The organism is Oceanispirochaeta sp. M1 (assembly GCF_003346715.1).
In the GTDB taxonomy this organism is placed as follows: Bacteria; Spirochaetota; Spirochaetia; order DSM-2461; family DSM-2461; genus Oceanispirochaeta.
Genome location: NZ_QQPQ01000040.1, coordinates 1 through 42,448, shown reverse-complemented (window position 1 = coordinate 42,448; position 42,448 = coordinate 1). Strand labels below are relative to the sequence as shown.

Here is a 42,448-nt window from a genome sequence, read left to right as displayed (position 1 = left end):
AACAAATTGTAGCACGATGGGGTCGCTTTGCGGCCCCTTTTTACATTTAAAGACTTTCGAATAATTGTTTTGAAAAAGAAAAGGGCTGTCGCTTTAGTCTAATTAGACTTTTGCAACAGCCCCTTTTTTTTTGCTGAAAGGCAGATCTTAAGTGACAACCGAATCATCTCTCATTATTTTCTTGACAAATCAAAAAAGGAGTGTAATCATGAATAAGAAATGAGAACCGATTCAGTGTTCACAAACAGGAGGATTTTAATGAATAGAAAGGGTATTTCTCTTATGCTGATACTGCTTATGGCAGCATCAATGATCTTTGCACAAGGAGGCCAGGACTCTGACACAATCAAGTTTGGAGGAGTTTGGCCCCTGGGTGATATAACCGGTGAACAGGCCAGTAAAGCGGCTCAGGTTGCCGTAGATGAAATTAATGCCAATGGCGGTCTGTTAGGTAAACAGGTTGAGCTTATTGTGATTGACAGTGAGTTCAATCCTGAAAAAGGAGCGGCTGCAATTGAAAGACTGGCGACCATCGATAAAGTAGATTTTTTTGTAGGTGTTGTTTCCAGTGGTGTGCATTTGGGCCAGATCCCCACTCTCAAGACATATAAAAAAATAACTATGATTACCGGTGCAGCCAGTCATCTGGCCGAAGAAGCTATCGGTGCCGATCAGGAATGGTATTTTCATCTTCATCCCTGGGATTATAACCAGGGAGCCTCTTATGTAGAAGGCTGGAATGCTATTGCTGAAAAGTACAGTGAAATCAGTATCGGAAGATGGTTTCTGGCATATGAAGAGGGTGCTTTCGGATCTGCATCTTTTGAAGCCACTAAGGCCCTTTTTTCTGATATGGAAATTGATGGTGAACCCTTCCTCTCTGCAGCAGCAGGAGGTGGAGATTACAGCGCAGTTCTTCAGCGTGCAAAAGCTTATGATCCCGATGTCTTTATCTGGGCCGGTTATGATGCAGATGCACTCCCTTTGTTGGAGCAGTCCAAGGCTATCGACTTTGATCCAGCACTCTTTGTAGGAGCGCCTCCGGGATGGCCTGCAGATTTCGGTGAATCCAAATTGGCAGAAGATGTAACTCTCTATGGTCTGTGGGCTCCCAGCCTGAATGAGATCAGTGAGGTCAGTGCTAAGTTCTATAACGGTTTTATCGCTAAGACCGGGACAGAACCTGCAACTTATTTTGCCCCTCTGGGTTATGCGGCAATTCAGATCATCGCTCAGGCTGTGGAAGAAGCCGGGACTATGGATCAGGATGCGATTATTGCAGAGCTTAAAAAGATTCAGTATGAGTCACCCACCGGAGAAGTAATCAGCTTCGGACCATCCAATATTATCAGTAATCAGGGTATTCGAAATCAGAAAATCCTGCAGTGGCAGAACGGTGTTCAGCAGGTAATCTGGCCTTTCGAACAGGCTACCTCAGAACCTAAGTACCCTTTTACTCCCTGGAGTCAAAGATAATATTTCTTCGCCGGGATGGAAGCCCCTTTCACCCCGGCATTTCCATGGTTTATTCAAAAACAAAAATTAATAAAAGGACCTCATAAAAGGGAGACATTTTCATGAATAAAAAAATTGTCGGTATTGTCGGTCTTCTGGCCGTTATTGCCTACCTGATCATTTTGTATACGATCAAACCGACAGCTGTGATATATGGCATTCAGCGGGCCGGTATTTATGCGGCTGTTGCATTACCTATGGCCCTCATACTGGGTATCGTCCATATCGTAAATCTTGCCCATGGTGAGATGATGATGGTTGGTGCGTATATAACTTACTTTATTTCCCACAGTCTGGGACTGGACCCTCTATTGGCGGCAATTCCAACAGGGATTATTATGTTTTTTCTGGGACTTCTACTATTTCAGGTCAGTATCAAACATACTCTGAAAGCGCCGGAACTGAATCAGCTTATTTTAACCTTCGGGGTCGCAATGGTTCTGAGTCAGACCGTAAACCTGATTGCAACCAGTCAGCCTCGAAAGTTGTCATTGGACTATGTCTCGGCAAGCGCAAGTTTGGGAGATATAAGTTTTGGTATCTATGATTTTGTTTTTCCTTTACTGGCACTGGTTTTTTTTGCATTCCTCATGCTGTTCCTTAAAAAGACCCGTTTCGGGAAAGCCGCACTGGCTGTCGGACAGAATCCCAGGGGAGCACAGATCGTCGGTATCAATGTACAACTGACTTATGCTGTCATTTTTGCCATTGCCTCCATGCTGGTAGGTATATTCGGTAGCTTCTTTCTTACAAAATTTTCAATTTTCCCAGCAGTCGGCGGGGCATATACCATGAAATCATTTTGTCTTGTTGCAATGGCGGGAATAGGAAATCTTCCCATGGTTGCTGTGGCAAGTTTGATACTCGGTTTTGCAGAGAGTTCGATTATGTCTATTCCCCACGGTGCAAGCTGGGCACCCATGATCTTTTTTGTTCTGATTATTGTTGTGATCTTTTCACGCAGTTTAAAGGCCAGAGGGTAGGGGGATGACATCCATGAATAAAAAGAATAAATCCCTGGCACTGGGTTTCGGTATCCTTGGAATAATCATTATGATCCTCCCATTTTTTGCCGGTCCCTATGCCCGGATTATCGGAAGGGCTGTCATAAGTTATATGATACTGGCCTTAAGCTGGGATATCCTTATCCGCTCTGGACAGCTCTCTTTCGGTCTGGCCGGTCTCTTCGGTCTGGGTGGTTATATCTCTGTAATCCTTACAGCTAATTTTGGTATTCCCGGTTTGCTCTCTATAGTTCTGGCCGGAGTCATTGTAGGAATCGTTGCCGCTGTAATCGGTGCTGCTGTATTAAGGTTGAGAGGCATGTATTTTGCCATCACAACTATGGCATTCGGTGAGATTTTCAAGATTATTATGCATAACTGGAAGTCTGTTTCCGGTGGACCAAACGGAAAAATTCTTCAGGGTGCACTGTTTCAGGGAGATTCCAATCTGGGTTATGCCCTGATGCTGATTCTGGCTCTCCTGGTCATTCTGCTATCTGAGTATTTCAAAAGAAGTAGATACCATTTTGCCCTTACAGCTATCAGAGACAATGAAGTTACCGCCAAGTCAGGTGGAATAAACATTTATACCACTCTGGTATTCACCTTTGTTGTCACTTCCATGGTTCAGGGAATTGCTGGAGCAGCAAACTCTCAGTTGATAGGGTTTGTCAGCCCTGAAAGCAGTTTCAATGCTAACTATACCCTCATTCCACTGGCAATGGCTCTCCTTGGAGGCATGTATGGAACATGGGGACCCGTAGTCGGGGCAGTGCTCCTTGGTGTCCTCGGTGAATTTCTGAAACTCTATATTCCCTACGGACATCTTGTTGTCTACGGACTGATCATCATTCTTGTCCTTCTATTTATGCCCCAGGGGATTGTCGGCCTGATTAAACGCTATCTTTTTGTTGATACGGGCAACGATCCTCTTCCTGAGGAAAAGTCCGCAACGAAAAAGGAGCTGTCCGAAAATGAGTGAGTTAAGAACTGAAAAGCTGTGCATCTCCTTCGGAGGTCTCAAGGCTACAAATAATGTGGATTTTCATCTGAAGAGTGGAGATATCGTAGGTATTATCGGTCCCAATGGTGCCGGTAAGACGACCCTGATCAATCTGATTGCCGGTATTCATGCCCCCAGTTCCGGCAAGATTTATCTTGATGATGTGGACATTACAAATATTCCTACTCATATAAGAGCCGCCATGGGGATCGGTAGAACCTTTCAGTTGATCCATCCTCTGGAAAATCTGACCCTTATTGAAAATGTCATGACGGGTTTTATCTTTGCCAGAAAAATGTCAGTTCCTGAAGCCAGGATAGCAGCCATTGAACTGTGTCTGGAAATGGGTTTGGAGCGGCTGAACAGGAGCACTGCAAATCTGAATATTCTGGAGATCAAGAAGATGGAGATTGCCAAGGCATTGGCAACAGATCCCAAGATCCTATTTCTGGATGAGGTCATGGCCGGTCTGAATTCGGATGAATCAAAAGAAGTTATTGCTCTGATAAAGGATATTGCCCTCAGGAAATCTCTGGCAGTAGGCGTCGTTGAGCATGTTATGGGAGTCATCTCTTCCCTGACCAACAGGGTCATAGTTCTGGACAACGGGATTCTTATTGCTCAAGGTCCCTATACAGAAGTCAGTAAAAATGAGCGGGTAAGAACCGCCTACCTCGGAGGTGCGGAATAATGTTGAAAATTAGCAATCTGAGCAGCGGTTATGGAAAACTCAAGGTCCTTAACGATATAAGTCTTGAAATAGAGAGTGGTTCTGTAGGTCTTTTTGGTCCTAACGGAGCGGGAAAAACTACATTGATTAATACCATACTGGGACTGGTTGCAGCCCAAAATGGTGAATTGAGTTTTGAAGGACAGGATATCACAAAGCTTCCCACTCACAAGCGTGTTCATTTGGGAATTTCTGTTGTACCGCAGGAGCGGGAACTTTTTCCGGCTCTATCAGTATACGATAACCTGATTCTCGGAGGAACAAACATTCCCCGAGCCCGGGGCAATGTCGCTGTCAATCTTGAGAAGGTCTATACCTTCTTCCCTATCCTCAAAGACCGGGGGAATCAAATGGCGGGAACCATGAGTGGAGGACAGCAGAGAATGCTGGCCGTAGGACGTGCCCTTATGGCCGAACCAAGACTCTTGATTCTGGATGAGCCCAGCCTGGGACTACAGCCCTCAATTGTTCATGATCTGTTCAATATTCTTATTGAAATGAAAAAAGACGTACGTATCCTTGTGACAGAACAGAATGTAAGAGAGAGCCTGCGTGCCGTTGACCGTGGATATGTCATGGACAATGGAAATATTGTCATCCAGGGAACAGCAGAGGAATTGGCAAATAATCCTGAAGTTGAAAAAGCATATCTGGGACTGTAACGAGGATATAGGAAAGGCTGGAATTTATGAAAAATGAAAACATAGGCATTATCGGACTGGGGACTTATACACCTTCTGAGTTTCTCAGTTCACAGGATATAGCCGATAAAACCGGAATCCCGGAAGATGTGATCCGTCTTAAATTTGGTGTTGATAAGAAGCCGGTTCCCGGTCCCGGGGACACAACGTCCTTCATGGGAATTGAGGCTGCAAGAGAATCGCTTGCCATGGCTGGTATTGATCCCGAAGAGATCGATGTGCTGATCTGGAACGGCGCTCAGCATAAAGATTATCTGAACTGGCTGGCCGGTCTGCATGTGGCAAAAGAGATAGGTGCTGTAAATGCCTGGAGTTTTGATATGGAGGCCATGTGCGGTTCCATGATGGCCGGAATGGAGGTTGCACGATCTCTGATGGTGGCTAATCCAGAATATAAGACGGTCATGCTTGTAAGTGGTTACCGTAACGGAGACATGGTGGATTACGGGGTGAAGGAAACATCCTTTATGTTTGATCTCGGAGCAGGCGGAGCCGCCATGATTCTGCGAAAAGGGCACAATGCCAATATTCTCACGGCCAGTGCTTTCCGTGGAGATGGGGACTTTTCAACTGACTGTATCGTTAAGGCCGGAGGGACAAAAAACTGGCCTATGAAAGCAGAGGATACAGATAAGCTGCACTTCGAAATTGATGATGTGGATAGTTTTAAACAGAAACTGGGAGAGAGAACTCTGCCTAACTTTTTTGCTGTTATTGATGACAGTCTGAAGAAAAGCGGACTTGAACGGAAAGATCTGGACTACCTTGCGATTCTCCATTTTAAGAAGAGTACACACGATTACATTCTGAAAGAGCTTGGTCTGAATGAAGATCAGACCACCTATCTTAATGAGTATGGGCATATAGGTCAGAACGACCAGGTTATATCTCTGCTGGAAGGCCTTAAGAGTGGAAAAGTGAAAGATGGTGACAACATCGTTATGGTCGGGGCGGGTATCGGTTTTGTATGGGCAGCCTGCGCTGTTAAATGGGGTCCTGTCTCCGGGTGATATATAGCCAATTTTGAGCAATATTCCGAGACAAAATAGCAGTCTCGATAGTACTAAAAGGAGTATGTAATGAATTTGAATGGAAAAGTATGTGTTGTAACCGGCGGTGCCCGGGGAATCGGTAAACAGATTGTTGAAAATTTTGCTGCTGCCGGAGCAAAAACAGTTATTGCCCTTGATATGAATTTTGATGGATTTGAAGAAATCAGTTCTAAATATACCAATGTTAAATCCAAGGTTTTAAATGTAACCAGTTCGGATGATGTTAAATCAGTCTGTGCCGAGATACTCAAAGAGGAAGGCAGTGTAGAAGTTCTTGTTAATAATGCCGGAATCACAAGAGACAATCTTATTCAGAAAATGTCTGATGAAGACTGGGATGCAGTGATTAATGTAAATCTAAAAGGAGTTTTTCTTATTACAAGAGAGCTGGCTCCTGGAATGATTGAGAAGAATAACGGTTCTATCATCAATATGGCCAGTATTGTAGGTGTGGTCGGTAATGTAGGACAGAGCAATTACGCTGCAACAAAGGGAGGGGTTATCACCCTGACTAAAACCTGGGCCAAAGAATTCGCCCGTAAGGGTGCTCAGGTAAGGGTCAATGCAATTGCTCCCGGATTTATCAGAACTCCCATGACTGAAAAAATGCCCGAAAAAATTCTGGATTTGATGGTCGGTAAGACACCCCTTGCTCGTATGGGAGAAGCCGAAGATGTTGCCAATGCTGCTCTATTTCTTGCCAGTGACAAGGCTTCTTTTGTTACTGCCCAGACCCTTGGTGTGGATGGAGGGCTTGTCCTCTAATCAGGAAAGTTCTTAATAAAGGATACAGTTATGAGTAATTGGAAAAGCAGTCTTAATAAAAAAGAGAAATCCATTGAGGATGCTGTCAGATCTCTGCCGAGAAAGGCAGCGGTTATAATGGGTATGGCATCCATGGAGAGTCAGGGCTTTATGTCCGAACTGCATAAGTATGCAGATCATTTTGAGCATCTGAGAATAATATCCTGTCTGAATATGCAGTCCTATGAATTCTGTGAGAATCCCGAATACGAAGGGATATTCATGAATGAAAACTGGTTTTTCGGGCCTTCAAACCGTAAGGCTGCCAAGCTTGGGTATAATCTTGTGGATTTTATACCCAATAACCTGCATCAGGCGGGGACAAATAAACTTGATGCCCTGAAGGAAGAAGGTGTCAGTATTGTTTACTGGGGTCCCTCCACTGCCATGCGTGAGGAAAACGGATTTTTCAATCTTGGTCTTTCTAATGTCTATGAACTGGAGGCTGTGGAAGCAGCTGATCTGGTGGTGATGGAAGTCAATAAATATGTTCCCTGGATTCATGGAGATACTCAGGTTCACATCCGTGATGTGGACATGGTTGTTTATTATGACGCTCCTATCCCTTCGATCCCGACCCTCGAATCAGCTGGCGTGGAAAAAGAGATTGCTGTCCATATTGCTGAACTTGTTGAGGACGGCAGTACTCTTCAGATCGGAATAGGAGGAATACCCAATGCTGTTGCAGCTCTTCTGGGAAATAAGAAGAATCTGGGTATACATACGGAGATGTTTACAGAGAGCATGATAGACCTTTTTGAAAAGGGTGCTGTAAATAACAGTAAAAAATCTCTGTGGCCTAATAAATTTGTTTTCACATTCGCTCTGGGAAGTCAGAGGATGTACGATTGGCTGGATGATAATCCCGCTGTCCTGGAGATGAGAGGGAAATATGTCAATGATCCTGATGTGATTGCCATGAATGACAATATGGTCAGTATCAATACTGCCATTACAGTGGATCTGGCAGGTCAGGTCTGCTCTGAGAGTCTTGGTCCTGTTCAGTATTCAGGGACAGGAGGTCAGCTGGATACCCACCGGGGAGCCCAGAAAGCTAAGAACGGCAAGGGAATTATTGCCCTTCGTTCCACAGCAAAGAAAGGTACTATCTCTACAATTGTCTCTACCCTTCCTCCGGGTTCGGCAGTGACTGTTCCCCGTCAGGATCTGGACTGGGTGGCAACTGAATTCGGAACAGTACATCTGAGAGGCCGGACATTATCTGAAAGAGCAGAAGCCCTGATTTCGATTGCTCATCCGGAGTTTAGAGAACAACTCACAAATGAAGCCATAGAGCTGGGCTATATTCATTCGAAAGCCCGGAGTTTGCCGAACAAAGAGGCAAGTGACTCAGTAGTATTAAGGAGTAAATAAATGGAAAAAGTATATATTGTCGCTGCCAGAAGAACTGCCCTCGGTAGTTTCGGCGGAGCATTTAAAGGGACCCCTGCCCCAGAACTGGGGGCTGCCGCTATCAGGGCCGCTCTTGAGGACTGTGCAATAGATCCTGCAAAGATAGATGAAGTCTTTGTGGGAAATGTTCTGCAGGGTGCCCAGGGGATGGGACCTGGACGTCAGGCATCTATTGCCGCTGGAATCCCCGATACCGTCCCTGCTCATACAATGAACATGATTTGCTGCAGCGGTATGAAAACCGTAATGCTCGGAGCTCAGTCCATACGTGTGGGTGATAACAGACTTGTTGTCAGTGCAGGAATGGAAAATATGAGCCGCTCTCCATACAATGTTTCATCAGATATGCGCTGGGGGAAGAAACTTGGCTCCATGTCCCTTGATGATACACTTATTACTGACGGTCTGACCGATGTTTTCAATAATTACCATATGGGTATTACGGCAGAAAATATTGCCAGGAAACATAATTTGACCAGAGAGCAGCAGGATGAATTTGCCGTAGTGAGTCAGAAACGGGCAGATACTGCTCAGAAAGAGGGTCGTTTCAAAGCTGAAATTGTACCTTTTACTGTGAAATCCCGCCGAAAAGAGACTGTCGTGGATTCAGATGAATATCCAAAACCTGAGACTACGGTTGACTCGCTCTCATCTCTCAGGCCTGCTTTTGATAGAGAAGGAACAGTCACTGCCGGTAATGCATCAGGAATTAATGACGGTGCTTCGGCGATTATCCTTGCCTCTGAATCTGCTGTGAAGGAGTTTAATCTGACCCCTCTGGCGGAAGTCGTTGCCGATGCACAGGCCGGAGTAGATCCTGCTTATATGGGATTAGGCCCGGTTCCTGCTGTTTCCAGGCTGATGAAGAAAACAGGCATGAAGCTTGAGGATGTAGATCTGTTTGAACTTAATGAGGCCTTTGCCGCCCAGAGTCTTGGTGTTCTGAAGGAGATGGCTGATGAACACGGAGTCAGTACTGAATGGCTGCTGGAACGCTGTAATGTCAACGGTGGAGCAATTGCTCTGGGACACCCACTGGGTGCTACGGGGAACAGAATACTGGTTACTCTTCTGTATGAATTGAAGCGTCAGGGTAAGAAAACCGGAGTGGCGACTCTATGTGCGGGTGGTGGAATGGGTACTGCTGTATTACTTAAGCTTGAATAATCTGCTATAAAAAACAGCATTCATCGTATAGGCAGGAGTTTTTTTTGGACAAATCAATAATGTTAATAGATGGAATGACAATCAGGATGAGAAGGAATAATCCCTCAGAACCAAATACTGTTCCTATTGTTATGCTCCATGGAAACCTGGGTTCGGGTCTCTGGTATGAACAGATTATTGATAGATATTCAGGAAACTGTGCCGCTCCCGATCTTCCTAATTTTGGAGATTCGGGCAGGATGGATTCCTGGATGATTCCCGATTACTCCGCCTGGTTGGGAAAAATTGCTGATGAATTGAACTGGGAACGGTTTATCCTTCTCGGGCATAGCTTCGGAGGAGCCGTTGCCATGGATTTTGCACTATCCAGCCCTGAGAGAGTGGAGCAGTTGATATTGGTAGATTCCTCTCCTGTACAGGGGTTTGTTACTCCCCGGGAGCACTATCCTGCAATTGAAGCATATCGGGATAATCGTGATGTGTTGAAAAAAGCGATAGCATCTATTGCTCCCGAACTGTCGGATGAAATCCTTCTTGAAAAGCTTGTAGATGATGCTCAGAAAATGAAATCTGAGGCATTTATCGGTCATGCAGAAGCATTGGCAGTTGCAGATTACCGGGGCAGGGTTAATAATTATAAAGGTACCGTACATGTTCTCAGGGGTGATAAAGATATCCTCATCAGCAAAGATTCCGCTCTTGAGAGTGCAGACTTTTTTAAAGCCTCTTATTATGAAATTGAAAACTGCGGACACAGTCCCATGGTGGAAAAGCCGGATGATTTCTGGAATATTCTGTTGTGTGTTCTTGGAGAAAATGACTGATGGCTAAAGATACTGATCTAAAAATTAGAAAAGCCGCATTGGAACTATTTTCTACAAGTTGGTTTGAAACTGTTTCAATAGCGGAAGTCTGCCGTCATGCGGGTGTCTCCAATGGTGTCTTTTATCGATATTATTCAAAAAAAGATAATCTGGTACGTGTTCTCCTCGAGGAGTTTCTCAGCCGTTTCAAAAGTGAACTCGAAGATATTCAGGGAAATACGAAAGAAGAGCAGCTTCTTGATTTTATTACAACATTAAACAACGTCGGAATTAATCATAAGCAGTATGTCTCTGTTTTCAGAGAGGGGCAGTATCGTTTTCCCGAGTATGAGGAAAGACTGCGGACTATCTATATTGAAGTAATCAGTACTATTTTCGGCAGGGAAGTGAGGGAAGCGGAATATCTTTATATTATTTCGGGAATCCGCTTCTGTTCTACCAGAGCACTGTATGACGGTCTGCCCAGGGAGCCTGAAAAAATAAGAGACCTTATATTAAACGGAGTTTTCAGAGACGAAAAGGAAGGTCTGATTCCTGATATTCCCGACAGTTTTTTTTCTTATTCAGAGGACTCAGCTGAAGACAGCCGTTCAAGGCTCCTCTCTTCAGGTATCAAGCTTATAGGTGATAAGGGATATCATGCCATCGGTGTTGGGGATATCGCTAGAGAAACAGGTCTGGCAGTTGGAACTTTCTATACTTATTTTAATAAAAAAGAGGAATTCTTCTCAGAGTTGATCAGATTAATCGGTCACCGAATCCGTTTATTTCTATCGGAGCAGACCCTCCCATATAAAAGCCGGTTTGAAAAAGAAGTTTTCGGTATCTATTTCTTTTTATCCTATATGAGCAGGCATACAGAATACTACGCCATTATCAGGGAAGCTGAATTTGTCAGTAAGCCCTGGGTCAGTGAATATTATAATTCATTTGAACAGGGATATATGAAAAATCTCAGCATTGAGGATGAGAAGGATAGACGTATTACGGCAAATTTTCTTATCGGACTGTCTCACTATGTCGGTATTGAGGGGCTGTTGAATGACAGGGTTTCTGACAGCTCTGCATTATTAAAGACAATATCTCAATATTTAATAAAAGGGGTTTCTTTATGAGAATTCTTTCTACAGGAGTCTATGCTCCGGGTAATGCCATTTCCAATCAGGAGCTTATGACTCTGGCAGGGATTGAGTTTGACGGTGAGAGAACTAAAGCAAAGCTTGGAATTGAAAACAGACATATTGCCCATCTAAGAGGTATTAACGAAACAACAGCTGATTTTGCCGAGAAAGCGGCACGGAATGCTATTGAGGCTGCATCAATTGATCCTGACGAAATTGATCTTTTTGTTGTCGGGACAGATACCCCGGAGTACATTTCACCGGCCACCAGTATGCTGGTACAGGGACGAATTCAGAAAGGTCAGCGCTATACCGGAACATATGATATTAACGCAAGCTGCTCAAGTTTTGTAGCTGCACTCCATAATGCTCAGGCCCTCTTAAAATCTGATGCTTCCCTCCGTTACGCCTGTGTTATTGGTGTTTACAATATGCCTGCTTATGCCAGAGCAGGGGATGTCTTTGCATATTCAATTTTTGCAGACGGTGCGGGTGCCGTTATTCTGGAAAACCGTGAAGATAAGTACATGGGTGGTCAGCTTCTGTCTGATGGAACTCAGTGGAATTATATCGGAGTTTACAGCGGTGGTACCAGACAGCCGGTTACTAAAGAACGCCTTGAGAATAATGAATACGGTCTGCAGCTGCTGCAGCGCCTTCCCGGTGACAGAAATGTCAAACTATGGCCAGAGATAGTTGATAAACTGCTTCAGAAGCACAAGCTGAAAAGAGATGATATTGATCACTATCTTTTTACACAGATAAATAAAAAAGTAATTATGGATGTGATGGATGTTTTAGAGCAGGATCATAGCAAAACAACATGTGTTATGGATCGATATGGATATACAGGGAGTGCCTGTATCCCCATGGCTTTCCACCATGCGGTACAGGATGACAATATTAAAAGGGGCGATAAAGTTCTTGCTGTTGCATCCGGAGCGGGCCTGGCTGTTGCCGCCTCCTTATTCTCCTACTGATCTATTCTCTTTCAGAAAGAGTCCTGCCGTAACAATCCCCAGAAGGGGAGCTGCGGATAGAACCTGAAAGAGCAGGGTATAGCCGCTGTGATGCAGAATCCATCCACCGAGGAATCCACCGACAAAAAGGGACAGTCCCATGGAGACAGCCGAGAACAAAGCCATGGCAAGTCCCCTGCTTTCAGTTGGTACAAAACGGGTGATAAGAGTAATCATGCATAGATGGTTGAAACCGAAGGATACACTGTGGCAAATCTGCACCACATACAATGGGAGAATCGTGGATGACAGGGAGTAGACCTGCATCCTGATAAACCCTGCAGCCAGTCCGATAATCCATAATTTTTTCAAACCAAGTTTCTGCAGCAGCCAGGCGGAAAAGAAGAACAGGGGTAGTTCGAATAATGGACCTATGGCCCAGAGACCACCCACATCGGTCCTGCCGAACTTGTTGCTCATTAACAGAGAGAAAAAAGTATAATGTCCCGACATCCCCAGATGATTGAAAAAGGCTATGCCAAGGCCTGCCCAGAACACAAGAGGGAAGGATTTCACTTTACTTAAAAAGGATGTTTTTACCTTCTCATTTTTGTGCTGGTGTGCCTTAGGGAGGAAAATCAGAAGGGCCATGCTGATGGAAAGCAATATGGAGAACGCTCTGAATATGCTAAGAGGCCGGGATGCTTCTACAATTCCGGTCAGCTGAATCAGCATAGCAACTGTAAAAAAACCGAGGCTGCCGAAGAGCCTTGCTTTTCCATAGCTCTTTTCGGCATTCGGTATATTCTGTCCGTAGTGGGCATCCATTAAAGACGCCGGTGATTTGATAACAAAGCCCATTGCCAGTGTCAGGGGTACAATCATTATGAGGTTCTCTTCACGGGCAATAAGAAAGAGGACGATTATAGATGCCAGACATATGGTAAATATGGTGCGTCTGGGGGAGCGGAAACTGTCATAGAAATGACCGATGAGCAAGAGTCCCATGATGCTGATCATCTCATAACTTCCCAGTAGAAAACCAATGCGTGAAGGTTCAAATCCCTTGCTCTGCAGCAGGAGAGGGAAGAAGGGGGATAGCGCGGCTATGGCCCCGAATAATGTAAAATAGCTCAGGCTGTAGAGACTTTGCTTTGTTTTCAGATTTCTTACTCCCAATACAACAGTATTTTTCCGGACTGCCCTCCGCTCATTATTTCAAATCCACGTTCGAACTCCTCTACAGGCATTCTGTGGGTTATTATCCTGGTGATATCAAGTCCCGAACGGATCATGGCTGCCATCTTATACCAGGTTTCGAACATTTCTCTACCATAGATTCCCTTAAGATGGAGTCCTTTGAAGATGATCTGATTCCAGTTTACCGTACTGTCTCCCGGTGGTATACCCAGTAAGGCCACATGGCCTCCATTATTCATCTTTTCAAAGAGCTGATTCTGAGCCGCAGCGTTGCCCGACATCTCAAGGCCCACATCAAAGCCTTCCAGCATATGGAGCTCGCTCATTATATCTTCCAGATTGTCTGTCTTAATATTGATTGCCCGGGTTACCCCCATCTGACGAGCCAGATTCAGGCGGTATTCATTTACATCGGTGATTATGACATAACGGGCCCCCGCATGCCTGGCTACGGCGGCCGCCATGATGCCGATAGGTCCGGCACCCGTAATCAGTACATCTTCACCTACCAGGTCGTAGGAGAGAGCCGTATGAACAGCATTGCCGAAAGGGTCGAAAATAGCCGCAACTTCATCTGAGATAAAATCATCCAGTTTGAATGCATTGTCCGCGGGGAGCACAAGGTATTCTGCAAAGCAGCCCGTTTTATTCACTCCGATACCTTCGGTGTTCCGGCAGAGATGTCTTTTTCCGGCGCGGCAGTTTCGACAGTGACCACAGGTAAGGTGTCCCTCTCCTGTAACCCTGTCTCCCGGGTTAAATCCGGCTACTTCGCTGCCCATCGCCTCAACGGTACCGACAAATTCATGTCCTGTGATCATGGGAACGGGGATAGTGTTCTGAGACCATTTATCCCAGTTGTAGATATGGACATCAGTACCGCATATGGCAGTGATTTTGATCTTTATAAGAAGATCATTGGGACCGTATTCGGGCTTTGGTGCATCGATCATCCAGAGCCCCGTACGTTTTTCTGTCTTGGCCAGTGCTCTCATCAAATCACCCCCAGCTCTTTTCCGCAGCTGATTATCTGCTCTATGGCGTATTCCACATCTTTACTGCTATGAGCTGCAGACATCTGAAAACGGATGCGCGCCTTGCCCATGGGGACAACAGGGAAGGAGAAGCCAATAGCGTAAATCCCTTTTTCCAGGAGTTTGTCGGCCATATTTACGGCCAGGGAAGCATCTCCCAGCATCAGAGGAACTATGGGGTGCTCACCCTCAACGATGGTGAAACCGGCCTCTTTAAGAGCAGTTCTGAAACGGTTTGTATGACCTGTCAGTTTTTCTCTCAGTTCTGAACCTGCTTTTATAAGTTCAAGGGTTTTAATGGCTGTTGCAGTCATAACTGGAGCCAGAGAGTTGGAGAACAGATAAGGACGGGAACGCTGACGCAGCCAGGCAATTATCTCTTTTTTACCCGAAGTATACCCCCCTGATGCTCCTCCCAGAGCCTTGCCGAGAGTCCCTGTATAGATATCTATTCTGTCCTGAACTCCCCGGTATTCGGGGGTGCCCGCACCGCTTGCTCCTATAAATCCAACAGCATGGGAATCATCTACCATAACAAGGGCATCATATTTATCAGCCAGGTCGCAGACTCCCTTAAGATCGGCAATGGTCCCGTCCATAGAAAAGACTCCGTCAGTAGCTATTAAACGGAAGCGGGCATCAGAGGCCTCTTTGAGCTGTTCTTCCAGATCTGCCATATTGTTATTTTTATAACGGTAGCGCCGGGCTTTGCATAGACGTACTCCGTCTATGATGCTTGCATGGTTCAGTTCATCGCTTATGATTGCATCTTCGGAACCCAGCAGTGTTTCGAAAAGTCCTCCGTTTGCATCAAAGCATGAGGAGTAGAGGATGGTATCTTCTGTCTTGAGAAATTCTGAAATTCCGGCTTCCAGCTCTTTGTGGATGGTCTGGGTACCGCAGATAAAACGGACTGAAGAGAGTCCGTAACCGTAGTTGTCCAGGGATGCTTTTGCGGCTTCAATCAGTTCGGGATTATCCGCCAGTCCAAGGTAGTTGTTGGCGCAGAAATTCAGGACTTCCCTGCCATCCTGTACAGTAATTTTTGCTCTCTGTGGAGAGCTGATAACTCTCTCGTTTTTATAGAGTCCCTTCGATTTAAGTTCTTCCAGTTCTGAAGATAGATGACTCAGTATTTTCCGGCTCATGAAATGCCTCCTGTCTATTGTCATTTAGTATATACCAAAAGACTGGAGGCATCCTATAACATATTTACTTAGAGGACCCGGTTTTTCTTCATAACCCGGCTGTAGTATTTTCCCGATTCTTTTACGATCCTCTTTTGTGTATCATATTCAACACGGATCATTCCAAAGCGTTTGCTGTAACCGTAGGCCCATTCAAAATTATCCATAAGAGACCAGAGATAGTAGCCCTTCAGATTGGCTCCCTCTTCGATGGCCCGGTGACAGGCTCGCAGATGTGTTCTCAGGTATTCGATTCTGTCATAGTCTTTTACACTGCCGTCGGAGGATACGCGGTCTTTTCCCGCCATTCCGTTTTCTGTGATGTACACAGGAATTTCAGGGAAAAAATCTTTCAGGTATTTCAGATTCCAGTATAGGGCGTCCGGAGTAATAGGCCAGCCCATTTCTGTACGGGGATAGCCCTTTGGCAGTTGTACCTCTTTATAACCTTCCTTGTTGTCTGCTGCTTCTACGGGGGGGCAGTTATAGAAGTTTATACCGATGTAATCTACCGGGCTGCTGATGATTTTCATCTCTTCGGCCGTATAGTCAGGCATCTCTCCGTTGTGAAGAACATAGGCTTCTTCATCGTATTCACCAGTCATCATGGGAAAGAGGCGCTGTGCATTTCTATCTTTCCATGCCTTCCTTGCAGCCTTGCGATGTTCTTCTGTGTCTAATACCGGCCAGGGGGCATCGTTATTATCAACAAGTCCTACAAAGGAGTCTTTGACATTCTTCCTGAGAACCTGTGTGGCCAGACCATGTCCCAGAAGGGCATGATGAACAGTCTGATTGCTTATTTTGTCGCTCTCAAATCCTCCCGGGGCATGCCAGTCGGATTTATGAGCCAGAGTTGTAAAGCACATGATCTCATTTATGGTGGCCCATTTTTTTACCCTGTCTCCCAGACTGCGGCTGACAACATCACTGTAGTCGGCAAAGAGCTGAGCCATTCTCTTATCTTTCCATCCGCCATATTTACTCTGAAGAACCTGAGGAAGATCCCAGTGGAAGAGTGTAATCAGGGGCTCGATATCTGCTGCCAGCAGTTCATCTACCAGCTTGTTGTAGAAATCCAGTCCTTTTTGATTAACAGCCCCTTCTCCTCCGGGGATAATACGGGGCCAGGCAACGGAAAAACGGTAGTTCTTCAGACCCAGGTCTTTCATAAGAGCTACATCTTCTTTGAAACGGTGATAATGATCACAGGCAACATTTCCTGTGTCTCCGCCGATGACTTTACCGGGAATACGGCAGAATCTGTCCCAGGTACTTTCACCTCTTCCGTCTTCCTGCCATGCTCCTTCTATCTGATATGAGGCCGTAGCCGAACCCCAGACAAAGTCTGAAGGGAATTTGTAGTCTTGTTTCATCTTTATATCCTCAGGGACATGTCCCAATATATGTTTTATATTCTGTATTGTAATATTATTCATTTGATATAATCTTAATTTTATCTGATATTTTATTGTATATATTTGATATTTTAATGTATTTTTTGTATATGGAAGATGTCGTCACCATACAATCTCAGGATATAACTCCTTTCAATTACGCATTGCACAGAATCAGTACCCATAGACCCTGGTCTTTTTCCAGGCACAGACACCAGGGAGTTTTTGAGTTTTACTATCTCTTTGAAGGGGAACTGACTCATCACTTTGATGATCAGGAAATAGTCATGAAGGAGGGGGATCTTCTTTCAATAAAAGAAACAGATTATCATAGTCTGACGGGGCGGGGCTTTGACTTTTACAATCTGATCCTCCCTCTGGAATACTGGGACAATTTAATGGATTCTCTTCATCTGCGTGAACTCTTTGAAGCAAAGAAGATAGAGGGCCGTCTTTATACGCATTTTTTAAGGGATGAGGGATCGAGGATTCTAAATGATCTGGAGCAACTTTTTCTGTACCAGAAATCAGAATACGGAGATATTCTTCTCAGCAGATTTTTATTGAGTCTGGCAGCAGAATTGCTTGGTCCACCTGATTATGAGGAGAAAAAAGATCAGGTTCTTCCCTTATGGATGAAGACTCTGATGCTTGAAGTAGACGGCCGGATGGGTGATCAGCTGACTGTGAAGGATATGTCTGATCTGTCCGGGAAATCTCCAGAACATCTGTCCCGTTCCTTTCGCAGGTTTCTGGATACCACACCTTCTTCATGGCTGAATAGACAGAAGATGGAGCGTGCGGCTCTGATGCTGGAGCACTCAAACACCGCTGTCCTGGATATCGCCCTTTCTCTGGGTTTTGATAATCTTGGATATTTTTACCGGCTCTTCCGAAAGCATTTCGGAGTTCCTCCTGTGGTATATAGAAAGGAGAATGCTATTTATCAGGGTTTCTGATGCGGCTCTTCCCGGTGAAGACCCTGGTAGATATCTGTACGCCAGATGCTGTAGTCCAGTTTCCATCGATGTTCGGAATAACAGTCCAGGTCTATTCTGAGTTCTGCATTGCCAAGGTCCAGTTTGAAATCTTCCGATACACCCGAGGGACAGCTGTATTTGAGATTTTGTTCCATACCGTCATATATCAGGTGGACAAGGGCAAGCCCGCCTCCCGGTTCATCTTCTGACTCGATGAAATTTATTTCCAGGTCAATGGAAACTTCCTCAGCTTTTCGATTCAGGAATGTTGTATTATGTTCAACCCTTGCAGTTTCTCCTGAGCCGGGAATGAGTGTGGTCCTCTCCCTGATCACCTGCTGCAGATCGTAGAGGATGGAATTGAAATGAGTCGTTTTATCCTCCAGTACAAGTGTCTGACCTGCCTCAAGGTTGAATTCCACCTGCCAGTCTGAAAAAAGAATTTCCGGAGTCTGAACAACACCGAAATCCCCGGTTAAGTGTGTTCTTATTACATGCCTGCCCGCCGGCAGTACCAGTTCCTGAGGCTCTGTCGCATCGCCCAGGGTATAGGCGGAAAACTCTCCATCTATATAAACACGGGCATCGATAATAGGGGAGAAGAGGAGAACTCTTCCCGGTTCCTGCTGGCTTACGGCAATGATTGACTTATCTCCTGATACAGACTGGAAGCTCATTTCATTTCCTGTGAGATGCCTGATTAGTTTTTCTGTCAGGGCATGGACAGTATTCTCCTGGTAACCTCTTTCTGAAAAGCTGTAGCTTCTCCCTGTTTCAGTATTGATCAGGTCCAGGTTGAGAAAAAGATCCTGTCCCAGAAATACAAATCCCCCTTTAAGAATATACTGTGCTCCTACCAGTCGTCCGGTTTCAATGATGCTCTTGTCATCCATGACTCCCGTAAACTGAAGTTTTTGCTCCTCCAGAACATCATCCATATTTTCCCGATCCACCAGAAAGACCATTCCTGAGAGGGAGAGGTCCTGTCTTATAATGGAACCGATAAGACCTGCAAGATAATCCTGGTCGGGATCATTGTTCAGATTTTCAAATGGAAGGACCGCAAGGCTGATCTTTCCGTCTTTAGCAAAAATACCTGCTGTGATCCCCAACATCAGAATAAGAATCACCGACATCAGTATCAGGGGTAAAGCTCTTTTATTAAGGATCTGTCTCTTTTTCATGTGGATATTATAGCGGTGCTTCTTCACTTTGTCAGAAAAAGTCTGAACGACCCGGGTTCCGCTGAATGTGAAGTTGTCCCAGAACCGGGTATTCAGGACAAGTTCTGTTAATCCCCTCCTTATGATAGACTTCTCGAGAAAAACGGTGTTACAGTAGAAAATATCGTTGCCGCTGCAGAGGCTGTAATGAGTTCTAAATGCTGCTGAGAATCAGAATAGAAAGGATAATAAAATGAAAATTGTAGTACTCGATGGATATACTCTGAATCCCGGAGACCTCTCCTGGGAAAGTTTGGAAAAACTTGGGGATCTCAAATTTTATGACAGAACTGATGCAACAGAGATTGTCAGCAGAATCGGCGATGCCGAAGCTGTTATTACCAATAAAACTCCTCTTTCAGCGGAAACCATAAAAGCCTGCCCCCATATCAAATATATCGGAGTTCTGGCTACAGGCTATAACGTTGTTGATGTAAGAGCCGCTGCCGCTGCTGATATCCCTGTTTGTAATATTCCCAGCTATGGAACAACTGCAGTAGCACAGTTTGCATTTGCCCAGCTGTTGAACATCTGCCACCATGTGCAGGATCATGCAGACACTGTAAGAGAGGGAAAGTGGACCGCATGTTCCGACTTCTGCTACTGGGACTATCCCCTTACAGAACTGGCTGGAAAGACCATGGGTATTATCGGTTACGGCCGTATCGGTCAGGCAACCGGAAAAATCGCTCAGGCATTCGGCATGAATGTGCTGGCTTTTGATGAGTACCAGAATAAGGATTTAATCTGTGACACAATGGCTTACGGAACTCTTGAAGAGGTTCTGGCACAGTCAGATATAATTTCCCTCCACTGTCCTCTCTTTGACTCCACAGAAGGTATGGTTAATAAGGAAAGCATCGCCAAGATGAAGGACGGAGTTATTATCATCAATACGTCCAGAGGTCCTCTGATTGTTGAAGCTGATCTGGCAGAAGCTCTGAAGAGCGGAAAGGTTAGAGCAGCTGGACTGGATGTTGTATCCACAGAGCCTATCAAAGCGGACAATGTCCTGCTGAAGGCTCCCAATTGTTTTATTACTCCCCATATTGCATGGGCTCCTCTGGAATCCCGTTCCAGACTGATGAATATTGCCGTGGATAACCTGGCCGCTTTTCTAAAAGGTTCTCCTGTTAACAAGGTTAACTGAGAAGTTCTGAATATCTGATTCCTGAACCGGTCTTCCCATTGGGAGACCGCTTTTTATTGCAGAGTAGATGGTGCGAGGCGGAAACAGAATCAAGACTCAAGCCATTTTTTCAGTTCACGGCGTCCGGTGTAATTGCTCTCTTTTTCTAACTCACCATCCCGGTAGAAACGGAGATAGGGAATATGTCCGTTTCTAAAGACTGTCTCTTTGAAGGATGTAAACTCAGCTCTGAATGATTTATTGCCATAGTCCACATAGTAGACTTTAATTTCTCCAGTATCCTCTATATCTTTGAAAACCAGTTTTTGTGCCCACCAGTCGGGACACCAGCTCTGTGTCAGGATTATTATTACTCTATTTGCAGAGTCCAGGATTTCCCGGGGATACTCACCCTGTTTCATAGCCTGCAGATTGTACTCATCTTCAAGTTCTATTAGTTTAATCATATATATAGTATTGCACATTTTTCATGGTCTTGCACATCTATGGGACTGTTAAAGAAGGGCATTGACCGGACGGGAGTTAAAGGGGAGAATTAGCTATCTATGAGGCAGAGTACCAAGTACGGTGAAATAATCCATCACATATACGGACTGATCGAAGAGAAGAAGATTCTTCCCGGTAACGGATTACCCTCCATTTCCGAACTCAGCCGTACCTTGTCTGTTGCCCGGGAAACCGTAGTGAAGGCCTATAAAATCCTTAAGCAGGAAGGGCTGATCGATTCGGTTCCGGGAAAAGGGTTCTTTCTACTGACAGACAGGATCAGCAGTGGCTCCAGGGTCCTGCTTATTCTCAACAGTTTTAATCCCTATATGCAGGTTCTCTATAATTCATTTGCCGAGGCTCTTCCGGAAGGAGTCACGGCGGATGTCTACTTTCACCATAACAGCTATGAGACTCTGAGGAATCTTCTGGAATCCAGCCGCAAACGCTATACCCACTGTATTGTCAAACCCTTTCAGGATAAGAGAGTTCCCGATCTTCTGGAAAACCTTGATTCCAGGAGAACCCTGATTCTCGACAGGGGCGAATACAGTCCGGACGGTTTCTCATACCTCTGTCAGGATTTTTCAGGAGGGATCAAAGATGCACTTCTGCAGGTCCTTGAACGAATTAAATCTTACGACAGCCTGAATCTGATCAGGGCCGTGAATAATCCTCATCCCGAAGAATCTTTTCAGGCCTTCTCCTCTTTTCTTTCAGAGCAGAAGATTCCCGGTGAGATCATTCCGGGATTTGATAAAACAATGATAAGGAAGGGCTCTGCCTATCTGCTTTTAACAGAACAGGATCTTGTTTCTGTATTATCTGTTGTTTCGGATAAGGGATGGATACCGGGAAAGGATCTTGGTATCCTCTCCTATAATGATTTTCCCCTTCTTGAATATGTTGCCGGTGGTATTTCCAGTCTCTCAATTGATTTTGAGAAGATGGGGGAGAGGGCAGCCCAGTTCCCTTTGATGAATGTCGGAATCAATGAGATTCTTAAACCCGGTCTTATCCTTCGTTCTTCCTTCTGAACACAGCGATTTCCAGGGATTATTTTGTTACTCCTTCTGTAAATACTCCGGAAAGTCCTGGAATTAGTCTGGATCAAGTCTGGAAAAAGGACGTAATCTATAGTAGTTTGTCTGAGCCGTAAAATTGCAGGTCTGATTCGAGAGGACAATGAAATGATATTCAACAGCAGTGAAGAAAATATAAAAAAAGCCGCAGATATAATCCTACAGGGAGGTCTGGTAGCTTTCCCGACAGAAACAGTATATGGACTGGGCGGAAATGCCCTTGATCCCAAGGCTGTCGCAGGAATCTTTGAAGCCAAGAAACGACCCAGTTTTGACCCCCTGATCACCCATATTGCAGATCTTGGGAAACTGGAAGAAATTGCTGATATAAAAGATGACAGAATTTATAAGCTGGCTGAGAAATTCTGGCCCGGTGCTCTCACTCTCATTGTTCCTAAAAGAGATATTATTCCTTCACTTGTCACATCCGGACTGCAGACCATGGCAGTGAGAATGCCGGATCATCCCATTGCACTGTCTCTGATAAGGCAGTCCAGTGGTGCCGTAGCCGCACCCTCTGCAAACTCTTTCGGATATCTCAGCCCCACCGAAGCGCTGCATGTGGAAGAGGATCTGGGAGCCAGAATTGATATGGTACTGGAAGGCGGTCCCTGCCGTGTGGGTGTGGAATCCACTGTCCTTGATCTGAGCCGTGAAAACCCCATAATATTAAGACCCGGCGGACTGACACGACAGGAGATAGAATCTGTGCTGGGACCTGTGGATGTATTCAATCGAAGCACCACATCTCCCACTGCACCGGGACAGCTGGAGATGCACTACTCCCCTCGGACGACTCTCCATATCGTGGAAAGTCTTTCACTCCTACCCTCTGAGCTGAAGGCAGGCGCCGGGGCTCTGATCTATAGTGATCCCGCAAAAGGTAAAGGTTTTTCCTGTCAGGAAATTCTTTCTCCTTCGGCTGATCCTGTTGAGGCGGCATCTCGTCTTTTCTCCGCTCTCCATGCTCTGGATCATCAGAATCTAAAATGTATCTACGCCGAAGTCATTCCAGAAGAGGGAATAGGGCGGGCGGTTATGGATAGAATCTATAAGGCGTCTGAAAAATAAATTTGCCGGGGAAACTCCTTCCCTGCAGATTTTTCCTTGTCTCCTGATCCGCATATAAGCGAAAACACTAAAAAAACTTGACAAATGATATGTTCACTTTTACAGTAACTCAACTGGCCTGACAGCTTGACAGCTTGATAGTTGGTAGGAATGAGAGTTAGGGAGATATAATGTTTGAGCAGGTACATCCTCAAAAATTCTATATGCAGATTGCCAGACAAATCAAGAACTCTATTAAAGAGGGACGATTCGTTATGGGTGATATGCTTCCCTCAGAGCGAATTCTGGCCGAACAGTTCGGAGCTTCCCGGGCCAGTATAAGAGAGGCCTTGAGCGCGTTGGAAATGCTGGGCTTGATTGAGAGTAAAAGCGGCAAGGGTAACATCATCAAAGCGGATGCTTCAGAAGGCTCCATTGACAGTGAGCTGCTCCGTTCTCTTCTCCAGGGCCATGATCCCTATGAAATCTTTGAAACCAGGCTGGAGCTGGAGCCCCGCCTGGCAGGTTTGGCGGCTCTCAGGGCAACAGAAGAAGAAAAGAAGCAGCTTCATGTAAAGTACAAATCTCTCTGTAAGCTGTCCGGCCAGTATTCTGCAGGGACAGAAACTGCTCTTGATGAGCTTCTTGAAGAAGACAGAATGCTTCATCTGGCCATCGGCCGCTGTTCTCATAACAGTGTTCTGATCACCGTTTTTTCGGCTGTGAATGCCATGATGAAAGAAACTCACTGGAAAGTTCTGTACAAAAAAGCATTGCAGAAACCGGTGAATATGGAATCCTATCTGAAGGCTCACGAAAGTATACTGAAGGCTATTGATCAGAAAATGGATGGGCAGGTCAGAACAGAAATGTCCAAATATATAAAATCAATTCAAGAGGAAATATTCTAATCATGGAAGGATTGATGACGAAACGTTTTCTGGTAGATCCGACAAAATGTACAGAGTGCGGCAGATGTGTAATGGCTTGTTCCCTTGAGAAACTTGGAATTGTCCAGCCTCAGGAAGCCAGGATAAAAATCAGAAGGCAGTGGCCTGAACCTCCGCTTATGGAAGTCTGCCTTTTTGAAGAATGTCCCGGGCAGCCCTGTGTTGCGTCCTGTCCTTTCGGGGCCATCAAAGAGATCGATGGAAAGGTTTTTATCAATCCCGATCTCTGTAAGGGCTGTTCGAAATGTGTTGCAGCCTGTCCTTCCAATGCTATTCGAATGATCGGCCCCTTGGCTGTTAAATGTGATCTCTGCGGCGGAACACCCGCCTGCATTGCTGAATGTGTAACCAACGCTTTGACTTATATAGGATAAGAAATATGTCTGGAAGTATGTATGACCGAATCATTAGGGTGAACTGCAGTGAAGGGAACAGCAGGGTCTGGACTGTTCCCGAAGATCTCAAGTCCTGGATAGGCGGGATGGGATATGGAACCAAAATATTAAGTGATGAAGTTTCACCCGGTACAGATCCTTTATCTCCTGATAATAAAATCATTCTGACTATCGGCCCATTAACGGGAACCAGCGCTCCTATGCATGCTCAATCCTGTATCGTTACAAAATCGCCACTCACAAATACAATATTGAATTGCTATGCCGGTGGGTTTATCGGGGCGGAGCTTAAGTACTGCGGTATCGATGGTGTTATTCTGGAAGGACGTTCTGAGGAATGGAAAATCCTCATTATTGATAATGATTCTGTGAGCTTTGAATCTGCCGAACAGCTAATGGGTTTGGGAACCGAGGAAACAGAGACCTGGATTAAGAAAAAATACGGTGCTGATTACAAGACCATGTCCATTGGACGGGCAGGGGAAAAACTTGTTCGTATGGCCTCTGTTTTTTCTGAAACCCGGACATATGGTCGGGGTGGAGCCGGGGCTGTTCTGGGCTCCAAGCGAATAAAAGCTATTGCGTTCAGAGGAACCCGGGGAGTCGCTGTTGCAGATCCCGGAGAGCTCTCCCGTCTATCCTCGGAGAACATGAAAGTAATTCAGGACTCCTGCAATGAAGAATACAATCTGTTGGGAATGTTCTCCAAGTACGGAACTGGAGCCGGGATGGGGCTTGTTCAGTCCCGGGGCGTTCTTGCTACAAAAAACTCCCAGTACGGAAGCTTTCATAAATCAGAAGATATTTCCGGACAGTTCTATGAAAAAAACTTCTATACCCGGACTATTTCCTGTCATGGCTGCCCTGTCCACTGTGGGCGGATCCACAAGTTCAATACCCATGATGGCGGAAAATCATGGGCCCGGGGGCCTGAATACGAAACCATGTATTCTCTGGGGTCTCAACTTCTTAATGGGGATGCTCATGTCCTGGCAGAAGCCAATCGCCTGACAGAAGTGTATGGTGTTGATTCCCTGACCATGGGAGTGACAATTGCATTTGCATTTGAATGTGCAGAGAAAGGACTCATTAAGGAAGAAGGGCTGGACCTCAAGTTCGGAGATCCGGAATCCATACTGGGTTTGCTGAAATTGATCGGAGAGCGGGAAGGAATCGGGAATATTCTGGCAGAAGGACCCGCATTGGCTGCCAAAGAAATCGGCGGCGGATCGGAAGCCTTTGCCATGCATGTCAAAAACTCAGGATTTGCAGCCTGGATGCCCCGGAGAATGATCGGGACAGGACTTGCCTTTGCTACCTCCAACCGCGGAGCCTGTCATAAAAGGGCTCCCATCGGTGAAGAAATAACCGGTAAGGTAGATATGCTCAGTTTTGAAAACAAGGCATCTATGGTTAAGACAAATCAGGATATGGTTAATGCCATTTTTACCCTTATCAGCTGTCGTTTCCATGAATTTGTTACACCCCGGGATTTCTACCCGGCTTATATAAAAGCTGCTTCGGGGATTGATCTCGATCTTCCGGGATTCTACTCTCTTGGAGAAAAAATATGGAATCTTGAGAAACTTTTCAATCTCAAGGCAGGTTTGGGAAGGAAGGATGATATTCTTCCGGAGCGTTGTTTTAAAGACAAGGTAAAAGGAGAAAGTTCGGAGTTTTCAGTCATCGATTATGACAGATGGCAGGATATGCTCAGCGAGTATTATGAGCTGAGGGGCTGGAATTATGATGGTGTCCCCGGAGGAGAGATACTTAAAAAACTTGATCTGGAAAAATACCGTTTTGAAAGCCCTTGTTGAGTTTGTAGGCTATTTTGCTCTCAAGACAGGGAAGAGGTCCTTCACCGCTACCCTGGAAAATAGAGAGGCGACTGTTCTTGATTTTCTTAAGCAGGTGGAACAGGCCTTTGTTCATAGTAATCTTATTGTTACTGAGGGTGTCTCCCTCAGATCTGGAGTTCTGATTTTTCACCGTAAAATCAACGGAGGAACAGAACGTATCTTTGATATGAATACCATTCTTGAGGAGGTGAATGGGCACATCATCATTTCCACCCTGATGGGAGGGGGATAAAGTATCCATTGGTCCTGGAAGAGGTCTATAATTATTTCAGGCATATATAAATATTAAGGAGTGTTATATGAAAAGGAACCGAGTAATTCTAATCCTGATGGTGCTGGCATTTTTTGCTCCATTCTCAGCTTTTTCTACAGGGCAGCAGGAAGCTGCTTCCCCTGATGAAGTAAAACCCTTCCGGGTTGCTGTCATTGTCCCCGGTGTAACCGCCGGCAGTTCTATTTATACGCAGTTGGTGGAAGGGGCTCAGAAGGCTGTTGATGAGTACGAAAATGCCTCAATGAAGACTGTTGAACTTGGATTTAATCAGGCCGAATGGGCCGAGAAAATGACATCCATTGTTGCAACGGGAATGTATGATGTTGTCATTACATCTAATCCTTCCATGCCCTATGTCAGTATGGATATTGCTGCTCAGTTTCCTGATCAGAAATTTATATTTGTAGATGGTTATATTGATGGACATCCTCAGATGGTCAGTTATTCCTATAATCAGGTGGAACAGTCCTATATGCTGGGAACTATGGCCGGCTTGATTACTACCAGTGATATGGAGGGTGCAAACTCCGACCTGAAAATTGGGATTATTGTTGCTCAGGAATATCCGGCTCTTAATAAAATGATGGTTCCCGGTTTTATTCAGGGAGCAAAGTCTATCAATCCCGATATTGAACTGGATTACCGTGTTGTCGGAAACTGGTATGACGCAAATAAAGCAGCTGAACTGGCTAAAAGTATGATCGATGCGGGTGTTGATGTCATCGGTGTCATTGCCGGCGGTGCAGCTCCCGGTGTTTTTGATGTGGCTGCGAAAAGAAACAAATACGTGATGTACTGGGATGACAATGCCTATGCTTCTGCTCCCGGAGTCATTGCAGGCTGCGGTGCTCTTCAGCATTCCCGCCTTGTTTATGAGGTTCTCACAGATGCCATCAATGGAAAAACAGAATACGGTAAGGTTCATGTCCTTTCAGTTCAGGACGGGTATATCGAATTTATCACAGATGATCCTGAATATATCAAAACCGTCCCTGAAGATCTAAGAGAAAAACAACAGGCTGTTATTGATTCCATCAAGTCGGGGAATCTTGTCCTGGAAGCTCCGGCTCTTTAGCAAAATCGCTTTTATTTATTGAAGGGGAGGTGCTTTCAAGTACCTCCCATAAGAACTCCGGTTTCCTTAGGAAACTATCTGATTCAGCAGAAACCCTGCAGGGGAACTGTTAATTAAATCAAGGAAGGTAAAAGTGAAGCCTTATCTCATAATGAAGAACATCACTAAGACCTATCCCGGTCCAAATCTTATCGCCAATGATAACGTCAATATTGAGGTAAGGAAGGGGGAGATCCATGCCCTGGCAGGAGAGAACGGAGCCGGTAAAAGCACATTGATGAAGGTGCTGTACGGCATGGAGCGACCCAATTCAGGTGAAATCATAATAAACGGTGAGTCCGTTACAATTGCCAGTCCCAAGGTAGCCAATCGTCTGGGGATAGGTATGGTCCATCAGCACTTTAAATTAATCAATGAATTCACGGTGGCCCAGAATGTTGTGCTGGGACGGGAACCCAGGTGGGGCGGTCTTTTTTTTGATAACAAAAAAGCCCTTGCCGATGTGTCGGCTTTAATTAAGGAAAATAATTTTCATATCTCTCCGGATGCAAAGATCTCTGATCTGAGTGTAGGACAGATGCAGCAGGTTGAGATCATTAAAATGCTGTATCGAAAGGTTGATCTTCTTATTCTGGATGAACCGACTTCGGTCTTGACAGAACAGGAAATCCAGAGGCTCTTTCAGAATCTGAAATCTCTGGTCCAGCAGGGTAAAACGATTATTATTATTACCCATAAATTAGCGGAGATTATCGACATCTCAGATAGAATTACGGTCATGCGCAAAGGACATGTTGTGGCCGTTAAAAATACGGATGAGGTGGACGAGAAAGATATTTCAAAGATGATGGTTGGAAAGAGTGTGATCTTTGATTTTAAAAAGGAAGAAGGGTTCTGTTCAGATCCGATTTTTACTTTGAATAATGCCTGTGTTATAAAGAAGCATCAAAAACGGCCTCTGTTGGATCAGGTCAATCTCAGTGTGAAAACCTGTGAAATCCTCGGCATAACCGGAGTCGCCGGCAATGGGCTGACTGAGCTTGAAAATGTAGTCTCAGGGCTCCAGCCTCTCAGCAGCGGGAGTGTTTTCTATAATGACGAAGACATAAGCAGGAAGTCTGTGATGGAAATCCGGGAGGCAGGCTTATCCTATGTTCCTACGGACCGCCTTCAGCGGGGGGCCAGTCTTCAGACATCAATCAAAGAGAATCTGATCATTTCTGATCACCATGATTATATGAACCGCGGCGGTATATTTAACGGTGGCCGGATTGAGAATCATGCCAAAAAACTTATAGATGAATATCTCATTTCCGGTGGAGAGAATGTCCCGATCGGAACCCTGTCCGGAGGAAATATTCAGAAAGTCATACTTGCCAGAGAACTGGAGAGGGTTAAAGATTTTATTCTTTTTTCCGAACCGACCTGGGGACTTGATGTGGGCAGCAGTGATTTTATTTATGAAAAAATTCTTGAAGTGAGAGCAAGGGGAGTCGCCGTTATGCTGATTTCATCGAACATCGATGAAGTCCTTTCTCTGGCCGACAGGATGATTGTTATGTACCGCGGCAGGGTGGTTATGAACAGTAAATCATCTCCCGAACTGACACGGGAATTAATTGGAGAGTATATGCTTGGTTTAAGGGACGATTTTGCTCCCGCAGATGATGTGGAAAAGGGGGGCTCCCTTGGCAACTGATCGAAAAAGCCGTTATCTGGCTTCAGTTTACGGCCTGGGCATCAGCCTGGGAGTCGCTTTTCTTGTTATGCTCATCATGATTTTTATTATGAGTAAGGCTCCGATGCAGACTCTCTATTACTTCTTTGTGGGTCCTCTGATGAACAAGTATTATCTGGGGAATATGCTGAATGCGGCAGCCCCGCTCATACTGACAGGCTTGGGTATCTCCTTTGCTTTTAAGTCTTCCATGTTTAATCTGGGGGGGGAGGGACAGGTTTATGTCGGAGGTCTCGCTGCTACAGCAGTTTGTCTGATGATTCCCGAAATGAGCGCTGTTATCGGGATACCTCTCAGTCTGGCGGCAGCTTTGGGCGCCGGTGCTCTTGTGGCAGGACTCTCAGGTTATTTCAAGTATAAATGGAAAACAGATGAATTGATTTCCACCTTTCTCATATCCAATGCCCTTATTTTCATTGTGGATAATTTGATCACAGGGGTGCTTCACGATCCGGAGAGCAGCCTTCTTGTCTCAAGGAAAATTGCCGAACAATTCTGGTTTCTGAAAATTCTTCTCCCTTCGAACCTGAATATCAGTATTCTTTTTATATTACTTCTTGCGGTTCTCGCCTATTTTTACCTCTTTAAAACTCATCAGGGCTATGAAATGAGAATTACAGGCCTCAGCCCTGAATTCGCCCGCTACGGCGGCATCAATGTGAAGAAGTACTTCCTGATTCCCATGGTATTGAGCGGTGGTCTTCACGGATTAGCCGGGGCCGTCTCGGTAATGGGAACACAGCATATGCTGTTTAAGGGTTTCTCCGGAGGAATGGGCTGGAATGGGATTGCTGTGGCATTAATTGCCAGGAATCATCCCATTGCTGTTATCCCGGCGGCCCTTTTCTTTGCCTATATTGAGGCAGGAGCCAAATCAGCCATGATCAATTCGGATGTGACCATGGAGATCGCCGCTGTTGTACAGGCTGTTGTTTTTTATCTGATTACTGCCAAAGTTATTCAGGATCTGGCAGCAAGAAGGAGTGTGAAAGTATGAATAACAATGAGTTTTCTATTCCCCTGATTCATAACTCAATAGGAATTATGACCCCCTTTCTCCTGGCGGGAATCGGCGGACTGATGACAGAGCTGGCAGGAATGCTGAACATTGCTTTGGAAGGATTGATTCTCATTGGAGCCTTTTTCAGTGTGATCTTTGTTGCGGCAACCGGAAGCCTTTTCTGGGGGCTTCTCTTCTCTCTGCTGATGACCATTTTCTTTGCATTTATATTCGGAGCGGTAACCCTCTATCTGAAGGCTAATGTCTTTATCACCGGATTAGCGACCAACCTTCTGGCCGGTGGATTAACGACTGTTCTGGCTTTCTACCTTTATGGTACCAAGGGAGTCCTCATGTTTGAAGGGCTTCCTGCTCTTCCTGTATTCAGGATGCCTTCTCTTCATGGAATCCCCTTAATAGGAGATATCCTGTTTGGTCATAATATTCTGGTCTACCTTGGCTGGATTATTGTTGTTCTCGCCTGGGTACTGATCTATAAAACACCCTTTGGATACAGACTCCGGGGAACGGGCAGTAATTTTGATGCCATGGTTGCCCTGGGAATCCGTCCTCAGCGCTATCAGATGATTGCTATTCTTATCTCCGGGCTGACCTGTGGACTCGCCGGTGCCGTATTGACTCTGAATCTGGGAGCCTATGTTCCTAATATCTCTGCCGGCAGAGGCTGGATCGCCCTGGTTGTTATCTATCTCGGAGGGAAAACTCCTTTCGGGATTTTAGGAGCCGCTTTTATTTTTGGTCTGGCGGAGAGTTTTTCAAATTATGCGCAGGGCTTTTTAGATATTCCTGTGGACTTTATTCTTGCCTTCCCCTACCTGATCACCGTTGTAGCCATGGTCCTCATGTCTATAGCTCAGCATAGGAAAGAAGCGTAAGTCTGCCAATAATTTTTGCTAGTAATAATTAAGTAATAGGGAGAAATAAATGAAATCAGCTGTATTGGAAGATGCCCGTAAAATCGTAGTTAAAGAACTTCCCAAACCGGAATTACAATCCCATAAGATTCTGGTCAAGATTGAATATTGTGGAATCTGTACCCTGGAACAACGCCTCTATACAGGGGATATGAAAATCTATTATCCCATCGTACCGGGGCATGAGGCTTCCGGAGTGGTCATGGAAATCGGAGAACGGGCGGGCACGGCCTTTCAAGTGGGAGACAAGGTCGCGTTGGATATGGTTTACCGCTGTAATGTCTGTCATTTCTGCCGCACAGGACAGTCAAACCTCTGTGAAAACCGCTTTAATAAGAGTGTTCGTCCATTAGGAGGATTCAATGAGTATATTCTGGCCAGACCAAGTCAGATGCACATGGTGGGAAAAAATCTGACACTTGAGGAAGCAGCTTTTACGGAGCCTGTTGCCTGCTGTATTCATTCTCTGACTAAGCTTGAAGTCACCCTTGCAGAGGATGTTCTCATTATCGGTGCCGGGCCTATGGGGCTGCTTCATCTACAGGTCGCCCGTGCCATGGGTGCTCGAGTTTTTGTCTCTGATATCAACGAAGACAGGCTCAAGACGGCTCTTGAACTTGGTGCGGATGCTGTTTTTAATCCTGCAAAATCTGATGTTAAAGCAGAGCTGAAAAGTCTTACCGCCGGCCGTGGCGTTGATGCCTGTGTTGTCACGAGTCCTGCTGTCACGGCTTTAACCAGTGCTTTTGAGGGGATAAGGAAGGGGGGACGCATCAATATTTATACAGCCTATATGGGAACCACTCCGGAACTGCCTATTGATCTGAATACTCTTCATCGCTCAGAAATCCTTGTCACAGGAACAGAGGGTAGAACGAGTGAGGATTTTCAAATGGCCGCCAGGCTGTTGAGTCATGGAAGGGTTAAAGTCAAATCTCTGATCAGCCGGGTTGTGGGCTATCAGGACCTTGCAGAGGGGATTGAAGATTCTATCAGCCCTGATACTCAGAGGGTTCTTCTGGGAACCGGTCAATGATCCTCGTTTTTGATATCGGAACCACGGTCCTCAAAGGAGCTCTCTTCTCGGAGGACCGTGGAATAAAGGGAACTGCCTCAAGATCTCTCACATTAGCTCAAACTTCCCGTCCAGATTATTTTGAAGCAGAGACGAAATTCTGGAAAACAGCATTTAGGGAAATTGCCAGTGAGCTGCTGAGCGGACAAAGCGATCTTCTTCGAGCTGTCGCCATAAGCGGCAATGGTCCTACTCTGGTTCCTGTGGATAAGAATGGACAATTTCTGAGCCCGGTCATGACCTGGATGGATAGACGGGGGAAAGAAGAAGGTGCGACCATTTCTAAAATCGGCCGCTTTAATGTGGATCCGTCTTTCTATCTGCCCAAGGTTCTCTGGCTGGCAAATCATAAGCCTCAGGTTTATGAGAAAAGCAGACATTTTCTCTCCTGCCCCGAGGCTATGTCTTTCTGGCTCACAGGGGAGGCTGTAACAATTGTCCTGGGCCCGCAGCTGCAGAAATTCTACTGGAATGATGAATTATTGGAGGCCTTGAATCTGGATAAAGATAAGTTTCCGGATTTTAAAAAACCAGGGGAGATCGTCGGTCTGATTTCCAGGGAAGGAGCACTGGAGTCAGGGCTTCCCGAGGGGGTTCCGGTCATTGCCTCGGGGCCTGACTTTGTTATCTCCCTCCTGGGAACTGCTTCGGTATTCCCGGGCAGGGCCTTTGATCGTTCCGGGACCTCAGAAGGGATTAACTTGTGTACGAAGAACCTGACAAGCGACGGGCGCTTGATGTGCTACGAACACATCATCGAACCCTATTACAATATTTCCGGGATTATTTCTACAACAGGCAAGGCGATTGAATGGTTCAGGAATACTCACCATGAACAGAAGAAGGGATTCAGGGAATATTATGAATCCCTGGATGGAGTCCCGCCGGGATCGGAGAAGCTGTTATTTCTACCCTATCTGACGGGGGAGCGCGCCCCTCTGTGGGATACAAATGTGAGGGCTGCTTTTATCGGCCTGGGGTTGAATCATGGAAGCCGGGAGATGGGAAAGGCTGTTCTGGAATCCATAGGCTATGCCATGAGGGATGTAATGGAAGTCATGACAGAACAGGGAGAGACAATCGAAGAATTGAGAATCACCGGAGGGCCCTCAAAAAGTGGGCTGTGGAATCAGATTAAAGCGGACATTGTTGGAAAGAGAATTCTTGTCCCGGAGTTTTCAGATTCCGAGCTTCTCGGTAATTTTATTTTGTCTTTGAAAGCTCTGGGAGACTGTGATGACCTGGCTGACACTGCCGACAGAATTGTAAAAATTAAAGAGATTTATGAGCCCAGGAAGAAAAATCAGAGTATCTATAATCAGATGTTTGGTCTGTATAGAGAATCTTATAGAAAATTAAAATCAATTTATGACTCACTTGATGAGATTAAGGAGTAGGTATGAGTGTTGGAAAATCATTGAGAATGAATTCTATTTTCCGTAAGGATACGGGAAAGTCAGTTGTCGTCGCCATCGATCATGGGTCTATTGCAGGACCTATGGACGGAATAAATGAGCCGGGAAAGCTGATTGATGATTGTGTCAGGGGCGGTGCAGATGCTGTGTTGACAACAAGAGGTTTTGTTAAAGCCTCAGAGGGTGCATTTGATCGGAATTTAGGTCTCATTCTGAGAATGACCGGGGGATTTACAGTCCTCGGCGGCGGATTTGAGGAAGAACTGATCACTTCAACAGAGATGGCCCTCCGCTATGGAGCCGTAGGAGGAGCGGTAACGGTTAAATTCGGTCATCCCCGGGAAGGATTTTTTACCCGTCAGGCATCTCTTGTGGCCGACAGTTGTGAGGATTGGGGGCTTCCCTTGATGATTGAAGCCATGGCTAAAGGGAAGGATATGAAATCAAATGATCCTGCCGGAATCAAGCTGGCATCCCGGGCCGCCGCTGAAATCGGAGCTGATATTGTGAAAACCTACTACACCGGGGATCCCGATTCCTTCGCTGAGGTTGTGGAGGGCTGTATGGTACCTATCGTAATTCTGGGCGGAGCAAAGACAAATAGTATTGAAGATGTTTTCTCAGATGTTTATTACTCCATTCAGGCTGGTGGTTCGGGAATCGCTATCGGGCGGAATATCTGGCAGCATAAAGATACAAAAGCCATGATTGAAGCCATGAGCGGCCTTGTGCATGAGGGGTGGACGGTTAAACAGGCGATGGCTTATATCTAAAAAAAACCGAGGCTGTACTGCAGCCCTGGCTGTACTAAGATCTTTAGTTAAATTCACCAAGGCTGCGCTGCAGCCCTGGTAGTACATGGAGTGTACATATGCCGTGGATTTCTTTCTTTGCGAATAGCTTGTGGCTTATGGTGATAGGACTGTTAGGTCCTTCAATGCCGGCAATTATTGTTGATTTAAACCTGAGTTATTCCAGTGCCGGATTAATATTCACCCTTCTCTCTGCCGGATCTCTTCTGGGGTCCTTTATCGCGGGAGTTATTTCCGATTTCGGAAAAAGGAAGCTTTTATGGCTCTTCTCAGCTGCTTCATTGGCCCTGGGACTGTTCTTAATCGGATTTACTCCGGGATATATTTCTCTCCTGATTACTGTTTTCCTGATGAGTCTGTTAGGTGGTCCTATCGGGGCCATCGGGCAGATTGTCATGTTGAAAATGTTTCCGGAAAAGAGGGGCCAATATGTTTCTCTTTCAACCATGTTTGCCGCTGCCGGGAGCTTTCTGGCACCCCTTATTGTCGCTCTGGTATATTTTCTGGGAGGGGACTGGCAATTTGCCTTCTTTTCGGTGGCATGCCTGGTAATCCTTCTGTTTACCTGGATGCTTTTTCTGAAACTCCCCAGACCTGTAGAACATCAGGGTGTCAGGATCTCTCTTAAAACCGTAATGGGCGATTCCTCCATGATACTTGTGGGCGCTCTGATCTTCCTCAGTGTCGGTGTGGATATCGGATTCTCCTACTGGCTTGCCGAATATTTTACTTCTTCAGTCGGTTCTACTGCTGTGTTTTCCAGCATTGCTGTCAGTGCCTATCTCAGCGGCGTTATCATCGGTAGATTTTCACTTTCCCGTTATTCAACATCTCCCTGGAGGGATAGAATTATAATGAGCGGTCTGGCGGCTGCTGTAATTCTGTTGATTCTGATTATCAATCTCCCATCTCCCTGGATGAAATTTATCCTCTGTCCCCTTTATGGCATAGGGATCGGACCTCTATTCCCCTATTTTATGTCCAGAGGAACCGGACTCTATCCCGGAAAAGCAGGGGCAGTTACGGGAATCCTGTTTTCCACTATGTCTTTCAGTGGTATGGTTTTTCCCTTTCTGATTGGAACCATCGGTTCTAATGTGGGTATACAAAGTGCCTATTATGTCCTGTTTTTCATTGAATTGTTACTTCTTGCCGGTATCTTCCTAATGAACAGGATTTGGAAAATAGGTCCTCGATCTGAAGCTCAGGAATCATCAGGAAGCTTCATTGGAAATGAACCTGTCCGTTGAAATACCGGCTTATTCCGCAGGGCTGAAGATGTCCTGCTCCACTCCGTCCCAGAATACTCTGATATGCCCTGTTGATTCAGAGATAACAACAGAGGCCACCGGAGCCACCAGGGTTATCCCTAAAGCCGCCGCGTGTCTGGCACCCAGCCCGGGCTGGAGTTTTATATGGTGAGGCGGAACTGAAAGATAGGTTCCCCCGGAGTGGATATAACCACTGTTTCCAATAATATAAGCCCCGTCAATCTTTGAGAATTCCTTTATCGTTTCCGAAAGTCCAGGGTCAAGAATGCTTCGCTCATGCTCCTGAAGTCCCCCGAACGGGTTTATAATCAGCTGCTTGCAATAGTCCTTTATATGCTCATTCTCTCCCACAACAAAAATGGTTCCGGCAGGCTTCCCCTCCCGCCCCTGCCTGGATAATTCCGAAGCTAGAGCTATGACTCTGCTCAGTATCTCGAGGTTCACATCATGGGGAATCCTGTAGTTTAGAACACGGGCTTCATCGTAGAGATCTTCAGGTATTGAGAAAATGGATATGCTGTGGGCCATGGATTCGAACTCAAATCCTGAGAGGGTGATAACCACATCTCCAGATTCAAGGATTTTCTCCGACCAGAGCTGTTTTAATATCTCCTTCTGATCCTTTATAAATCCCTGTACAGGATGAATTCTGATGAATGAGGAACGCAGCATATTGGTTCGGTCAAGAACCCTGGATTTACTGCTTACCAGAATTATATCTCGACCTTTGAGCATCTCTGCAATAGACATGATCTGTATAAGGGAGTTTGAAAAAAGAATGATTTTTGCTTCTTCAATTTCAGAGGCCAGTCGCTTTGTCTCCTGAAGCAGAGCATTTGTGATTATCTCTTTTTCTTTGGACTGGGTTTTCTCTTTCTGTGTCTGTGCTGCCAGAAGTATCTGGGTTATTTCCTCTGTATGTTCGGCCTTTGTCAGTTTGTCCTGAACTCCGGGAATCTGGAGTATGGAGGCAAGCTTGGAAAGGGTGGGGAGATGGTCTTCCTCATTGCTCACAAGAAGGATAATTATATTTACTCTATCACCTGCAGTATTCCAGGGGATTCCTTCAGGTGAGTAGCAGCACAGTACCTGGGGTGCTACATTTTCCTTGATAACTGAATGGGGAAAAGCAATCCCGCTGCCCACCATTGTGGAGGCCTCGGTTTCCCTCTTGAGACACTCATTGAGTATGAGAGTCCTGAAATCCTCTGTTTTATCTTTAAAAAAGTTTTGAATCATCTCCTCAAGGAGTGATTCCTTATCTTTCAGAGTGGATTCCATGGCTCTGCTTAAATCAATCATTTTATGCTCTCCTGAGTGTAACATTAGTTACATTATAGGGCATTCTTTTCTATTCCCGTCCATATAAAATGAATTTTGGATTGACCGCAATAAGGTTAAATAGGTATTGTAGTACCTGAATAGAGTAATAGGGGGAGAGTTTGAATCATCTGATCAATATATCCGAAGCGGCTTCACTGGGTTTTCATGGCCTGGCGTTAATCGCCAGAGAGGCTCCAGATCGTCTGAATGTTCGGGTTGTTGCTAAAGAGCTTAATGCATCCGAGGCACATCTGGCTAAGGTTTTCCAGTCCCTGAGCAAGGCAGGCCTTGTCTCTTCTCAGCGGGGACCGGCGGGTGGTTTTGTATTAAGCAAAGCTGCCGAAGATGTTTCATTTCTGGAAGTGTATGAGATTCTCGAATCTCCGGTGCATCTGACAGATTGTCCCATGGGTTACTCCCAGTGCGGTTTTCATGCCTGTATTTTCGAACAGAAACTGAACAACATTAATCGTGAAATTTTAAAGACTTTTGAGGATATTAAGCTGAGTGATTTTACTACAACAGTAGTGAATAACGGGGATCAGCCCCGGAAGGATAGATAAGTGAGTTATTTCAATACTGAAGATACATTATATAAGATCATAGAGGATTATCCGGAGACCATCCCCGTATTTGCATCCAATGGATTCCCCCAGATGAACGATAAAGATAAAAGAGAAAAGTTTGCAAAAACTATCTCTCTGGATACGGCGCTTATGCTGAAAAATCTGGATCTGAAGATTTTCTCAAACCTTCTTCAAGAAGCTATTGAGCAGAATAGAAACGGAGTGGATGCCACCTTGAATGATGCGGATATAAAGGATGACGAGGATTCACTGAATGTTGTCGGACTGCTGCCCTGTCCTGTACGTCTTCCCTTGCTTGAGAAGTTTAATAATTTTAATGAGGACTATAAGAAAAATCACAGCGTACATATCAATCATGAACTCAAAGCTGCGTCCATGGGACTTGATTGGGTTCAGGACAATATTGAAGGAATTGAAGATCCAGCGGCTCTTCCTGATCTCTTCATCTCAGCAGGATTTGATATGTTTTTTGATGAACAGAAAATTGGTAAGTTTAAAAAGGCTGGAATTTTTGAGGATACTACGGATCTGAATCATTTCAATTCTACCTTTGATGGACTGAATCTGAAAGATCCCCGGGGACATTATGGTATGATTGGTGTTGTTCCTGCAGTTTTTTTAATCAATACTACTGAGTTGGGTAATTTGCCCTTGCCCCAGAGCTGGGAAGATGTTCTTGCTCCTGAATTTGAGAAGAGAGTCTCTCTCCCTGTTGGTGATTTTGACTTGTTCAATGCAATACTGCTAAACATACATAAACACTATGGAGATGACGGGGTTAGCAAGATGGGACGAAGTCTTCTTGAAGCCATGCATCCTTCTCAGATGGTCAAGTCTGACAGAAAGAAGAATAACAAACCCATTGTAACTATAATGCCTTACTTCTTTACTAAAATGGTAAAGGAAGGGGGAACCATGACTGCGGTCTGGCCATCTGATGGAGCAATTCTCAGTCCGATCTTTATGCTTTCTAAAAAGCAGAAGATCGAAAAGCTGCAACCTGTAATTGATTTTTTTGCTTCCAGTACTGTAGGAGAAGTTCTCGCCCATAGTGGCCTTTTTCCTTCTGTTCATCCAGAAGTGGACAACAGGCTTCAAGCTGAAAATAAATTTATGTGGCTTGGCTGGGATTATATCTACTCCCATGATATTGCCGGTCTCATTAATCACTGTGAAACAATCTTTAATGAATCTGTCGGTGAATCCAGGGAGGCTGTATGAATCTTGTAACTGTATCAGGTCCCCCCTCGTCGGGAAAGACCTCTGTAATTCTTAAGACAATTGATTCCCTTAAACAGAGAGGGCTCAAGGTTGGTGTCGCCAAGTTTGACTGTCTCTATACAGATGATGACATTCTTTATGAAAAAGCGGGAATACCCGTCAAGAAGGGACTCTCCGGATCACTGTGTCCCGACCACTTCTTTGTAAGTAACGTGGAAGAAGTTACTCAGTGGGGAATCAAGGAAGGTTTTGATGTCCTGATTTCAGAATCAGCAGGTCTTTGTAATCGCTGTTCACCCTACATCAAGGATATTAAAGCGGTCTGTGTTATTGATAACCTCAGTGGTATCAACACTCCCAAGAAGATCGGTCCTATGCTGAAGTCCGCGGATATTGTCATCATAACCAAGGGCGATATTGTTTCTCAGGCGGAGCGTGAAGTTTTTGCCAGCCGTGTAAATCTTGTGAATCCCTCTGCGGTCATCATGAACATAAATGGCCTTACCGGGCAGGGAAGCTTTGAACTGAGTACCCTCCTTTTTGATGAGAAGGATCATGTGGACACCCTGGTTGGAAAGAAACTGCGCTTCTCAATGCCTTCGGCTCTCTGTTCCTATTGTCTGGGTGAAACCAGAATCGGTGAAAGTTTTCAGATGGGTAATGTTCGAAAAATGGATTTAAGTGAGAAAGGCCCGAAAACATGATAACAAAAGAACGTTTACAACATAGAACCATAGAAGAAATCCTGACGGATTATCCCTTTGCGGATTCCTTCTTCAAGAATAATACCCTGGAAACAGAGGGGGCCGCCGAACTCGACTGGGCGGGATATTTTGACCGTTTTGATGAAGAAGAAATGGAAGACCGTGCCCTTGATTCAGAGCAGCTTCTGATGCAGCTCACAGAGTTTATCAATCAGATGCTTGAGTTTCTTGATGAGGGCCAGCAGGTTCATTCACTGACTATCCTTCCGGGACTGGATAAATCCGGAAACCCTGAAGGCTTTGACGAACTGGTCATCCGGAAGAGTGAAGTTATCTCTATTGTCGGACCCACGGGTTCAGGGAAGAGCAGACTTCTTGGAGATATTGAATGGGTCGCCCGTAAAGATACTCCCACAAAGAGGGAAATTCTTATCAATGATGAGATTCCTGATTCATCCTGGCGTTTTTCGGGTGCAAAGAAACTGGTGGCTCAGCTGTCACAGAATATGAACTTTGTCATGGATCTCACTGCTGAGGAATTTGTTGATCTTCATGCAGAGAGCCGTATGGTTGAAAACCGCCCGGAAGTGGTTGAGCGTATCATTGAGGAAGCCAACAAGCTGGCGGGAGAGAAGTTTCAACCAGATACCCCCATCACCAGTCTTTCCGGCGGGCAGTCCAGAGCCCTGATGATTGCCGATACCGCTATTCTGAGTCAGTCTCCTATTATCCTTATTGATGAGATTGAGAATGCGGGAATCGACAGGAAAAAGGCGCTCTCTCTTCTTCTTTCTGAAGAGAAAATTGTCCTTATGGCCACACACGATCCTGTGCTTGCCCTTATGGGAGACCGGAGAATCGTTATTAAAAACGGCGGTATCTCCAAGGTAATTGAGACCACTGATGAGGAGAGAACAATTCTGGGAAGGCTTGAAGAGCTGGACCGGACTCTGCTGAGTTATAGAACAAGACTGAGACAAGGGGAAAGTCTGCTTGACTGACCCCAGCAAATATAAAAAGATCGTAAGGAGATTAATAATATGCACGACGGATGTTCAGGAAGTTTTACAGATGGTAAACAGGTAGTTGATAAGGTAAGAATGATGGGATTTTCAGAACAGTATATGCCCATGCCCCTCAATGTACCCTGTGTTGTATGCGATAAGGAATTTGAAATGGAGACCTTCGAGGGCAAATGCCCTGAGTGCGGAGCCGTTCATGCGGTGACTCCCTGTCATGCCTTTGACCCTGCCAATGTAATGTCTGCCGGAAAAGGATATTAAGCAGAGTAAGAATATTATCTTTACAAATCCCTCTGTTCTGAATGACAATGGACCTTGCAGCTAGATAGAACAGGAGCCTCTTGATGGATGAGTTATACAGAATGATCCTAGTAGACGATGAGGATGAGGTTCGTGGGAGAATCTCATCCAAAATCTCAGGGGAGAGCGGTTTTCAGGTTGTGGCCAGTGCCGGAAACGGATACGACGCCCTGGAGCTTATTGAAAAATACAATCCTCATGTGGTTTTGACTGACATTAAGATGCCCTTTGTTGACGGCATTGAACTTGCTCGGACTATTAAAAGGGATTTCCCCACTACCCGGGTCGCATTTATCACGGGTTTTGATGAATTTGAATATGCACGGGAAGCTGTGGAACTTCATGTAACCAGCTACCTGACCAAACCTGTCACCCAGAATGATATATCCCGCTTCCTCGATAAACTTAAGATAGAGCTGGATGAAGAATTTAAAGAAAAATACAATCTTGATATTCTGAGGCAGCGTTATGAACAGAGTATTCCTCTTATTATTGATAATTATTTCACTTCCTACCTGGTCTCATCCAAGAGCAGTAAGAGTGAAGATATAGAGAATCTGAGACAGCATGGAATTTCTCTTGATGATAAAAAATACATCATGGCCTTTGTACAGACTGAACGTAATCAGAGTTCAAAGGATGTAATAGACTATGAAAAGCTAAAGCTCTCTGTCCGCTCCGTTATTCAGTCTATTCTGGAACGTCATGGCTATGACTTTTACAGCTTCCATTTTAATAATGGAATTGTCCTTGTAGTCAAAGAGAACAGTCTGAACTTTTTACGGAAGGTTGACCCTGTTTTTTATGAGATGGTAAAGATGGTGGAGCAGTATCTGAATGTCTCCATCGATATCGGTGTGAGTAATCTGCACTGCCGTTTTTCAGAGCTTCGGGCCGCTTATGAAGAGTCGGAAGAGGCTCTTGGATTCAGTCGCTTTCTGAATGCCGGACGAATTGTCTATATCAATCAACTGGAGAAAGACAGGCCGAAGGTTCTCAGTCTCAGTGATTCAGAAATTAATGACATCATGTCCAATGTTAAATTCGGTACGGATATGGAAATCCGAAATGTTATGGAATCTCTAAAACTCAATGCATTGAGAGATAGTAAGACTATAACAAACTACCGGCCCTATATTATCAATATGGTGAATATCCTTGTGAATTTTTCAGAATCTATCGGTGTCAATCTTGATGAAGTTCTGCAGGAAGATGTGCTTGAGAAAATGACACTGTTTCGAAATCTGGAGCAGATGTTTGACTGGGTACTATCTGTTATTTGGATCGGCAACCCCTTTTAGGACACTATTTTCTCGGACATCAAAGTTTTGTATTCCACTGGTGTTAAATACCCCAGAGACCCATGAATCCTTTTATTATTATACCAATTTACATAATCATATAGTT

The 42,448-nt window shown here is 45.2% G+C and carries 42 protein-coding genes; 34 read left to right on the top strand and 8 right to left on the bottom strand.

Annotation, left to right across the window (positions count from 1 at the left end):
* The first annotated feature begins 258 nt into the window (after positions 1 to 258).
* From DV872_RS21195 to DV872_RS21140, 12 genes are all read left to right on the top strand, one after another.
* The gene (locus DV872_RS21195) at positions 259 to 1,476 is read left to right on the top strand and encodes an ABC transporter substrate-binding protein (RefSeq protein WP_114631969.1); all 1,218 of its coding nucleotides are present in this window, start codon (positions 259 to 261) and stop codon (positions 1,474 to 1,476) included.
* A gap of 101 nt (positions 1,477 to 1,577) precedes the next feature.
* Positions 1,578 to 2,498: a branched-chain amino acid ABC transporter permease gene (locus tag DV872_RS21190; RefSeq protein ID WP_114631968.1), complete on the top strand. Its 921-nt coding sequence runs from the start codon at positions 1,578 to 1,580 to the stop codon at positions 2,496 to 2,498.
* Between the two features lie 13 nt (positions 2,499 to 2,511).
* On the top strand, positions 2,512 to 3,501 hold the full coding sequence (locus DV872_RS21185; RefSeq protein ID WP_114631967.1) for a branched-chain amino acid ABC transporter permease: 990 nt from the start codon (positions 2,512 to 2,514) through the stop codon (positions 3,499 to 3,501).
* Entirely contained in the window at positions 3,494 to 4,213 is a 720-nt protein-coding gene (locus tag DV872_RS21180) for an ABC transporter ATP-binding protein (RefSeq protein WP_114631966.1), read from the top strand. The genes DV872_RS21185 and DV872_RS21180 overlap by 8 nt, the downstream gene beginning before the upstream one ends.
* A complete protein-coding gene (locus DV872_RS21175; protein WP_114631965.1) occupies positions 4,213 to 4,914 on the top strand; it encodes an ABC transporter ATP-binding protein in 702 nt (233 codons plus the stop codon). The genes DV872_RS21180 and DV872_RS21175 overlap by 1 nt, the downstream gene beginning before the upstream one ends.
* Positions 4,915 to 4,940: 26 nt before the next feature.
* Complete coding sequence (locus tag DV872_RS21170) at positions 4,941 to 5,963, top strand: 3-oxoacyl-ACP synthase (RefSeq protein ID WP_114631964.1); 1,023 nt, start codon at positions 4,941 to 4,943, stop codon at positions 5,961 to 5,963.
* Positions 5,964 to 6,032: 69 nt separating this feature from the next.
* Positions 6,033 to 6,770, top strand: coding sequence for a beta-ketoacyl-ACP reductase (locus DV872_RS21165; RefSeq protein ID WP_114631963.1), 738 nt, complete (start codon positions 6,033 to 6,035; stop codon positions 6,768 to 6,770).
* Between the two features lie 30 nt (positions 6,771 to 6,800).
* Positions 6,801 to 8,183 (top strand): acetyl-CoA hydrolase/transferase family protein, encoded by a 1,383-nt coding sequence (locus DV872_RS21160; protein ID WP_114631962.1) that lies wholly within the window; start codon positions 6,801 to 6,803, stop codon positions 8,181 to 8,183.
* Positions 8,184 to 9,389 carry an acetyl-CoA C-acetyltransferase gene (locus tag DV872_RS21155; protein WP_114631961.1) on the top strand — a complete coding sequence of 402 codons (1,206 nt, stop codon included), beginning with the start codon at positions 8,184 to 8,186 and terminating at the stop codon, positions 9,387 to 9,389.
* A 44-nt stretch (positions 9,390 to 9,433) separates the two neighbouring features.
* On the top strand, positions 9,434 to 10,213 hold the full coding sequence (locus tag DV872_RS21150; protein WP_114631960.1) for an alpha/beta fold hydrolase: 780 nt from the start codon (positions 9,434 to 9,436) through the stop codon (positions 10,211 to 10,213).
* Positions 10,213 to 11,328, top strand: a complete 1,116-nt coding sequence (locus DV872_RS21145) for a TetR/AcrR family transcriptional regulator (protein ID WP_114631959.1) — start codon at positions 10,213 to 10,215, stop codon at positions 11,326 to 11,328. Before DV872_RS21150 ends, DV872_RS21145 begins: the two co-directional genes overlap by 1 nt.
* A complete protein-coding gene (locus DV872_RS21140) occupies positions 11,325 to 12,314 on the top strand; it encodes a 3-oxoacyl-ACP synthase III family protein (protein WP_114631958.1) in 990 nt (329 codons plus the stop codon). The genes DV872_RS21145 and DV872_RS21140 overlap by 4 nt, the downstream gene beginning before the upstream one ends.
* On the opposite strand, the gene DV872_RS21135 is transcribed toward DV872_RS21140, so the two are convergent.
* From DV872_RS21135 to DV872_RS21120, 4 genes are all read right to left on the bottom strand, one after another.
* On the bottom strand, positions 12,300 to 13,472 hold the full coding sequence (locus tag DV872_RS21135) for an MFS transporter (RefSeq protein WP_114631957.1): 1,173 nt from the start codon (positions 13,470 to 13,472) through the stop codon (positions 12,300 to 12,302). The two genes, DV872_RS21140 and DV872_RS21135, sit on opposite strands and share 15 nt — an antisense overlap.
* Positions 13,463 to 14,488, bottom strand: a complete 1,026-nt coding sequence (tdh, locus tag DV872_RS21130; protein WP_114631956.1) for an L-threonine 3-dehydrogenase — start codon at positions 14,486 to 14,488, stop codon at positions 13,463 to 13,465. Before tdh ends, DV872_RS21135 begins: the two co-directional genes overlap by 10 nt.
* The gene (locus DV872_RS21125; RefSeq protein WP_114631955.1) at positions 14,488 to 15,675 is read right to left on the bottom strand and encodes a glycine C-acetyltransferase; all 1,188 of its coding nucleotides are present in this window, start codon (positions 15,673 to 15,675) and stop codon (positions 14,488 to 14,490) included. The genes tdh and DV872_RS21125 overlap by 1 nt, the downstream gene beginning before the upstream one ends.
* A gap of 68 nt (positions 15,676 to 15,743) precedes the next feature.
* Complete coding sequence (locus DV872_RS21120) at positions 15,744 to 17,090, bottom strand: GH1 family beta-glucosidase (RefSeq protein ID WP_114631970.1); 1,347 nt, start codon at positions 17,088 to 17,090, stop codon at positions 15,744 to 15,746.
* A gap of 131 nt (positions 17,091 to 17,221) precedes the next feature.
* Here DV872_RS21120 and DV872_RS21115 point away from each other — a divergent pair, with 131 nt between their 5' ends.
* Positions 17,222 to 18,070: an AraC family transcriptional regulator gene (locus DV872_RS21115; RefSeq protein ID WP_158547098.1), complete on the top strand. Its 849-nt coding sequence runs from the start codon at positions 17,222 to 17,224 to the stop codon at positions 18,068 to 18,070.
* Here the strand turns inward: DV872_RS21115 and DV872_RS21110 are convergent.
* Entirely contained in the window at positions 18,058 to 19,275 is a 1,218-nt protein-coding gene (locus DV872_RS21110) for a CsgG/HfaB family protein (protein WP_114631953.1), read from the bottom strand. The genes DV872_RS21115 and DV872_RS21110 overlap by 13 nt on opposite strands.
* Before the next feature lie 232 nt (positions 19,276 to 19,507).
* Between DV872_RS21110 and DV872_RS21105 the strand changes: the two genes are divergently transcribed.
* Positions 19,508 to 20,464: a D-2-hydroxyacid dehydrogenase gene (locus DV872_RS21105; protein ID WP_114631952.1), complete on the top strand. Its 957-nt coding sequence runs from the start codon at positions 19,508 to 19,510 to the stop codon at positions 20,462 to 20,464.
* A gap of 89 nt (positions 20,465 to 20,553) precedes the next feature.
* Here the strand turns inward: DV872_RS21105 and DV872_RS21100 are convergent, their stop codons facing one another.
* Positions 20,554 to 20,910: a hypothetical protein gene (locus tag DV872_RS21100; protein WP_114631951.1), complete on the bottom strand. Its 357-nt coding sequence runs from the start codon at positions 20,908 to 20,910 to the stop codon at positions 20,554 to 20,556.
* A 99-nt stretch (positions 20,911 to 21,009) separates the two neighbouring features.
* Between DV872_RS21100 and DV872_RS21095 the strand changes: the two genes are divergently transcribed.
* The 14 genes from DV872_RS21095 to DV872_RS21030 all read left to right on the top strand — a co-directional run bounded on the left by DV872_RS21095 (position 21,010) and on the right by DV872_RS21030 (position 35,863).
* Positions 21,010 to 21,987, top strand: a complete 978-nt coding sequence (locus DV872_RS21095; protein WP_114631950.1) for a GntR family transcriptional regulator — start codon at positions 21,010 to 21,012, stop codon at positions 21,985 to 21,987.
* 153 nt (positions 21,988 to 22,140) lie between these two features.
* A complete protein-coding gene (locus DV872_RS21090) occupies positions 22,141 to 23,103 on the top strand; it encodes an L-threonylcarbamoyladenylate synthase (RefSeq protein ID WP_114631949.1) in 963 nt (320 codons plus the stop codon).
* 170 nt (positions 23,104 to 23,273) lie between these two features.
* Positions 23,274 to 23,993, top strand: coding sequence for a FadR/GntR family transcriptional regulator (locus DV872_RS21085; protein ID WP_114631948.1), 720 nt, complete (start codon positions 23,274 to 23,276; stop codon positions 23,991 to 23,993).
* Positions 23,994 to 24,007: 14 nt separating this feature from the next.
* Positions 24,008 to 24,406 (top strand): 4Fe-4S binding protein, encoded by a 399-nt coding sequence (locus DV872_RS21080; RefSeq protein WP_158547097.1) that lies wholly within the window; start codon positions 24,008 to 24,010, stop codon positions 24,404 to 24,406.
* Positions 24,407 to 24,411: 5 nt separating this feature from the next.
* Entirely contained in the window at positions 24,412 to 26,247 is a 1,836-nt protein-coding gene (locus DV872_RS21075) for an aldehyde ferredoxin oxidoreductase family protein (protein WP_158547096.1), read from the top strand.
* Positions 26,210 to 26,521 carry a hypothetical protein gene (locus tag DV872_RS21070; protein WP_147283233.1) on the top strand — a complete coding sequence of 104 codons (312 nt, stop codon included), beginning with the start codon at positions 26,210 to 26,212 and terminating at the stop codon, positions 26,519 to 26,521. The genes DV872_RS21075 and DV872_RS21070 overlap by 38 nt, the downstream gene beginning before the upstream one ends.
* Before the next feature lie 67 nt (positions 26,522 to 26,588).
* Complete coding sequence (locus DV872_RS21065) at positions 26,589 to 27,638, top strand: BMP family ABC transporter substrate-binding protein (RefSeq protein ID WP_114631944.1); 1,050 nt, start codon at positions 26,589 to 26,591, stop codon at positions 27,636 to 27,638.
* 133 nt (positions 27,639 to 27,771) lie between these two features.
* Positions 27,772 to 29,337: an ABC transporter ATP-binding protein gene (locus DV872_RS21060; RefSeq protein WP_114631943.1), complete on the top strand. Its 1,566-nt coding sequence runs from the start codon at positions 27,772 to 27,774 to the stop codon at positions 29,335 to 29,337.
* Positions 29,327 to 30,373, top strand: coding sequence for an ABC transporter permease (locus DV872_RS21055; protein ID WP_158547095.1), 1,047 nt, complete (start codon positions 29,327 to 29,329; stop codon positions 30,371 to 30,373). The genes DV872_RS21060 and DV872_RS21055 overlap by 11 nt, the downstream gene beginning before the upstream one ends.
* On the top strand, positions 30,370 to 31,272 hold the full coding sequence (locus DV872_RS21050; RefSeq protein ID WP_114631941.1) for an ABC transporter permease: 903 nt from the start codon (positions 30,370 to 30,372) through the stop codon (positions 31,270 to 31,272). The genes DV872_RS21055 and DV872_RS21050 overlap by 4 nt, the downstream gene beginning before the upstream one ends.
* A gap of 49 nt (positions 31,273 to 31,321) precedes the next feature.
* Positions 31,322 to 32,347 carry a zinc-binding dehydrogenase gene (locus DV872_RS21045; RefSeq protein ID WP_114631940.1) on the top strand — a complete coding sequence of 342 codons (1,026 nt, stop codon included), beginning with the start codon at positions 31,322 to 31,324 and terminating at the stop codon, positions 32,345 to 32,347.
* Complete coding sequence (locus tag DV872_RS21040; protein ID WP_114631939.1) at positions 32,344 to 33,783, top strand: FGGY-family carbohydrate kinase; 1,440 nt, start codon at positions 32,344 to 32,346, stop codon at positions 33,781 to 33,783. The genes DV872_RS21045 and DV872_RS21040 overlap by 4 nt, the downstream gene beginning before the upstream one ends.
* Before the next feature lie 2 nt (positions 33,784 to 33,785).
* The gene (locus DV872_RS21035) at positions 33,786 to 34,574 is read left to right on the top strand and encodes a class I fructose-bisphosphate aldolase (RefSeq protein ID WP_114631938.1); all 789 of its coding nucleotides are present in this window, start codon (positions 33,786 to 33,788) and stop codon (positions 34,572 to 34,574) included.
* Positions 34,575 to 34,672: 98 nt separating this feature from the next.
* Positions 34,673 to 35,863, top strand: coding sequence for a sugar MFS transporter (locus tag DV872_RS21030; RefSeq protein WP_114631937.1), 1,191 nt, complete (start codon positions 34,673 to 34,675; stop codon positions 35,861 to 35,863).
* Between the two features lie 9 nt (positions 35,864 to 35,872).
* On the opposite strand, the gene DV872_RS21025 is transcribed toward DV872_RS21030, so the two are convergent.
* Positions 35,873 to 37,186: a PTS sugar transporter subunit IIA gene (locus DV872_RS21025; RefSeq protein ID WP_158547094.1), complete on the bottom strand. Its 1,314-nt coding sequence runs from the start codon at positions 37,184 to 37,186 to the stop codon at positions 35,873 to 35,875.
* Positions 37,187 to 37,326: 140 nt separating this feature from the next.
* Between DV872_RS21025 and DV872_RS21020 the strand changes: the two genes are divergently transcribed.
* The 6 genes from DV872_RS21020 to DV872_RS20995 all read left to right on the top strand — a co-directional run bounded on the left by DV872_RS21020 (position 37,327) and on the right by DV872_RS20995 (position 42,342).
* Positions 37,327 to 37,770, top strand: coding sequence for an Rrf2 family transcriptional regulator (locus tag DV872_RS21020; RefSeq protein WP_114631935.1), 444 nt, complete (start codon positions 37,327 to 37,329; stop codon positions 37,768 to 37,770).
* The gene (locus tag DV872_RS21015) at positions 37,771 to 39,015 is read left to right on the top strand and encodes an ABC transporter substrate-binding protein (protein WP_114631934.1); all 1,245 of its coding nucleotides are present in this window, start codon (positions 37,771 to 37,773) and stop codon (positions 39,013 to 39,015) included.
* A complete protein-coding gene (locus DV872_RS21010) occupies positions 39,012 to 39,719 on the top strand; it encodes a GTP-binding protein (RefSeq protein ID WP_114631933.1) in 708 nt (235 codons plus the stop codon). The genes DV872_RS21015 and DV872_RS21010 overlap by 4 nt, the downstream gene beginning before the upstream one ends.
* Positions 39,716 to 40,720, top strand: a complete 1,005-nt coding sequence (locus DV872_RS21005) for an ATP-binding cassette domain-containing protein (protein WP_114631932.1) — start codon at positions 39,716 to 39,718, stop codon at positions 40,718 to 40,720. The genes DV872_RS21010 and DV872_RS21005 overlap by 4 nt, the downstream gene beginning before the upstream one ends.
* 39 nt (positions 40,721 to 40,759) lie before the next feature.
* Complete coding sequence (locus DV872_RS21000; RefSeq protein ID WP_114631931.1) at positions 40,760 to 41,002, top strand: hypothetical protein; 243 nt, start codon at positions 40,760 to 40,762, stop codon at positions 41,000 to 41,002.
* A gap of 83 nt (positions 41,003 to 41,085) precedes the next feature.
* Positions 41,086 to 42,342, top strand: a complete 1,257-nt coding sequence (locus DV872_RS20995; protein ID WP_114631930.1) for a response regulator — start codon at positions 41,086 to 41,088, stop codon at positions 42,340 to 42,342.
* Here DV872_RS20995 and DV872_RS20990 read toward each other — a convergent pair.
* The coding region (locus DV872_RS20990; protein ID WP_147283199.1) for an IS3 family transposase at positions 42,339 to 42,448 on the bottom strand (110 nt) is incomplete at its 5' end. The genes DV872_RS20995 and DV872_RS20990 overlap by 4 nt on opposite strands.

Bases quoted from the DNA above. Each gene is read 5' to 3' on its own strand.
- DV872_RS21195 (WP_114631969.1), top strand. From the start codon at position 259: ATGAATAGAAAGGGTATTTCTCTTATGCTGATACTGCTTATGGCAGCA.
- DV872_RS21190 (WP_114631968.1), top strand. From the start codon at position 1,578: ATGAATAAAAAAATTGTCGGTATTGTCGGTCTTCTGGCCGTTATTGCC.
- DV872_RS21185 (WP_114631967.1), top strand. From the start codon at position 2,512: ATGAATAAAAAGAATAAATCCCTGGCACTGGGTTTCGGTATCCTTGGA.
- DV872_RS21180 (WP_114631966.1), top strand. From the start codon at position 3,494: ATGAGTGAGTTAAGAACTGAAAAGCTGTGCATCTCCTTCGGAGGTCTC.
- DV872_RS21175 (WP_114631965.1), top strand. From the start codon at position 4,213: ATGTTGAAAATTAGCAATCTGAGCAGCGGTTATGGAAAACTCAAGGTC.
- DV872_RS21170 (WP_114631964.1), top strand. From the start codon at position 4,941: ATGAAAAATGAAAACATAGGCATTATCGGACTGGGGACTTATACACCT.
- DV872_RS21165 (WP_114631963.1), top strand. From the start codon at position 6,033: ATGAATTTGAATGGAAAAGTATGTGTTGTAACCGGCGGTGCCCGGGGA.
- DV872_RS21160 (WP_114631962.1), top strand. From the start codon at position 6,801: ATGAGTAATTGGAAAAGCAGTCTTAATAAAAAAGAGAAATCCATTGAG.
- DV872_RS21155 (WP_114631961.1), top strand. From the start codon at position 8,184: ATGGAAAAAGTATATATTGTCGCTGCCAGAAGAACTGCCCTCGGTAGT.
- DV872_RS21145 (WP_114631959.1), top strand. From the start codon at position 10,213: ATGGCTAAAGATACTGATCTAAAAATTAGAAAAGCCGCATTGGAACTA.
- DV872_RS21140 (WP_114631958.1), top strand. From the start codon at position 11,325: ATGAGAATTCTTTCTACAGGAGTCTATGCTCCGGGTAATGCCATTTCC.
- tdh (WP_114631956.1), bottom strand. From the start codon at position 14,488: ATGAGAGCACTGGCCAAGACAGAAAAACGTACGGGGCTCTGGATGATC.
- DV872_RS21125 (WP_114631955.1), bottom strand. From the start codon at position 15,675: ATGAGCCGGAAAATACTGAGTCATCTATCTTCAGAACTGGAAGAACTT.
- DV872_RS21120 (WP_114631970.1), bottom strand. From the start codon at position 17,090: ATGAAACAAGACTACAAATTCCCTTCAGACTTTGTCTGGGGTTCGGCT.
- DV872_RS21115 (WP_158547098.1), top strand. From the start codon at position 17,222: ATGGAAGATGTCGTCACCATACAATCTCAGGATATAACTCCTTTCAAT.
- DV872_RS21110 (WP_114631953.1), bottom strand. From the start codon at position 19,275: ATGAAAAAGAGACAGATCCTTAATAAAAGAGCTTTACCCCTGATACTG.
- DV872_RS21105 (WP_114631952.1), top strand. From the start codon at position 19,508: ATGAAAATTGTAGTACTCGATGGATATACTCTGAATCCCGGAGACCTC.
- DV872_RS21100 (WP_114631951.1), bottom strand. From the start codon at position 20,910: ATGATTAAACTAATAGAACTTGAAGATGAGTACAATCTGCAGGCTATG.
- DV872_RS21095 (WP_114631950.1), top strand. From the start codon at position 21,010: ATGAGGCAGAGTACCAAGTACGGTGAAATAATCCATCACATATACGGA.
- DV872_RS21090 (WP_114631949.1), top strand. From the start codon at position 22,141: ATGATATTCAACAGCAGTGAAGAAAATATAAAAAAAGCCGCAGATATA.
- DV872_RS21085 (WP_114631948.1), top strand. From the start codon at position 23,274: ATGTTTGAGCAGGTACATCCTCAAAAATTCTATATGCAGATTGCCAGA.
- DV872_RS21080 (WP_158547097.1), top strand. From the start codon at position 24,008: ATGACGAAACGTTTTCTGGTAGATCCGACAAAATGTACAGAGTGCGGC.
- DV872_RS21075 (WP_158547096.1), top strand. From the start codon at position 24,412: ATGTCTGGAAGTATGTATGACCGAATCATTAGGGTGAACTGCAGTGAA.
- DV872_RS21065 (WP_114631944.1), top strand. From the start codon at position 26,589: ATGAAAAGGAACCGAGTAATTCTAATCCTGATGGTGCTGGCATTTTTT.
- DV872_RS21050 (WP_114631941.1), top strand. From the start codon at position 30,370: ATGAATAACAATGAGTTTTCTATTCCCCTGATTCATAACTCAATAGGA.
- DV872_RS21045 (WP_114631940.1), top strand. From the start codon at position 31,322: ATGAAATCAGCTGTATTGGAAGATGCCCGTAAAATCGTAGTTAAAGAA.
- DV872_RS21040 (WP_114631939.1), top strand. From the start codon at position 32,344: ATGATCCTCGTTTTTGATATCGGAACCACGGTCCTCAAAGGAGCTCTC.
- DV872_RS21035 (WP_114631938.1), top strand. From the start codon at position 33,786: ATGAGTGTTGGAAAATCATTGAGAATGAATTCTATTTTCCGTAAGGAT.
- DV872_RS21030 (WP_114631937.1), top strand. From the start codon at position 34,673: ATGCCGTGGATTTCTTTCTTTGCGAATAGCTTGTGGCTTATGGTGATA.
- DV872_RS21025 (WP_158547094.1), bottom strand. From the start codon at position 37,186: ATGATTGATTTAAGCAGAGCCATGGAATCCACTCTGAAAGATAAGGAA.
- DV872_RS21010 (WP_114631933.1), top strand. From the start codon at position 39,012: ATGAATCTTGTAACTGTATCAGGTCCCCCCTCGTCGGGAAAGACCTCT.
- DV872_RS21005 (WP_114631932.1), top strand. From the start codon at position 39,716: ATGATAACAAAAGAACGTTTACAACATAGAACCATAGAAGAAATCCTG.
- DV872_RS21000 (WP_114631931.1), top strand. From the start codon at position 40,760: ATGCACGACGGATGTTCAGGAAGTTTTACAGATGGTAAACAGGTAGTT.
- DV872_RS20995 (WP_114631930.1), top strand. From the start codon at position 41,086: ATGGATGAGTTATACAGAATGATCCTAGTAGACGATGAGGATGAGGTT.